This is a genomic window from Candidatus Merdisoma sp. JLR.KK006, assembly GCF_036941035.1.
Lineage (GTDB): Bacteria > Bacillota > Clostridia > Lachnospirales > Lachnospiraceae > Laedolimicola.
The window spans coordinates 57,672-115,342 of the sequence record NZ_JAYMNS010000003.1 but is presented as its reverse complement, the minus strand read 5'-3'; the positions used below and the strand labels follow the sequence as shown (position 1 = coordinate 115,342).

The following is a 57,671-nucleotide window of genomic DNA, read 5'->3' as shown; positions in this document are numbered from 1 at the left end:
TGCTTATGACAGTCATGCAATTATATATTATACGGAAAATATACCGCATCCTAGTAATGAAAGGGAGGCATTTATAGAAAAGGGTGTAGATGAGATTATTAATCTTTTAAATATTACAGAAGGCAAGGCGTTGATATTATTTACTGCAAAAAGAGATATGATACAAGTATATGATAAATTACTCGAAAGAGTTCCATATAAGATTTTAATGCAGAAAAATGGTTCGTCGCAAACGGATGTAATTGCAGAATTTAAAGCAGATACAAATTCGGTACTACTTGGAACAGGAGCGTATTGGGAAGGAATAAGTATTGAAGGAAGAACATTGTCAAATTTGATAATTTTTCGATTGCCATTTCCTGTTCCAGAACCTATTATAGATTATAAAAGAAGTGTAAGCAAAGATGGTCTTATGGATGTATCGGTTCCAGAAATGGTTATAAAATTAAAACAAGGTATTGGACGTCTTATTAGAAATAAAAATGATTCTGGGATTGTATCAATAATAGACCCAAGATTAGGGGAAAATAGTAAAGCTCCATATAAACAGCTTACATGGGATGCTCTTCCTATAAAAAATAGGACTAATGATATTGAGAAGATAAAAGAATTTTATTTAAAACTCACTAATGGTATAAATTAGTAATGGTTCGGTAGAAGTGTGTTATAAATTAATTATTCGCTTATTTTTCAAGGATTTTTACAATTTTAAGACAGTCATTTTTTAATTTCTTGGTATAAAAAGTATGGATTTAAAGTGATGTTCGGTAGAGTGGCAAATTTAAAAGCATTTGAGTAATAAATAATCTGCTATTTTCTTATGGGAATATTAAGAAAATGGCGGATTTTATTACATCATAAATCCTAGTAAAATAGTGGGAATTATATTAAATATGAGTAGTTCGGTATGCTTTTCGGGGTGAATACTGGGAAAAGGGGATATTTTTATTTAAATGAGAATGATTATCATTTAGAAGTGTTGGAATTATGGTTATTGCTGAAATGCTAAGAATTTTAAGGGATTATTGATGATTGCTAGGTAAGATGTTTTTGTGTTCGGTAATGTTTATAGAGAGAGCGTATATGAATGTAAGATAATATACACATAGCGATTTCGAAGAAACTGTTCAATATAATCTACAATAATTCAAAAATATTTCCATTATATTGAAAAAATGTATTTGTCCAGTTACAATAATAAGAAAAATATATTAGATAAAAAGAGGTTCACAAAATGAAAATATTAGTAATAGGAAATGGATTTGATCTTGCACATGAACTTCCAACTAAATATCCAGATTTTTTAGAATTTTGTAAACGTGTATTCCCGGTTTATGAGAATACAGAGGGTAGGGGAGTTAATTTATACCAACAGGAATATTTATTTGATTGGGATTTTAATAAAGAGATAAAAGAAAAATTGGAAAGTGTATATAGTAGCAGAAGAAAAAATACTACAAAAGAAAATGTAACACAAATTGAAACATCCAATTCAAAATTAGATGAAATGTATACACTTATTAAAGATAATATTTGGATAGAGTATTTTTTTCAATGTAATATGTATCAAAAAGAAAATTGGATTGATTTTGAGAGTGAAATATCAAAAGTAATTAAAGCACTTAATGAAGATGTGCAGGCTTTCAAATTAGAAAATAATATACAGCGTCTATCTAATATATTTTTAAGTGAAAAATATTGTAATGATCCACAAACTATATTTACATACAAAGGAAAACAATATTATTCTCAAAAACTTACATATAAAATTTTAAGAGATAAGTTATTGGATGATTTAAACCGATTGGTAAGAGCGTTTGAAATATATCTAACGGAATATGTAGAAAAAATTAATATCAGGGTTGTTTCACCAGATATTAAAGAAATAGCAGCAATTACACATGATGTAAATGGTAAAAAAAGTATTTTATTTAGCAAAGTAATAAGTTTCAATTATAGTAATATTTACGAACAACTTTATTTAGACAAGTATAAAATAAGTAATAATGATTTTTTGGATTATATACATGGAAAAGCAGATATTAACAATACAATAGATACAAATAATATGGTATTAGGAATAGATGAATATTTAGGAAAGAAAAAGCGAAATAAGCAAGTCGAGTTTGTTGCTTTCAAGAAATTTTATCAGAGAATACATAAAGGGACAGGATGTACATATAAAAGTTGGATAGATACTATTAAGGGAGAGTTCGTAGATTATCAGACTGAATTAGAAAAAAGTAAAGCAGAAAAGAATATTATGAATTTAAAGGCAATGGCTAATAAAATAAAGAAGCAATATTTGAATAAACATCATTTATATATTTTTGGACATTCCTTAGATGTTACAGATAAAGATATACTAAGGGATTTAATTTTAAATGATAACGTACATACTACCATATTTTATCATGATAAGGATGCAATGGGGCAGCAGATCGCAAATCTTGTTAAAGTGTTCGGACAAGAGGAACTGATTAGAAGGACTGGAGGAAAAGAGAAATTAATTGAGTTTAAACCACAAAAACCTATGATAGAAAGAAAAGAAGAATAAATATTTAGTGTGACCGAACACAACCGAAAATAAGCCGATTTTCGCTTTTAAAACCATAGAAATCTTTGAAAAATACGTATTTTTATAAAGGGACCTTATGAAAGGAATGGTATCTAAAACATGAAAGAAATTATCTGGAGAAGGGCATGAAGTAAATGTGAAAGTTCTTTTTACTGAGGGAGATGAAGCTGGTACTTATTCACCTTTCTGGTGTATTCGAGAAACTCTTGATAAAGAAGAGGTAAATGAATATGTAATAACCAATGATGATTTACAATAGATAAATAAAATGTTATTAAATATAGAAGGACATAATATCATGACAATTTTTATTTGCTTAGATGATAACAATGGTATATTATTTAATCATAGGCGACAAAGCAGAGACGAGGCTGTTTTGAAAGATATGCTGGATATTGCGGAAGGAAAAGTCTGGATGAATACATATTCTTCAAAACTATTTGGTAGGGCTTCTGATAAAGTTATTGTAGAAGATGATTTATTTGGATGTGCTCCAAAGGAAAGCTGTTGTTTTGTAGAAGATATTTCTTTGAAACCACATGAGGATAAGTTGGAGGTTATAATTGTTTATTATTGGAATCGGACATATCCGGCAGATGTATATTTGGATATAGATTTAAATTTGGGCTGGGAAATTACACATACTAAAGAATTTGGAGGAACCTCACATGAAAAAATTACACGAAAGATATACAAGCACAAAAAGCAATAAAACGATTTCCTTATTAATCTTTTTGTTTGCTATTGTATTATCAGTTTCAGCTTGTGGCAACTCTACTACTATAGAACCAGATTCGGAATCGGAAGTTGAGGAGATTCAGGGAATTGAAGAAGAACCAATAGACGTTCCGGAAGAGGAATCACCTACAGAAGAGCAGATAGAAGAAATTCTTTCTATTGATGAAATTGTTACCAGCTTTGAGCCGGAAGCTTCTGTTGATATTCCTGACTATGCTGGTGAACTATATGTCGTAATGAACGATAATATTCCTTTTTTTACTAAAGACAATCTTCCGACAACATCCTTTGAATATTATTCAGAGTTGGATGAATTGGGAAGATGTGGAGTTGCCTGTGCGAATATAGGACAAGATCTCATGCCGACAGAAGAACGTGAAGGTATTGGACAAATAAAGCCTTCGGGATGGCAGACCATAAAATATGATAATGTAGATGGAAAATATTTGTACAATAGATGTCACTTAGTTGGTTATCAATTGTCGGGAGAAAATGCAAATGAAAAGAATTTGATTACGGGAACCCGATATTTGAATGTACAAGGAATGCTTCCGTTTGAGAATATGATAGCTGATTACGTGAAAGAAACAGGTAATCACGTATTATATAGAGTAGCTCCTATTTTTGACGATGATGATCTTTTGGCTTATGGTGTTCTGATGGAAGGCTGGTCTGTGGAAGATGAGGGTGACGGAATCTGCTTTAATGTGTTTGTTTACAATGTACAGCCTGATGTTGTTATAGATTATGCCACCGGCAACAGTCAGATGGATGAACGTGCGTTAGCATTTACAGAGCCGGAACCGACAGAATCGCAAGACAGTAATCCAGATACACAAAATGGGAATGAACCCGGTACGCCGGAGCCTCAAGAATCTGTAGAACAACAGGACCCCACGCCGGCTGGTACAGATTATATATTAAATACAAATACAAAGAAGTTTCATTATCCTACTTGTGGAAGTGTAAAACAAATGGCTGAAAAGAATAAGCAGTTTTATTCCGGAAATAGAGATGATGTGATTGGTATGGGATATGATCCTTGTAAGAAATGCAATCCGTAGATTTGCGAAAAAATTTCACTTGAAAACCATAGACAGATCATTTATAATCAGTGTAGAAGGTAACGGAGATATTGGACGTCCCCATTACCCTAGACGGAAACTAATGCAAAATGATTTACAAGTTACACGAGCTATCCCCTATTTGCGGTAGAGGATAGCTTTTTTCTGTCTATTTACGGTTGCTGTGATTATCTATGTAAGTCAAGGCGGCAAATACCACCAGAAGCAACGTCAAAATTTCTAACGTATTCACAATAATCTCCTTTCCGTTTCCGAAAAGGGCAACCGAGGAACTATCCCCATACTGCTACACTGATTAAAATTAGATTACCATATATGACAGAAAACGACAAGATTTTTATTCGGGATTGGATATTTTTGCAAAGAAGTTTCTGCGTAGATTTCTATACCATTTCAAAACCACCTTGTATACTTTTCCGTCATCCCTCACATACTACTCTTAAAAAAGAGAGGACGTATATCATCATGGATAACCAAGAGAAAGTATACAACTATTTGAAATCTTTTATGGAAGAAAAAGGATATCCACAATCAATCTCTCAAATGTCAAAAGATCTTAATGTTCCAGAGCATGAGGTCAAAGAAGCAATGGATAAGTTGCAAGAATCTGGAAGGATAAAAATTACTACTGTTCCAAAGAAAGTTACAATAGAATTTTGTGATTAAAATTATGGGGTGAGTAATGAAGATAAAGCCAGTCCGGATAGTGGGCTGGCTATATTTAGGGTTAGATGAATTGTTTTATTGAGGAAAAATTATTGTATTATGTTTAGTTTTTTTGCTTTTATTCGTTATTTCCGCTTCTAATGCATGTGTTTTGCGGTAATAGTTATCTAATAAATTTTTGTGTGCACTATTTGCTCCAAAGAACACAAGTATAGAAATTACTATAGTAAGAATCGACAATCCTATATTAAAATACTTATAGGACAAAAAGGTTCCTGGAATTCCAATAAATATACTATTTATAGTTGTTGAACGTAATATTCTTATTCTTGATAGTGTAAAGTTAGCATATGAAGAATTTGAATAATCCTCCCATATCGCTATACTTGTTTGAGCCTGAAATTCAAAATTATCTTTAATATTTTTTCTTCTTTTTTCAAATAATTTATCTGCTATTCTGTCTGTCACAAGTCCTAAAACATAACAAACAATAATAACAACTATACTTGAAAGAATATTTGAAACACAATACTTTATGACTTCTTTAAACGAATCACCCACAATAATAAAAATTGACATAACTATCCAACTTAAAGTTTCCATGCCTATTACAATGTATTCCACATATAATGCTGTAGTTTCCATTCTTATCTCCTAGTTTTATGCATTTTTTATCAAATAATGGATCTTTAATTTATACATCGACATTTTTCATGGAAAATTTATATTTATCTCTTTATATATCATCTAATATTAGGACAACACCCGATTTTCATTCGAAAATGAAAGTCCGATCCTTGCTAATATACTTTCATATAATTATTCTTACGTTAAACATATCAAAATTCACTTCTTATTCACCCAACTTGAAAACCCCATTTCATAGCCATTCAAATAAAAATATAACTGTTAATATGTGAAAAATGTATTGAGGCAATTTTCTACTCCACTATTACCTCTTTTTATTGTGGTCATACTTATTGTGCTCATTTCCATAACTAAAAGAAAAGAACAAACGTTCTGAAAATATATTGACAATATCGAATATATGTTCTATACTTATCAACAGTGAAACATAAAAGACCCATCCTCAAACGGTGCTGGCACACCATCGGACAGGTCTTATACATACAAAACGCAGAATTGCGCTTGAATTTATTATACACTATCTTTGTTTTATTTCAAGCTTTTCTGCAATTATTCCTATTAGTAATTATTGGAAGTAAGTGAAAGTAGATAAAACTTTTTTCATGGGTGGAGAAAAATTCTATGGGAAAGGTGTATTTACTATCTTGTGTTAGAAATTATTAAGTTTTGGAGAATTGAATATCTGAAGGAGGGATGTTTATTAAGTAAGAAGAGTTAGGAACCTAATACTTGTAAGGCTTACAGCTTTTAGTTTTAGTTGGGTGCATTATTTATTTGTGCTAAAAAAGGAGGAATCAGAAATAAAAGCGAAAGAAGTACATAATACAGGCTAAAAGCCAATTATTTTTTACCATTGTATGAATTGATAAGCAATATATAAGCAATGCATAAGTAACAAATAACCATTATAAAAAGCATGGATATGGAGGTGATATATGTGGAAATTGATAAGATTCAGTTAGTGATACTGTCTATTTTAGCAGATTCTGGAGCCGTTGCTCCAGGAATGGGAATGACACTAAAGGAGATTGCAAAAGAATTGAATAATAATTCCGATCATAACTATTCCCAAACAACTGTCAATAGGAAAGTTTGGGCATTACGTGAGGTGGAATATGTTGCAAGCAAATTAAAGGTAAATAAAGCAGATATGTTTTATATTACATCAAAGGGAAAATCAATTAAGGAGGTATTGTTTAATGGAGAACAATAAATTAAAGGAAGATATTAGGTTTTTGGCGATTGGGGCGGCAGGTGCTAACGTGGCACAGATGATGGAGAAAAAGGGATACAAGGCATACTATGTGAATTTGGCACAACAGGATTTGGATTTAGTCAATAGTCCGAACAAGCTACATATTAAAAACGGCGAAGGCGCGTCAAAGAGTCGTGATAAGGCAAAAGAAGTATTGTCAGAATCCATAGATGAAGTTTTGGAGACGCTGGATAATCAGATTACAGAGAAATATGTATTTACGGTATTCTCTCTTGGTGGTGGTACTGGTAGCGGATGTGGACCATTTTTATCATCCGTGATTGCAGAGAATCCAGAAAAGAAAGTTGGACTTATAATAATTTTGCCATCAATGGAGGAATCGCTACAAGCAAGAATAAATGCCTATGAAGCTTTATCGGAGATCATACCACTTAAAAATAGCTTCGGATCAATCTTTATTCTTGACAACAATAAACGAAAAGACAAGTTATCCATTAACCGTAGCTTTTCAGGGCTTTTTGATTCGTTCATCAATATAGGTGATGTTCCAAGCTCTATTCATGGTGTGATTGACATTGCAGAACAGAAAACATTACTTGAAACATCTGGCGTAGCAATGATCCATAAGATGGCACAGAATGAACAGTCTAACTTGCTTGCGACTGTCAATGATGGAATTTATGCAACGATTGAGCCAAATAAGAAGATTAAATATATCGGATTATCACAACCAGAAGCGAAAGAAGATAAAGGAACTATTGAAATAAGTTCTGTGATTGATGTTGTCGGACAGCCTATTGATACCTACATGGGATATGGAAATACAGAAACAGTCTTGTATTTGAGTGGTATGTCATTTCCTAAGACATATATCAATAGTTTGGCTGAATCCATTAAGTCAGAACAAGAAAAAGTGGAAAAGGCTATGGAAGATGATGATATTTCTATGGATGAAGGTATTAATTTTCTTGCCAAAAGGAAAGCAGTTATTGAAGAACCACCTAAAAAGCAAATGTCTTTAAGAGAGCGTTTATTGGCTAGTAAAAATAAGGGTAAGTAAGTCAATAAATATGGATTGTGGGCGGTAAATATGCCGCCTACATCATAAAATATGATTTGATTATGTAACGATTGTGAATTGATAGAGCAACGATTAGGAATATATAAAGTATGGATAAGTTACCAAAATATCATTTATATATAAGTGTAACAGAATGAATAGGTAATTTATAATGCAATTTTGGAGGTAAATATGTCACATAATAACGATTCAGTACGAAAAAAGCTGATTGAGATTACAAATCAAGGATTGCTGCTAAAGACTATTGCCCTAAATATAGGCGTAGATGTAAATGATTTATCCAGATTCAAAGGCGGCATGGACTGTTTAAAGCAATCAGATGTAGAAATATTATCTGAATACCTGAATGAAGTGCATATTCCACAGTGGAATACAGTCATAAAAGAACCTAAAAAGGAAGAAAAAGTGTCCAGTCTCGATATTTTGAGTGAGTTTTTATAAAAGTTTATGTAAGGGATATCAGAAAAAGTAGAAGTAATCAACGGGTGGGATTTCTCATCTCACCCAACAAATAAAAACAAGGAGGATTCATATGTTATCTATATTGCAAGCTTTATTAAAATTCGTACTGAGATTAGGCGTAATATTCGGTTTAGCCTTTATGATAACATGTACGGTATTTGTGATTTATTGCATCATTCATGGTGACATTAAGATTAATGTAATCAGGAATGAGATTGAAAAAGAAAAAATGAAAAAGCAGCTATAAAAATGTAGAAATATATAGTGGATAGCTTAGAATTTTAGCTTTCCACTGATATAACAAAATAAATATTACAAAGAAAAAGGAGAATGTTAGTAATGAGAGGTACAATTAAATGGTTCAATGTACAAAAAGGGTACGGATTCATCACGGATTCAGAGGGAAGAGACCTATTTGTGTATTATTCAAATTTAGTTATGGATGGATTCAAAGCTTTATATGAAGATGATATTGTCAATTTTGAGTTGGGATCTGGTAAGGATGGTAGAGAACAGGCAATAAACATCAAGCCGATAATTACAACGAAAATGGTTGAAGATTCATTAAGAGCAGAAAATTTATATATTCAGATTATGAAAGATGGTTATGGAGTGACAAAATATCTTGTAGTTGATGAGGATGGTATGATTCAGACGGATGAACAGGGAATGGATTTTCTGAATCTGGCTGCATTTGCTGGCTATGATATTGAAGGATTGTAAGCATAAATAAAATAACTGAGAGATTTCTTTTCTACATAGAGAAGTAATCATATAGATGGAAGTCCTAATAGGATAAGCCCCTATCGCATCAAAATATTAATAATTGAGGGCTGGCGGAAGGCTGGCTCTTAATAGTAAAGATATATGGAGGGATGAGTTATTACGAGCGAAAAACTAACACAAGATAGGATATGTCATATCCTAAAAACACAGCTTTATTATATGGCAGATAATGAAAATCTGGATGTATATGAGCCCTTACAGTTAAAATGGGTATTTCCAATCAATAGTATACAAGGGATATTATCGGTATTGAAAAATGCTATTTTTCTTTTAGGCTATGCCCAGAACAATAATTGTAACGAAACAACTATTGATAAGATTATTGAAAATGATATTCGTCCTGTGGTTAAAGAATTAAAGGATGAATTTGATTTTTTCATTGCTGGTACAATAATGGCTATGTGCAGTTCTGTAGATGATTTTTCTAGTCCCAGTGAACTGATGGGCTTGGTTAAAGAGATAACAGGAAAGTTTATTTGTTTATTAGAAGCAGCAGTTGAATATGTTAATTCCGAAAATAATAATGGAACAAATAACAATGAGTTGGAATGGGAAATTGATACAAGCACACTTGTAATTGGAATGGTAATAAAGAATTACAGGGAATTATGTGTAATTTTGAATGAAGAAGCAAAAACAGGTAAAGCCAAACAGCTACAATTAAAAAATTGGAAAAGATATTTTGATTGGGAGAAGGACGGACAAAAATTTATTATTGTAGATATATATGATACGCCCTTACCAAAAGAAGATTTGCGGAGAAAAGGGAATAATTCAATTTATAAGAATTATATTGAACTTATCCTATTACAATATCTGTCAAAACAGGAAGGATATAGAAAAACTTTTACAAAAAGAAACTGGTTAGAATTGCTTGGGATGATTAACAGTAAATATGGAAAAGAACCGAAAATGAAATTAAAACAGCTTGATTATTGTATAAATGACCAGGAAATTACGCTGTTTTATATTCGTTCAAATAAGAAATTGGAACGTGTGTTGCATGATGCCTTGAGCAATCTGCAAAGAGAAAAATTAATTATTGTGGAATATGAAACAGTAATTGTATTTGTAGATGAGAAAGGCAGAGAACATCGTTTTATTGCAAATGATTATCAGAAAAAGAAAATATTACAAACAGAAAGATATGTATTAAAAAATGTCATGCAATATAAAAATATGTTTTATGTCTATATCAAGAATAAATCCAATGAATATTATAACAAAGTTAATGAGAAGCTTAATGAGTTATATGGGTGGAAATATTACTATAAGCAAATAAAAATTATATACGATCAGCCCAATATTATTGAAGCAATACCTTCTAAGGAAGTTATGTTACAGAAAGAAATTTTGAATAGTAAAATAATTGATTTTCTCAATGATAATGCAAAAAACGTATATGAAAAGAAGGAAAAAGAATATGAAGATGCATTGGATGAATATCTGAATGATTGGATAGGTGATAAGGAATATTTGAGGAATCGAATTAAAGTTCCTAATACATGGAAATATCCAAAGGCATACATAGAAGCACAGAGAATATTAACTGATGAACTGATCCGTATAGGACACAGTAATATTGTTTTTATGCCTGATAAATTATTAACAGTGGCAGAGGAAAGTAATGAATTTTTGGCATGGATGGCATAAGAATAAAAATTGTCACTTTAAAAGGGTTATATATAAATAAACCCTATATGGGACTTATAAAGTGACAACTTTTTTGAAGGTATAAAAATTTCACCAGAAAAAGGAACCATTTAGACACTCCAATATATATACATACCCTATTGTTAGACTATTTAAATGGTTCCTTTTTATAGAAAATAAAAAATTGGACATATTCATCTACTATATATAAAAACCCTATAGTAGATATAAATGTCCAACTTTTGAAAAAGCCAGTAAATACGCTGATTATATGGCCTACGGCGTTGCCCATCCAACGGCTTGCGCCGTTGTCTGCCTTGAAATAAAAAAATGTATATGTATTTATGATTGGTTCGCAGGATTTATATCTGATTTGGCTGGATGATTAGTAATTTTGGTGATTATCAAGTTAAATTTCCCTGATTAAAAGCATTTCACAACAACATATATGATTTTTTTATTTTCACGGCAAGGTATGTGAGCGACAGCGAACATACCGTCAGGCAACGCCGTAGGCTATACATTAATACTGAAGGAGATTAATAATAAATGGGATTTGAATTTAAGGAGGAATTGAAACAGCTATTACCTGATTATCTGGAATTATTAGAAGAACAAGGAAAAGTAGAAAGTAGAGGAGAAGGATATTATGTCTGTCCTTTTTGTAACTCAGGTGACAAAAAGAATTATACGGCAGCATTTCATATAGACGGTACAAGATATAACTGTTTCGCCTGTTCTAAGCATGGAGATATATTTGATCTTGTAGCACATATGGAGAATTTGCCATCCGACTGGAAGAAACATTATAACCGTACACTCAAGATCATGCGTCCCTGTTTGGATGGTGATAAACCTACGAAAAGCAGAGAAGAATATATTCCTGAATTCACCATACCTGTGGATTATACAGAATATCTATATAAATGTCATAAGAATGTGGGACAGACAGATTATTTCAGCAAGCGTGGATTGAGTAAGAAAACTATTGAAAGATTCAAATTGGGATACGATTCAGAAAAGAATCTTGTAACAATTCCATATAATCCTAACTGTAAGGGTTATGTCGATCGGGTTTTGTGGGATGGTAATAGCAAATATTATAAGCATGGTAATGAATTATTTAATATAGAGGTATTGTATGAGAAAAGTTTATTTGGTAATGAAGAGTATGTATTTATTACGGAAGGTCAGATTGACGCTATGTCTTTTGAAGAAATAGGTTTAAGTGCTATTGGACTTGGTGGTGTAAATGAAGTTTCTAAGCTGGTACAGAATTTAAATGAGAAACCATCTAATAAAGTGCTGGTATTAGCACTTGATAATGATAAAGCTGGAAGACGTGCAATAGGTAAATTTATTGAAGAACTTGCGGAGACTGAGTTGGAACAGGACTTTATTGTTGATAGTGGCATGTATAAGAAATATAAAGATGCTAATGAATTTTTGATTGCTGATAGAGATGGATTTATAGAAAGAATGAAGAGAATAGCTGATTGACATTGTAAAAGGAGAAAAGAATACAAATGACCAGAGAAATAATTATACAAAATATTATGACCAATTACGGCAAATACGGAATCACACCAGATATGATAAATGAAGTTATAGATGCGGGATTAGAAGGTGGAATGTCCTATGATTTGATTTATCTGGATACTTGCAGAAGGATTTCTGAAATAACGGGCGAAGAGTTTTTGTGTTCTTCTTCAGATATGGCGAGGGCTATGGGTGTTAGTGAGGATGAAATGACACGAATGATTGAGGAAGCCAGAGAGGAATTGATTGAAGCTGGTGAAGATCCGGATGAATATTTTAAGGAAGTTCAGAGCACAAGGTTTATGATGTAGAAGAAAGATAATATATGGTCTGTCAGTCAGACGGGTAAAGAGAACTACAAGGGTATTCCTTATCTCTGCCATTAATTTTTTCAATGAAATTGCTCTTTCAATAGTTGGGTGATTATGCTTCATATTTAGTTCTGATTGTATAGTGTGTAAAGGATTTTTGGGGTGATTTGGGACTTTTGAGGTGTGAATGGGGAATTGGTAGGGTGAGAGGATTTAGGGGAAATTTGAGAGAATATTTGTTCTTTGACAATTGAATATTGATGGTTGAGAGTATATAATATTCTTATCATAAAAGATGGGAGATATTATATGGATAAGCGTTATCAAGTGTTTGTTAGTTCCACATTTACAGATTTGAAAGAAGAAAGAAAAGCAATTATCGAAGGATTGTTAAATGCCAAATATATACCGTCAGGAATGGAAATGTTTTCTGCTTCTAATGATGAGCAATTTAAGTATATTAAGAAGATTATAGATACTTGTGATTATTATGTGTTGATTGTTGGTGCAAGATATGGTTCGATTAATCCAAGTACAGGCAAGAGTTTTACAGAGCAAGAATATGATTATGCAGTTGAAAAGGGTATTCCTGTTTTAGCATTTCTTCATGATGATCCATATAACTTGCCAGTAGAAAAAAGAGACGATGAAAACCGTGAATTGCTAGAAAACTTTAGAGATAAAGCATCAGATGGCAGGATGTGTAAGATGTGGCATACATCGTCAGAACTAATATCATCAGTTATAATTAGTTTAGTTGAAGAAGTTGCTAATAATCCACAAATGGGATGGACAAGGGGGAGCATAGAGGATAGTGTTGAGCTTTTAACGCAGATTAACGAATTGAGAATTAAATTAGATGAAAAAGAAAAACAGATACATTCATTACAAAAGGCTTTAAAAGAATATACCGATATGCCGGATGATTTGGCATGTGGAAGAGATTACTATAAAATTGTAGGAATGAAAGAGGTATATAACGGGACTGATGGGTATGGCCATAAAAAATATAAAGACGAAAAAAGAGTAAAAGAAATGACTTGGGATGCAATATTTTCAGCTTTTGCACCATATTTGTTTTCATATGTGAATTATGAAAGTTTTTCAAGTGCATTAAAAAAAGGTATTAATTCAGTTATTGATAATGAATCATTTTTTGGAAGTATCAATGAGGATTGTATACAAACGATAAAGATTCAGCTAAATGCACTTGGATTGATAGAGGTGGCTCCAAAGAAATCAACAGGAATGGGAGTTATTGAATTCATTAAACTTACAGAAAAAGGGAAAACATATTTACTCAAATTAAAATCAGTTAAAAAGGGTTAGAGCAATGATATCAGCTATCAATAATAAAATGGTGGCTGGTATTTTTTTACCCTTGACAAACGAACATGCATTCGATATAATCGCAATATAGAACATAAGTTCGAAAAGTTACAACGATCTTTTGTATTAGCAGCACGATAGTTAAAAAAACTGGAACTATAAACACACAGATTCAAAAACTCATTAGATTAAAAATTGCATAGAAGCCATACAGATTAGGAAGTATAGGTAAGCATATAAGCTTGGAGCAATAGAAGTGGTTTGCTCTAAGTTTTATTTTGCCATGGAATTTTTATATTTTATGATATTTTGCGGAAATTTCATAAAAGTTGGGAAATGAATGGAGAAGTAAAAAGGGAAAATAAAATAATAATTTTTTTCAATTCCTTAGAAAAATTGAAAAAATTTTATTATTTATACAGTGTAAGAAAAAAAGGAGAAATATGAAGTGGAAACAAAAAAGAAAAAAAGGAGACAAACATTATGAATAATTTGAAAGCAAACAGAGTTATTGCACTTAAACAGGTAGGAGTTAATAGGAAGGAGGTTGAAGAGTATCGTAAATCAAGTAGAGAGTATTTTGTGCAGTATAGAGGTAGAGAGTGCAAAGCAATAACACAAGAAATGTTATTAAAAGTAAACATTCTTGCGAACATACGTAGAAATATGGGAGTAGAAATTGCTGGCGTACTTTTTGAAGACAATTTCAATGTAACCTTTATTTTTTACGTTAACGATGATCCGAAAGATGCCTTTTATGAAAAGAACTGTTTTAGAAGTACATCTGATTTTGAAAAAGAAATGGACAGACAGATTGCACCTAATTTTATACCAGATGTGGATGAACAGAAACATATGATTTACAAGTGTGGGAATGAATTAGAAATTTATTCAGTTAATGAATAAGTGGGAGAAGAGAAATATTACGGTAAATAATGATAGAAATTTCTATCTATATGGAAGATGAAAAAGAGAAGTAGATTGTAGTGAGTGGATTTTAAATTGCCACTATAAAAATGGAGGATGGAAGTTACATGGAAAAAAGGAATCAAGTTTACAGTTTAGAAGAACTTATGGAACAAATGGGTAAAAAGAAGCTTTGTTTTGATTATCCGATTCAAAGAGAATCCGGACAGTGGGATAAACAACAAAAGGCATTGCTTATTGATACAGTACTTAATGGGTATTTTATTCCAGATATTTATATCATGAAAGAGGGAACCGAAGATTTTTCCCCTATGTCTGTTTTAGATGGAAAACAACGGCTTACAACTTTATATGAATTTTCAAAGGATGGTTTTGTGCTTCCGCAAGACATGGATGATGTAATTATAACTGATATTTCCTTTGATGATGAAAAAAATCCGGTCAAGGAAGAGAGAGCATATTCAGTATGTGGGAAAAAGTTTTCAAGTTTAGATCCTGAAGTGCAGAAAGTCTTTAATAAGTTTAGAGTGTCCGTTTCGCTATTAGCAGGATTTTCAGATGAACAGATTGAAGATCAGTTTTATCGTCTAAATAATGGATGTACTTTTACAAAATCACAAAAAGCGAATGTTCTGCTTGGCACTGAACTTGCAGGAAAAATAAAGGAATTGGAGCAGTGCGATTTTTTTGTAAACAGAGCGGTATTTGGTAATCTTCAAAGAAAGCGTGGGGAGGTTACAAATTGTATTTTGCAGTCTATGATGCTGATTTCTGGTTTTGAGTATAAGAGTTTTTCACCGAATGAAACATTACGGTTTGCGGAGCAATTAAATGAAAACCACGATTATGAATTAATAGATAGGACAAAAGATTTATTTGATGAATTATTATGTGTCCTTCCGCCATATGACAAGGAACTGGACAAAAACTGCTTAAAAAAGATACATATTCCTATCTTAATTAAAAATCTGGATACTGTCCGTAAAATGAATATAACAGTTACAAATGATGAATATGAGGCATTTTTATTAGACTGGTTTACGGCGGGAATGGTATGTAGCAATTACATTGATTTTTGTGGACATGGTTCTACAGCAAAGGTAAAAGTTGAAGGAAGAATACAGGCAATGGAAGAGTCATTGAATGATTTTTTAGAGAACTTGCACAGGGGGTGTGAATGATGGGAACTGATAAACAGTTTAGAATATTCCGGCTGACAGAACTTAAACCTCATCCAAGGAATACGGCAATCTATGGAAAAAAAGAAGATGATAAAACATTTTCAGAATTAGTGAGCCTGATAAAAGAGCATGGATTGAGAACAAAGATCATTGTCAATGAGGATGGATTGATAATTTCAGGACATAGAAGATTTAAGGCATTACAAGAACTTGGCTATGTTGAAATCGAGTGCGAAGTTCGCCATTATGATAATGAGATGGAAGAACTTAGGGATTTGGTTATCTGTAATTCAGGCCGCAGACAGAAAACAAGGGTTCAGCAGCTTAGGGAGGGCGAAGCTATTTATGAAGTTGAATCTTGGAAAGCAAATCAAAGAAGTGAGCTGAATTTAGTGCAAAATGCCGATAGGGAACAAAGTTCCCACTCGAATAATGAGGAAAAGGGACGCACAAGAGATATTGTTGCCAAAATCATAAGTTGGGGATCAGGTGCTAAAAGTTCTGGAAAAGATTATAGCCTTGGAAGGTCTGCTTTAAAGGAAGCTGACCGTTTGCGAGAAGAAGGTAATGAGGATTTAGCAGATATTATTATCACACAGATTAACAAGCGTGGAGCGCATGCTGCATATGAGTTGGCTTTCAAGGTGGATATTGAGAAACTGAATGATATAACAATGGCAGGATTAAGGTCAGGTCAGATTAGCGGAAGGTCAAATTCTTTGCCTTTAAAACCAGAATTTAATAAAAACCAAAAAGAGAAGGGAAGAGCAGAGAAAGAAAAAACAGGAAAGCCAGTTAGTGCAGGTGTAGAGAATAAGCATAAAGAAACTACAATGGAAAGCATTGAAGAAGAGACTGTAAGGGAATATATTGCAAAAAGTCGTGGCGAGATTAAAATTGTTATCCCCGAAAAAGAAAAAGGTTATGTTTCGAAGACATATGAGGCGGCAATGACCGAATTTCGTAGAAAAACCGCACAGTGCATGACACATCAAAGGGAAATCCAGAAGATGGATGCAGAAGAAAAAATAAGGCTTAACCGGATTATGACAAAATTTATTGAGGACTTTGAAAAGGATAGAAATTATATTACGGGAGGAATGTAAAATGTTGGAAAAGTTTAAAAAGAATGTTTTTGTTGACAATGAGAAAAAGATGGAGGACTTAATTATTTTGTATGATATGGGATATGATACAGGAAGATATTCCCATATCAGGATACAGCTTGGATTGGTGGATGCAAGGACAGTAAAGAGTGCGACAGAGGAAGAAGAAGGGGGTTATCAAAGGCTTTTAAAATTCAGGCGGGTTATTGATATCACTGGTGATTTCCATTGGTCTAGGCTGAATCCGATTACTATATGTATCAGAGCAGATGGGGACAGGTATAATGTTGATGGCCAAGCAAGAGTATCGAGTGTCATAACATTGTATAAAAAAGGTGAAATATCTACACCAATGATACCATGCTTAATCTTAACAAATACAACATTAGAGGATGAGGCGATGTTGTTTGGCACACAGGACGACGGGAAAACTCCATTAAGAGAATACCAGAAAGCCAAGAGCAAATACATAGGAAAAGATAAAAAAATTTGTGCATTAGCAGATACGTTAAGTGATTGTGGGATCAGGCTTTTTACGGATATTCAGGCATATAAAACTATCCGTGAGATTTATGATAATACAGATTTGGAAGTTTTTAAAAGATTCTGTAAGGTTATAAGTTCTGCATGGTTGAACGGTACAAAAGCACAGAAAAAGAATGCGACCTGTGGTGATATTTTGACAGGGTTGTCAATATTTTATTCAAAATATGCGAATGAAATTGATGATAGGAACCTAACAAAAAAGTTGTCTGAAAAAACACCGGATGCAGTTCGAGAACTTTTTAATAATTATAAAAATGAATTAGATCCGGACAGAAAATACTTAAAGACTTTTACGGTACTTTATAATAAGGGGAAACGTAAAGATAGAATTGATTATATGTAGACAATAAAAGTGCAAGCCATTTCGGAGAATAGAAAGCAATAAATCTATTTCCGATCTGGCTTATCTTATCTGAAGTAGCGTATGGATTTATTGAAATTGTGTGGTTGGATTTGATTTTAAATGGAGAAGTAATAAAATAAGCGATTAATTTGTTGTTATTGTGGATAGACTTTTAGAATTGTGGAGGGAACTGATTATTGAGGAATTCAAATAGGAGTAAAAATGTATTATTGGTAAATAAGGTCGAAGCAGAAAAGCTATTTCAAATTTATATGAGAGTACAATCTGGCGAAAAAACTGCTTTGAATGAGTTATTTAAAACAATAGATAGTAAGCAAATAAGTAGAGTGGATGAAATAAATAAAGAATACCGAATGTCTCATATGGATAATGTACTTGATTCGGAATTAGTTTTAGATAATGAAAAAAATAAGCAAGAAGAAAATTGGATAGATTCAGTAAATTCAAATGTGACTTTCCAGTTTCCATGTTTGAACAAGCTACTTTACAAAAAGAAGAAAATGTTCTTATCTAGGGCAAAAAATACAGGTTATGAGAATGGTAAGAAGATAAAGAATAGTGGTCATAGCAAGTATTATGAGGGTGAATATGATATTTCTGATTTTAATGAGCTAATGTATGAGATAATAATTGAAATCTTTAATGAAAAAACAGATGAAAATAATTGCTTAACATTAGATGGTAAGAAGAATGAGAAATATCCGATATGTGATGGCGTGTCTTTGTTAAAGAATATATCCTATTTTACTTCAAGAAAAATAAATAAAAGAGCGAAGAATAGTTATTTGGACATATTTGATACGGAATCTTGGAGTGAAGAGACAGATGAAGAAAATCCGTGGGCTACACATTCCCGTTTCGATGAATATGTGGTAAAAAAGTTTTTTGAATCTAAAAGCAGACCGTCACGGCTGGCAATATATGCGGAATATCTGGAATGGTTGGAGAAATATGATGTACATAAACTCTTTAAGACAAATGCTTGTGATATCAATGCAATTATTGAAACGATAATGAATTGTGAAGATACTTTTATCAAAGACATGTCAGGTGATAAGGAAACCGGCTTAGGCATGCGTTTTATAAAACAGGAAATGTTACAAGAAATAATCAAATCCAGGTATGATATGAACATTGAACAGGAAAATATATCAAAAGATTTGGAAATTATAGAAAATCGTTTGTTAGATCATTTATTGTACTCATTAAATTATAAGATTGATAAGGCCTGGGAAAGCGAAGGGGTTTATGAAAAGGAATCTGAGCGGTTTTTGTATGAACTGGAAAGAAAAAAATATATCAAAATATTTAGTAGAATAGGTTATGAGATATATGATAAAAGTGTTGAATTTATCAATAGTGATGTCAATAGTGATGATTATGACAGTTATTTCAGAATAGTAAATAAGTATGAGGATATGGTTACTGATATTGTTTCCTTAGAAAAAGGAAAAAAGAAGTATGATATGATCAATTTAATACTTGAAAATGATGATTTAGTGGATGATGAAAGCGAAACACTGCTTAATATAGCAAAAACAATAGTAGCATATTATCAAAATAAAGAAGAGGAATATAAAACAAATGAATTAGACGATTATAAACTAGGTAAACTTATTGATTGGGAGAAAGGTTACTGGGAAGCTGAATTACAAAGTGAGCTTTTGAATATTAAATTGTGGTCAAATAAAAATGTGAAAAAGCCAATTCAACACAGCATAAATAAAGAAAGATTAATGGTTTATTGTGGATATATGAATTTTTACTTTTGCAATGTAGACAATAAAGTGTGTTATAGAGTACCTAAAGACAGACGTATTATTAGTAGAGCAAATAAAAATCATGAAATTTTTATGTATAATGTTGGCTGAAAGGTGCACTTACTTACATAATCTAATATATATAAGTAGAGAGACGAGAAAGAATATATGATTATTGAATTTTTCTATTTAATATCAATGAAAAAGGTGCATTTACTTATATAAGCTAGTATATATAAGTAGAGGGACAAGAAAGCAAGATATAGTTCTTTAAGGTGATGTTAATAACTGCATATGCAATTAACATAAATTCATCCATATATGATTGCCCTTTGTGGGTATGGCTGGTATGGGGTCATAGCTATATCAGCCCTTCGTGCTTCCACAAGGCACACAATAACAACATAAAATCCTGCACATACCACATATGCAGGTCATCCAGTGACAGGAATCCACAGCCTGTTGCTGGATGTTAGTATGATATTTTTTTATTGATAACTACACAAACAAATAGATAAATGAGGAAAGGGGTGTTTAAATTGGAGTTAAGAGAAAAGGTCAAATCTTTTTTGAACGATACTGGGGCTACAGTTACATCTTTTTGCAAAAAGATAGAAATTAGTCCTACCTATTATTATAAATGGATAAATAATAACGTGGAATTTTCAGACCAACTCATCAACCGTATCAATAATTTCCTAAATGAAGTTTATGCAAAGTAAGCGTATTAGTAAATCATATGTAAAGCAACCCGTTAACTCAGCAAATCTTTGAAATTCAAAGAAAATCTTATAATCTTAAATTCAAAGCGGCCTAATAATTCGGGCTACAAAAATCAAATTGAGACAACTAAATAATGTAGAAAAACTGAATATGGAAAAGAATCGGATTTGTGGATTCCGATTAAGAGAATAATGAAATATGGAGGAATTAACTACGGAAAGGAAACAGACGAGTAATACTAACATCACCCTTAATAACATTTATAATGGTATCAAAAAGCTGAAGCCGGAATATCAGAAGATAATTCTTGGTTATAAGCTTCCCGATTTGTATTTGCTCTTTGAGAATAATACAGAATACCAGAAATATTTGAAAGAACTAATCGACAATGCAACAATATACATTAATACATTTGGCGCATTGATTGCTCTGCATAAAGAGGCACTTGAAGAAAGTAAAAGAACACAGGAGTTTGATATCTTGGATACTATGAATGAGGTTTATGATAGCCTGCCAGAAGATAAGAAAATAGAATTTTGTGAGAATATGCTTTCTAAGAAAGAATTTTTTGTAGATGCATATAAAAGGATGATGGATACGTTTGAAAGTGCAATAGATACGCAAAAATGTGAGGCGGTGGAGGGTGTAGCAGAGAATTAATTATACAAGGAATGATTAAAAGAGAAAAAGAAAATATGTTCGACAGTACTTGAAAATGAGTAATGCTTATAGTACAATGTATTAAAATGATAAGGTTCCCTGTTGGATGATTAAGTATAGGAGACAAACTATGATCAAATTATATGAAATAAATCAATGGACTGCAAGTAGTAAAAACGAAGCATTAATTGCTGCAAGTGATTATACAGGATTCAATAAAGATGATTTTAAGTGTGAAGTAATCCGAGAACCCAAAAGAGTTGGACTATTCAAAAAAGAAGATGGTATTTATCATTGTTGGTATGAATATATGGGCATGAATGCAGACAAGGAATTAAAGATTGTGGATGCACATTTATATTTTGACACCACACAGAAAAAAATACTCGTTATTAGATTTGGTTTTAAATCATATGAGATTGATTATTCTGACTTAATAGATTATGAAATGGTCATAGCATCCAGTACACAAACACATACAATAAGTAATAAGAATAAAGCACTTAAAGGGGCTATACTTTTTGGAACAACAGGAGCGGTTGTGGGAGCAGCAGATTCAGAAACAGTGACACGTACATCTGAAATTGCAGAATTAATTATTAGACTAAGGTTTGCGAATAAGGAATCATTTGAAATTTTGACTTGTAACACGAAATGTAATACGCAAAACAAAAAATGGCGGGATATTTTAGACCAAGGCAAAATAGCTGATGAATTTTTTAGGGAATTACTAGAAGAGCAGTAGAAAAAGAAAACTGAATAATGAAACACAAAAGGGCAGTCTTAAGACTGTCTTTTTGAATGCAAAAATATATTTAAAGGAGTATGTAATACATGGCACAAAATAATTTTATACTTGATCTAATTGCTATGCTGAAGAAATCTGAATCCAAAAAGCAGATCAAAGAGGATCTTAAAAATCTTGGAGATTTTAAACTCCCTTTGATTGGTACGCTTAATAAATCTAAAACAAAATCCCAGGTAAAGCAGGATTTAGCATCTTTAAATGGCACGGTAAATTTAACAGGAAAAATTGATGGCAAAGGTATTAATTCATCAGTACGGCAGGCAGCACAACAGGCACAAAAGCAGATGGATGCAAAACCTGTTGAAGTCAGCTTTTCAGTTAAGAAAGATAAGCTGGTGAAGGATATTAAGCTGTTAGCGCAGCAAAATAGCAGACTGTTCAAAGATGCTGATATGACTATGAAATATGATTCTTTGCTTGACAGTGTAGAACTAGCCTCCAATACAACGGAATTGAGTATTTTAAGAACAGAATTAGGAGCGTTCCGTTCAGAATTAAAGATTACAGGGAACAGCGGCTTGACAATGACGGATGCATTAAAGAATGGGTTCTCAAAGATATTACAGCTTTTTGGCGGACATGGAATTATAATGCAGTTTGCAGCTCAGCTGCGCAATGCCTGGACAGAAGCAAAAGAACTTGATGCATCAATTGTATCATTAAGTAAAGTGTGTGATGAACTGGCTGATAGAAGATCTTTTCCGGCATACATAGATAAATCTATCTCTAAGGCAAAAGTGCTTTGCACGGATGTAAACGATCTTCTATATGCGGTTACAGAATTTAAAAAATTAGGCAATTCTCTTGAAAACAGTGAAATACTTGCAGAGTATGCAATAAGGCTGCAAAATGTAGGTGATACCGATATTGACACTGCTATTTCTTCCATAAAAACAGCTATGGCTTCGTTTGATGAAATAGGCGGATATACAGATAATGAATATGAAAATAAAGTTGAAGCCTATATTGATCTTATCAACAATTTATCTAATAAGTTTTCAATAGACGCTGAGTCGCTTGCTAACGCTGTACGAATTAGTGCAGGTACCTTAACTGAGGCGAATACAAGTATTGAAGAAGCAACATCTATTATTACTGCTGCTAATAAATATTATGATGATCCGGCATATTTGGCTAATACTCTTAAAATTGGTGCTTTGAGGCTGAGAGCATCAAAGACATCCAATGAAGCAAAGAAACTTGCAGAGATGGGAGAAAATGTAGATGACTTGGCAGAATCTGTTTCTAAGCTGAGAGATGAAATGATGTCCCTTACAGGCGTTGATATCATGGTAGATGAAAAGAATTTCAAATCATATTATCAGCAGCTTCTTGATATTTCTGAAGTTTATCAGACATTGGACGAAACAACACAGGCAAACGTTCTTGAAAAAATGTTCGGCAAAAATAGATCGGCAGCTGGTGCTAATATTTTAAAAGCAATGTCAGACAGCGTAGAAATTTATAATGAAGCATTGCAGTCAGCAGGATCTAGCGAAGAAGAATTTTCAAGATGGTCGGAGAGTGCCGAGGCAGCAACCAAAAGATTTGGTATAGCTATGACTGAAACCTATAGCAGTATTATCAGTGGTGATACGGTAAAAGGACTAGCAAACGCAGGAGCAGCAGTACTTGATTTTGCAAATTCCTGGAATCTCCTAGAAGGAACACTTAGAGGGTTCGTGGTGTTAGGTGTTCTGAAAGGTCTAACTACCCTTACAGTAGCATTTAAGAACAGTACGATACAGATTAGTAATTATGGAAAAGCTTTGGATACTGTAAAAAAAGTGGAGAGTTTGACAGAAGGTACAGCTGATTACGTAAGAGCTTTAAATACATTGAAAACATCATGTGTCAACCTGACAGATGCACAATTGAAACAGGTTCTTTCTAATAGAAGTTTGGAGAAATCCCAATTAATTGAGATTTTACAATTAGATACATTAAAAAAAGAACAGATAGAAGCAAGGTTATCCCAACTTGGACTAATACAAACAACAGAAACGCAGACAGTAGCACAAGGAGCAGCCACAGCAAGCACATTCAGTTTTACCGCAGCAGTCAAAGGGCTTGGTGCCAGTTTAAAAGCAGCCTTTTTAAGCAACCCTGTTGGAATTGCCATCATGGCTGTTAGTACAGTTATTGGTATTGCCACATCCGCCACTGCAAAATATAACCAGCAATTAGAAGAAACACGCCAGAAAAACATAGAAGCGGCAAATGCAGCATCCGAAAAGGCTAATAACCTAAAAGACCTCTACAATGAATATAACCGTCTTGTATCCATTCAGGCAAGGACAACTTCTGAGGAAGAATCTTTCAAGACAGCGGTAGAAAACATTACAAAAGCCTTAGGCGACAAGGCTCAGATGCTCGAAGGACTTACAGTCGGTACGGATGAATATGCACAGGCTTTGTCCAGAGCTACAAAAGAGGAATTGCAAAGTCAGGCAGTAACCGCCGCTATTGGAAGAAAATCAGCAGAGGAAGCGTTACAGGAAAAGATATGGAGCAATTGGGCAGGCTCAAAAATATCTGTTGATTCTAATAATAAAGGAAGAGCACTATCCGATGAAGCACGAAAAGCAGTAGATATTGTTTCAGATTCTCTGAAAGAATTTGAGACTATAAACCGTACATGGAATAATCTATCATGGGATATTTCATCAAATAATCCAACAGAGGCATTAGAATTTTACAATGCATTGATAGAAGCAAGGGAAAGGCTGGTTTTAGCATCACAAGATAATGAGAGGCTGTTAGACACAGAAATTTATTCAGATATGAACAATGCAATCAATACCATGTCTGAAAGCCTTGATACCTATATACAACAGCTGTATGAGGAGAAAAAGCTTAATTATTTAGCAAATAACAGCATTCCGGTTACAACAGAAGAATATAACGCCATGGAAGCAGCTATGATGGATGCTGCTGGTGCAAGTGTTGATTTACAGGATAAATTCAAAGAATTATTAGTAACAGATTTTTCAAGCTTGGCTGTAAATGTTGAGAATGCTGTTGATGCGGTAAAAGATACTGTAAATTCAGTTTCGGAGAGTAACGGTATTCCTTTATCTATCACCCAGACAGTAGACCAACTAAATACCCAAATAAAGCCAGCCTTCGATTCGCTTAAATCAGCATGGCAGGACATTTTCACAGATGAAGGATTCAAGCTGAACGGCATAGACATCCTTTCAACATGTGATTCCATAAAGTCAAAGCTTGACGAAATGTCAGAATTAGGTTTATCCATAGACTATTCTGCTTTTGAGGATTTTGTACAGGTGTTGAATAATGCAGAAGCTACGGAAGAAGACGTGGAAAATGCATTTGATGGGCTTGCATCCTCTATTACAAGTGCAGGACTGAGCGGCGCAGAAGATTTTGAAACATTGAAATCAGCCCTTGAAGATTTGGGGATAATCAATGATGAGCTTGTGGCATTTGAAGCCTTAATCAGCAATACAGATGTATTGAAGGAAAAAGGGCTGGATTTAGCTGATGCCACGGAAGAACAGATACGGTCATTTGCTAATGAGGTTGTTTCTGCCGAAAATCTTGAACAGGCCATTGCAATGCTGACATTCCAAAAAGAATTATGTGCGCTCCAGGGTATGGATACTTCCGGAGAAGTTGCAAATTTACTTACGTTGGCTGAGAATGCAGGGTATACAGGAGAAGTAATCCAATATTTAACCGAACTGGAACAATTATATCAGCAGGTGGCAAGCGGTACATTAACGCCGGGACAGTTGGATGCCAAATTAGCAAGAGCCGAAGAACTACAAAATTTAATTAAAGAATCTGCCAGCCAAATCAATTATGAACCAAAAGTTGATTTTTCCAATGTTGGAGGCGGCAAATCAGGTGCATCAAAAGCAGCCAAGGAAGCGGCAGACACATATCTGGAATCCTTTGAAGACGAGCTGAAAGGCTTAAAGGATCTGAAAGATGCCGGAGTCATTACAGAGAAGCAGTATTTGGATCGGTTAAGGGCATTATATGTAAAATATTTCAAAGATAAAAAGCAGTATGCAGAAGAATACGCAAAATATGAGAAAGAATACCTTAACGGTATGAAATCACTCTACGAATCTGTATTTGCCCATTTCATTTCTAAAATTAATGATAGAATTAAGGGCATTGAGGATGAGAAGGATGCCGCCGTGGATGCATTGGAAGAGGAAAAGGATGCCGCCGAAGCTGCTTATCAGGCAGAGATTGATGCTATAGAGAAAGCTAATAAAGCAAGAGAACGCCAGCTTGACCTTCAGCAGAAACAGTACAACCTTGAAAAGCTCATGAATCAAAAGACAGCCCTTTTGTACAGCGAAGGCAAGGGAATGCATTATGAAAATGACATGTCCGGGGCACGAAAAGCAAGGGACGAAGTGGAAAAGGCAAAAGATGAAATCCGTGTCGCAGAACTAGAGGAAATGCTAGAAAAGAGCAATGCATACTATGATGAACTGATTGAACAGACAGAGAAGTATTATGACACTTTGATAGATGCACTGGAAAAGCAGAAGTCAAAGTTTGAAGAACTTCAAGATCTTCTTGATCAGGCACAGATGCAGGCTGTTCTTAAAGAACTTGGAATTAATGAGGAAGAACTTCTGGCAGGTTCTGAAAAAGAGTTTAATAAGCTTCGTGATTCTTATATAGGCATACTGGCTGATTTGAACGCAGGAAACAGCGACGTGCTGAGTGCTCTTTCAGAATTGTCCGGCATGGCATCCTTACCTAGTTATCTGGGTGAGACGGTTAATACGGTAAATGCTCTTGCAGACAGTGCAGGTTCTTTGAATTCAAGTCTTTCGGGCATAGATGCTTCTGCTGTAAATTCTGACTTTGATAATATGGCAGCTTCATCTTCTAATGCAGCAGGAAAAGTCCAGAGTGTTACAGATGCGCTTAATAACCTGTCAAATGATGTTTCCAACTATATAATCCCTCCGGTCAATTCAGATAACTTTGTATCCTCTTTTGCTGAGGATGGGGTTATTCTGACTACATTAACAGGATTTGTAGAGAGATTCAAGGAAATATGCAGCGATATTCCTGACATATGGAATTCTACGCTTTCTGAAACATTTGGAGAAGGTGGAGGAAGCGGAGATCCATTAGCCGGAGGTCTTTCAAATGATACAAAATATGATGCTCTCTTTGAACCAATACTTACAGCACTTGATACATGCAAAGCAACAATGGAAGAGAAACTAAAGGAATGTGCTGACACATGGGTGCAATTTCAAACGGATTTGTCTGAAATAATCGGTGTCAGTGGAGGTTCATCTGATCCTGAAGGCAATAATGGAGCTTCTGCTGGTGCTGGACAAGGAACAGGGAAACAGGGAGAATCCGGCGGCTCAGATACAATTGTTGGTGCCATTCAGGAAGGCGGCACGCTGATTGATGAATCTTTAAACGGAGAAGAAGGCTGGGCGGCATCATTCATCACGGCACAAGATTCCATACACGGGACTGCGGCATCTATTGTTGAATGTATTGAGTCCATGGTACAAGAAATTGTAAATGCGTGCATTGCAGCAATTGAAGCCATAAACATGTTGGAACGGGCAAAGGGAGGAAAAGGGAACCATCCTACTCCACAACCATACGGACGTGTCGGTCACAGCCATGCAAAAGGCGGAAGCGCATTCGCTGAGGGAACCGTAGGAAACGCATTTGCAACTGGAACTGGCTACCGTGGATTGTCTGAAGCAGCGAAAAACGCTCTCCGTTCCGAATATGGACAGCCAGAACTAACACTCTATCCGGATGGCACAACGGAACTTACCAATCAGCCTATAATGAGTGACTTGCCCAAAGGCACGATTATCTTCAATGAGGAACAGACCAAGAAAATTTTAAATGGTGAGCCTGCCATGAAAGGCAAAGTTTATCCAACCGGAGCAATAGCATTTGAGAATGGAACAATTGCCAGACCCAATGGCGAGATCCTTACCCCTCTCCCAGATGACGATCCGTTCATGATAGCCCAGAAGAAATTCGAAGCTTATGTACAGAAAATGGGGAGTGGCATAGAAACCGTTCTGGATGCCGCTGTAACCAGCATGATGAATGAACGTAATAAAGAGGTAGATAAGTTCATTAATCAGTTGAACGCTGGGAATGTTATAACTAATAATAAGAATATTCAACCTAATATTAACAATGAATTCCATATTACAATGCCAAATGTAACAAATTCAACTGCGGCTGAAACATTAATGAGGGATTTGCAGTCATTAAGAATTAAGAAATATCAGGTATTTGATTAATTTTTAAAATACACCTGGAGCTTAGTTACAAAATAACTGAGTTTCAGGTTTTAGAATAGGAGACAAAATATAATGAAGCAATTAACAAAAGAACAATTGGAAGAATTAGCATATAAAATTACTGTAAAGGTTGCTGAAGATAATCTTGATAACATGACAAAACATGTATTGGATTCTATTAAAGATGTATCTGATTTTAACATTGCAATTGTAAATGCAATGGCAGTATATGGAGCAGAAATAGAGAAAGAATGCAGCCGTGTTATTGCGGACGTTTTATATGATATATTTTATGCGGAATAAGTTATAAAAGTTTTAAGGAGTATAATGATAAAATGATGAACATAGCAGATGAAATTCTTAAGACAATCAAATATGCTGTTGGCAAAAAGGAAATTAATTGTGATCGTACATACCAATCTATAATAAAAGAAATCAAACCGAAAGGCTATGTAATTTTAGACCGTGCTGGAAGTGAAAGAACTGTAAAGTGCTGCATACCTGGAGTTACATTGCAAAAGTTCCAAAGAGTCTGGATAAAAGAACCGATGGGAGATTTGAAAGGGCTTCATATATGTGGCGTGGTAGGGAAGTAAGGTTTCCTGCCCGATTTTGATTCAAGTAACTGATAACAAAGCAAAAATGAGGATATGATTCTACTAAAAGTCGGCTCATATCCCATCCCATGTAATATATAGATGATGACTGAAAACTGAATATTGATATGAATATAGGGCACTGCTGGTTTGGTGGTGCCTTTTTATATAGATTTTATATGAACTGGAGGCCGATTTTTATAAAAGAAAATAATACAAATGATTTGTTGAAATATATATTAGAAAACGGTATGATTGATTTAACATATGTGCAAGAACAAATTGAAATGAAAAAGAGAGAGGAGATATTAAAACGGCATAATTATTCAATATGGCATAGCGATAAAGAAGATGTGTGGTATAGTTATCTGCCAGATGATTCTAAGCCGAATAATCGTAAGAAAATTAAGAGAAAAAGGAGGAGAGATTTAGAAGATATCATTTGTGATTTTTATATTTCTATGCAGAGCGAACATACGAAAGCAACGCAATCAAAGGATTGGTCAATAGAAAGTATGTTTTATGAGTTTATGAAGCACAAGGCAAATGAGGTTAATAGTGGTACGATTAAGCGAATGATGGCAGATTGGGAAAGATTTTATAAGCCTGAGAAAGAGTTTATAGCTATACCAGTAAAGAATCTTACCAAAATTAATATTGACGATTTCTTCAATGGAGTATTAGGAAAATACAATTTGAAAAAGAAAGCATTTTATAATATGTGCGGAATCTTGAAACAGACATTGGAATATGCTGTAGATGCTGAATATATAGAGAAGAATCCTTATCGTATCAAAGTCAATAAGAAAAAGTTTGCCAGCAGTAGCAAAAAGCCGAGTACAAAAGAGGTTTTTCAAACTAACGAAAAAGAAATGCTTATTGATGAGATGGAACGAAGATTGAAAAATAACCCATCAAATACAGCACCATTGGCTGTTATGCTTGATTTTGAGTTGGGTACCAGAAAGGGAGAAATCCTTGCAATTAGCAAAACAGATATTGTTAATAACAGAATTCATATACATAAGCAGCTAGTAGAAGAATTTGATACAAGTGATCTCAATAATATTAAAAGTATGGGATTCCATGTTGTGGATTATACAAAATCAGAAGACGGCGACAGATGGCTTCCTTTAACCGATAAGGCAAAAAGGATTATCAAAAGGATAGAGATGATCAATGAGAAATTTGGCTATCAATATGAAGATTTTCTGTTTGTTAAAGATAATAATTGCCTTACACCGGACGCAATAGACGCACAAATAAAAAGAGGCTGTGAGCATATAGGGATCCCGGTAAAGACAATGCATAAGATTAGAAAGACATATGCATCAACACTATTGCATAATGGCGTTAATCTCAGCATTGTAAAAGATATGCTAGGTCATGCGGATGAATCAACAACCCTAAAACATTATATCTATAATATTGAGGACAGCACGGAGACGGACAACAAGGTATTAAATGCTTTAGAATCTCTAAATTATGAAAAAAGTGCTCAAAGTGACCAAAATGTTATTCCGTTCACAAAAAGAAAAAGAACCGAAAACCTTGAAAAATCAACGTTTTCAGTCCTCTAAACTACTGCGGAAGATGGGACTTGAACCCACACGGCACGAATGCCACAAGATCCTTAGTCTTGCTCGTCTGCCAGTTCCGACACTTCCGCAAATCCCCTTGTGTTGAAGCTCTTATTACAAGGCGCTTAATTATACTATCATTTCCGGAGAAAAAAGTCAAGTACTAAATTTACAAAAAAATGTCAAAAAATTAAAAAAAGGTGTTGACATTTTATCTCAAATTCGATAGAATATTATTTGTTCGCAGGAGTGGCGGAATGGCAGACGCGCAGGCTTCAGGTGCCTGTAGTCGCAAGGCTGTGTGGGTTCAAGTCCCATCTCCTGCATAGAAGGAAGCCGGTAAAATCAAGGCTTCCTTTATTTTTGTCTCAAAAGATTTGCTTACAGTTGCTTACACCCCTCCAAGTGCTAAATCCCGGAAGGCTTCTCATAGTCTTTCATGATTTAGTTTTCAGAAAGATGTTTTAACAAAGGTCCAAGATATTCCCTCGAAGAGATATCATAAGAATGGGCAATCGCCTCAGCAAAACCAATTTCATCCGGAGTTTTGTTATTTTTCCTTTTCAGCATAAAAGAAAACACTTTCATCATAGCCTTATCCGTAAAATTCATTTTCTCATAGCATAATCCGCTTTGCAAATAAAAATGGGGAAGGAAAGACAATTCTTCCCGGTTCAGATTGTTCTTCCACATTTCCTCAATCGTTTTCCTTTCCGTGTTCGGCATAGCGCCTGTCACAAAGAGGGCCGAGAGCCGGACACTGCTTTTTAGAAACAACCTCCGCACCTTTGGCAAACCTTCGATTCGGCCGGCATGCATTCTGCTTCCAAGGAGAACCCTGTCAAAAGAAGATAAAAGTTCAGGTGTTCCCTCCTTGAAATCCATTGCCGTACCGCCTGTTTCCTCCGCAATCATGTCCGCATACTTTTTCGTAAATCCTGTCTTGCTCTTATACAGGATTAATATGCTCTTACTCATTCTCCATCCCTCCATTTATCAGTAACTGGTTTAAAAATGCCTGACAAGCACCTTCCTGCAGGCTGAAAATCTCTTCCGCCGAAATTCCCGGTGTGGAAACAGAAAAGATAGTACCAAGGCCAATGGTATAGATGAGCATATTTAAGTGAAGCTGCCGGGCCTCAGCCAGGGAAATACCAAAGCTCCCGGCAATGGACGGGGCAATTTCAGGACGGGTTTCTGCCTGATACAGCTCTTTTAGAGAAGAAATTCCCTCCCTTTGCTGCAGTATAAACATCCGAAATAAGTGTGGCTCCTTCTTGGCGATCTGAATATATGCCTGGCCGGTGCTGCGAAATAAGTCCTCCTTGTCAATGTGAGCAGCCAGATAATCTTGAATATAGGCCTTGGCCTGACGCTCAATATCTCGGCGCAGTTCGTCCATATTTTTGCAGTAGCTGTAAATAGGCTGGACAGAGCACCCCAGCCGTTCGGCAATGGTTTTAACCAGAACATGATCCATCCCTCCGGTACGAGCCAGTTCAAAGGCAGCATTTACAACTATTTCCCGGGTAATTCTTTGCTTTGGCATTTTAGCCTCCTTGAAAAGTAATTTATTTATATAAATGATTTATATAAATAAATTATATATCGTAGCATAAAGGCTGTCAACATAAATCCGAAGAATCATGCAACAGAACAAAAAATCGACGAAAAGAACCGGCATTTAGACTTGAAAATCTTAAGAAGTAAAATAGAAACTTGCATTCCCATGTCAATTTCTATAAAATAGAGAAGAACACGAGAAGGCAGGAAGAAAGCGAGTATGCGGAATGAGACTAAAAAATGTTTTAATTGTAGTAGAAGATATAGAGCGTTCTAAAAAATTCTATCAGGATCTCTTTGGCCTTAGAACCCTGACTGATTTCGGCAGCAATGTGATTTTGACGGAAGGACTGGTACTGCAGGACAGAGGTATCTGGGAGCGGTTGGTTAAGAAGAAGGTTGTTTGGGGGGACAGTGATACGGAGCTGTATTTTGAAGAAAATAATATGGATGATTTTATAAAAAAGCTGGACGCATATCAGGAGCCTGTCCGGTACCTGAATCGACTTATGGAACATGATTGGGGACAGCGTGTGGTTCGAATCTACGATCCGGACGGACATGTTATTGAAATAGGAGAGGCCATGGAATTTGTTGCAAAGAGATTCCATAAAGCAGGTATGTCCCTAGAGGAGGTATCAAAGAAAACCCAACTTCCTATAGAACAGGTGAGAGGAATCTGCGGTGCGGAGTAAGAAATTGTGAATCATAATAAGATACGGAGAAAGGCAGATATGCTCAGTCGAAAAAAATTAATACAATTTTACACGGAACAATATGAGACAGAGAGCAGGAAGAAAGGGAAAAAGGTTCCCAAATATGCAGATGCTTCCGGGCGTATGAAGAATCTGCAAAAATCTCTTAGAAGAGCCAGGCCCTCCAAAATTCCCTTTCAAAATCTGGAGGATTATCACCGGCAGATCAAAAATATGGCACTTTTTGCATACCGGAAAAAGAGAGAGGATCTAACCCTTACCATCAATGCAGAGCTGATTCCCAAGCTGGTCGATCTGGACTTGGGGCTATTGCTGAAGGAACAGCGAGAGCGGATAGACGGCGAATTTCTTGCATTTCTCAGGCGAAAGCTTCCGGGAGCCGTCTGCATGGAGAACCTTTTCACCTTATACCCCAAGTTCCGTCAATACAAAGTAAAAAATAAGATAGTGGAGCTGGTACCCTCCCGTCCGGAAATGGAATTCCCGGAGGTAAGGCAGATGCACCGTCATTTTATCCTTCACATCGGTCCAACGAACAGCGGTAAGACCTTTCAATCCCTGGAACGCTTGAGAACGGCAGAAAAGGGCGTTTATCTCGGCCCCTTACGTCTCCTTGCTCTGGAGGTTTACGAGCAGATCCGCACTTACGGCGTTCCCTGCACCATGCTGACCGGACAGGAGTGCATAGAGGAGGAAAACAGCCGAATCACAGCCTCCACCATAGAGATGGCAGATTTTGACGAAGCCTATGATATCGCTGTGATAGATGAGGCTCAGATGGTAACGGATCCGGATCGGGGACATTCCTGGACAAAAGCTATCCTGGGGCTAAAGGCAAACGAAATTCATATCTGCATGAGCCCCGCAGCCGAGCTGGCCATGATTCATTTGATTGAGCTCTGTGGTGATGATTATGAGATAGAACGCTATGAGCGAAAGACAGCCCTTATCTGTGAAGAAAAGCCCTTTGCATTTCCGGAGGATGTACAGCCGGGAGACGCCCTCATTGTATTTTCCAAGAAATCCGTTTTGGATGTGGCAGGCCGCTTAGAGGAACAGGGCGTAGATGCCAGCGTTATCTACGGCAGCCTTCCGCCGGAGATCCGCCGCCGCCAAATGCACCTGTTCAATCAGGGGAAAACCACCGTAGTAGTAGCCACAGACGCCATTGGAATGGGCTTAAACCTTCCTGTCCGAAGAATCGTATTTCTACAGGCGGAAAAATTTGACGGCATTGGAAGACGCCCGCTGACCATATCGGAGGTACGCCAAATCGCAGGCCGTGCAGGCCGCTTCGGTATCTACAACGTGGGTTATGTAAACGCCATGGGGGAAGAAGAGCTGGAGTTCATTCGGGAGCATTTCGAAGCTGAGGAACAGCCCATAGAAGAAGTAAACTTAGGTTTCCCGCAGCTTCTCTTAGACATAGACGGTCCTTTAGACGAAATCCTGAAAATCTGGCATTCCGTAACTCCGTCAGCTCCTTTTGTAAAAGAGAACATTGATGAGGCCCTGGCTCTCTACGATCAGGCTCAGAAATGGAAATCCCAGATAGACGGCTTTGAGGACAAACGCACCCTATACCGAATGATCACCTGTCCCATAGACATCAAAGACAGAAAAGTAGTCGCCCTCTGGCTTTCCTACTGCAAAGACTATACGGCAGACGTTTCACTGGAACGTCCAAAGCTGGAATACGGAAAGCGAAAAGGCATCCAGCAATACGAGACCTACTATAAGCAGCTGGACCTTTACTACCAGTTCTCCCACCGCATGCAGAAGGTTATTGAAGAAGACTGGTTGAACGAAGAGCGAAACCGCACGGAAATGATGATTATGAAGTACTTAACCAAAGGGAAGACGAATTATATTGCCCGTTGCCGGTACTGCGGGAAGCTATTGCCCCTGGGAACGCCCTTTCAGGTGTGTGATCGCTGCTTTCATAGGAAACCCACATGCGCTCCATTGGCGCACTGCAATAAATAAAAGTCTGTAATGGCGCATGGGGCATCCCTGAACTTAGTTTTCTGCTACGCAGAAAAGGATCTTTCATAGTAAATAAGAATTTGAACAGCACTGAGGGGCAAATTATTTCAAGCGAACACAGAAAGGAAAATATTGCAGAGACAGGAAAGGAGAGAATTACCTTGGAAAAATTACTTATAGCCCATGATTTGGGAACATCCGGAGACAAAGCAACCTTGTTTACCACAAAAGGACGGCAGATCCGCAGCTTCACCGTACCTTACGACGTGCATTTTTTCAACGGAAACTACGCAGAGCAGGATCCGGAAAACTGGTGGGATGCGGTATGTGACGCTACCAAGGCCGTACTGGAGGGAGAGGATCCGGGCAGAGTGGCAGCCATGTCCTTCAGCGCCCAGATGCAGGGCTGCCTGGTAGTGGACAAGAACGGCGTACCCCTGCGAGATGCCATTATCTGGGCAGACCAGAGGGCCGTAAAAGAGGCAGAGCTTCTGGAAAAAGAGATTGGAGCAAAAAGGATGTACCAGATCACCGGTCATCGGGTAAGCCCCAGCTACAGCATCGAAAAGCTCATGTGGCTGAAAAAGAATGAACCGGAAGTGTACAAGAAGACCTATAAAATGCTCCAGGCCAAGGATTATATCATCGCCCGGGCCACGGGAAAGTTTGTAACAGATTATTCCGACGCTTCCGGAACCAACGCACTTGACTTAAGAAAGCTGGAATGGTCAGAGGAGATTCTAAAGGCGGCAGGAATTGACAAAGACAAGCTTCCAAAGCTTAAGAAATCCACAGATATTGCAGGTTATATAGAGGATCGGGTGGCAGGCGAGATAGGGCTCCCGGCAGGAACTCCTGTAGTCTGCGGAGGAGGAGACGGTCCCTGTTCGGCAGTAGGCGCAGCATGCATCAAGGATGGGGAATTCTATCTCACCTTCGGAACCTCTGCCTGGATCGGGGGAACGACCACAGACCCATTTATAGACGAGGACCAGACTTTGTTCTGCTTTGCCCATGTGATTCCCGGGAAGTACATGCCCTGCGGCGCTATGCAGGCAGCGGGAAGCTCCTATTCCTACATTCGTCGGGCTTTGTGTGACGGAGCATCCTATGATGAGCTGAACAAGCTGATAGAAAAATCCCCTGTAGGAGCCAAAAATCTCATATTCCTGCCCTACCTTCTGGGTGAGCGCAGTCCGCGGTGGAATCCGGATACCAGCGGAGCCTTCCTGGGAATCAAGTCGGAGCATGACAAGAAAGATTATGTGCGGGCTGTGATAGAGGGAATTGCAATGAATATGGAGCTGATTCTTAAAGCCTATCGGAAGCAGGCAGAGATCGAAAAAATGTGTCTTACCGGCGGCGGAGCCAAGGGAGATGTGGTGGCACAGATTTTATCCGATGTACTGAATGTTGAATTCCGGATGCCTGACTGCGTGGAGGAGGCCACAGCCATCGGTGCGGCCGTTATCGCAGGCGTGGGCGTAGGCGTTTTTGACGGGTTTGAAGAGGTGAAGCGGTTCTTAAAGTTCGAGAAGACTGTGAAGCCAGTCATGGAGCATCAGGAGAATTATAAGAAGCTGCTGCCTGTCTTTGATGAGGCTTATCACTGTATGCTGCCTTTGTATAAGAAGATGGCGAAGCTGTAAAAGAAATTAGAAGAATTTTTATTCCAATTTGATGCCGGGAAGCAGCAGTGCGGTTTGCACAGATGTTTTCCGGTATTGCTGTGTTGCAAGTAATAGCATAAGAGTATCCATCTATGTAAAGGTGTACGCAGGATAGTTGTAAAATAATTTGTTTTGCAATAAAGAGTAAGAAAGCCTCAACAGAAAACGACATTTGAGGAATTGGCGTTGTTTTTTGGAAAAAGTAGGATAGAATAAGGAATACAATAAAGGACTGATTTTGAGGCAGAACAAGAAGGAATGCTCTATGAGATTAAAAATTGATAATTTCGCAAAAGTAAAACATGCTGATATTGTGATTGACGGAATTACAGTTATTGCAGGAGAGAATAATACAGGGAAAAGTACCATTGGAAAGGTACTTTATTCCACATTTAATTGTTTATATCAAATTGATTCGAAGATTGAAGAACGCAGAAGAGAAGAGATACAGATAATATGCAGGGAATATATAGGGAATGCAGTGGCACACAATATGAACAATATAAAAATGCCCCATTTCTCCGGATCAATCAGGCAGGCTATTTTAGGAAAAATCACCAATGAAGTAAGCGGTTTGCTGGCAGAAACAGACAGGGATAAATTTAGTAAAGCATTGTACCGGCAGTTAGTGGAGCGGTCTTTTAAAAAGTATAAGCTCATCCTGCCGGAAGATGATATTGCGGAATTAGTCGAGAATTCTTATGATAAAATTGTATCAAGAAAAGTGAATGATGATGATAAAGTGGCAATGGAGTTAATCGAGCGCTTCTTTAATCTGTTATTTGATACACAGATACAATGTCTGAAGGAAACCAATGGAAATGCAAGGGTTTCTTTGACAATAAAAGAGAAAGATTTGGAAATACGGTTCCAGGGAAATCAATGTATAGACTGGAAGGCGGATTATCATATTCTGCATGAAGCCTTTTTGGTTGATGATCCCTTTATTCTGGATGATATGTCAGGTTATTTTCGGGTTTATGCAACACAAAGTATGCGTGGACAATTATTAAGCCGTTTAAATGAAACAAAAGATAATATTATGGCGGGGATCTTTGAGGCGGTTAATGCAAAAGAGAGTTTAAAAGAGATTTACGATATTTTAGAGCATGTTACAGAAGGGCAGATTTCTGAGCAGAGTGGTCAGTGGGAGTTGAATTCTTATCAGTTTAAAGAACCTGTCTATTTTGAAAATCTTTCAGCAGGCCTTAAGTCCTTTGTGCTTTTGAAGCTATTGTTGGAGAAAGGTATTTTAAAGGAAAAGGATGTATTGATTTTGGATGAACCGGAGATACACCTTCATCCGGAATGGCAGCTGGCGTATGCGGAACTTATTGTGCTTCTTGAAAAGAAATTTGATTTAAGTATTGTAGTGACTACCCATAGCAGAGATTTTTTGGAGGCTATTGAATTGTATTCCAAAAAATATGATCTGTTTTCAAAATGCAGATTTTATTTAGCCGATTTGGACCAGGGACTTGCTGTTTTTAAGGACGTTACAGCTTCATTAGATAAGATATACAGGCAGCTGGTAACTCCAAGCATGCTGCTTGACAAAATCAGATATGAAATGGAATCGGAGGAAAATGACTAATTTTGAAATTTTTAAAGATGTGGTAATGAGGTATTTATCAGAATATGATATATCTATGCCTAGCGATTCAACGCTTCATGAGGTTTCTTTGAATAATGACGGCATAGAATGCAAAATCCAATAAGATTTGCGGAAGAACATGTACATTACATATTAGTATGCAGCAGTGAAAAGAATCCAAATCTGTATAATCTAGTGAAAGCCCAGGTTTTATTAAAGCAGAATTATACACCTCCTTTTATGCAGAGACTGAAAGATTATCTTTTTAAGGATGTTTATGTCTATACAGAGAATTTTTTTGAGACAGAATTTGTAAAAAAATTTGTATTTTAAAATTTTCTTTTGAGTGTCTTCATAAATCATTATAATCATTTAACATCTTTGCTGCTATAAAAATTCCCATTGTATCACAAAAAACAGCACTCTGCTTTCCGTAGATTGCATATCCGTTCTGCATGCGCTATGATGAGCTTAGAATCACTGTGAATATCAGCTAATGCCTGGCAGCTGAATTTCTTTTATAAGGTCTGTCATATTTTATTGCGGAAAAATTATTTACTTTATGACAAAATGGAGTATAATAAAGTTAGATGAAAAGCATCAGGATACTGATTACGGAACTTTAAGGCAGGAGGACTTTATATGAACGCTGATGTTTCCAATATTGGGCCAAAGATAAAAGAGCTGCGTGAAAAGGCCAACTTAACACAAAAGCAGGTAGCAGATTATTTGTCCGTTGATCAAAGTCTGATTTCCAAATTTGAAAAGGGAGAACGCTCCATTCATTCTGACGGATTGAATCAGCTTGCGGAATTGTTCTGCTGCCCTGTTTCCGCATTCCTGTCATCAGATCCGGTGACGCCGGCGTATACAATTGCTTTTCGGACAACAGCTATGGACAGCGAAGATTTGCGTGCAATTGCTGTGATCAACAGGCTTGCTTTGAACCAGTTTCGGATGGATCGGCTTGCGGAAGGGGGATCGGATGATAGATAAGATAGAACTCAGCAGCAAGGCATCCAGTATTCGGAAAAGACTGGGGGAAGACGAGGCTTCTCCTGTAGATATATTTACACTCGCTCAAGGGATTGAAGGGTTGACACTGGTATTTTATCCTCTTGGCAAGAACATAAGCGGAGCCTGTTTCCGAAGTGAACATTCCTCTTTGATTGCCATTCATTCGGGAATGTCCATAGGAAGGCAGCGGTATACGCTGGCTCATGAGCTGTATCATTATTATTTTGACGAGAAAAGGACCTCAACAATCTGCTCAAGCAAAATAGGAAGCGGAAATGAGGAGGAAAAGAAGGCAGATCTGTTTGCATCTTATTTTCTGATGCCTCCGGCTGCCCTGTATGAAGCTGTGCAGAGGTATAAAGGGTCCGATAACCATAGCTTATCTATTCGCGAGATAATTCGGCTGGAGCAGCACTTTGGTATGAGCCATCAAGCAACACTCATTCGCCTGCAGGAGGATGGGAGCCTTTCCGCTGGTCAGGCCGCTTCCATGCAGTCAGGAATTATTGCTCTGGCATCAAGGCTGGGTTTTGACGTATCCCTGTATAAGCCTTCTTCAAATGAGAAAAGAATGCAGGTGTTCGGACACTATATCTGTCAGGCGGAGCGTCTCTTGGAGACAGATAAGATTTCGAATGGTAAATATGAAGAGCTTTTACTGGATGCTTTTCGGGAAGACATTGTTTTTGGTGAGGAAGCGGAGGGAGGCGGATACGATTGACAGAGCCTCTTTTCTTTGATACCGATTGTCTCTGCGCTTTTTTATGGGTACGAAATGAGAGCTTATTACCAAAGCTGTATCCGGAAAGGGTTATAATACCTAAGCCGGTCTATCGGGAGCTTTGCCGTCCCGGAATTCCCCATTTAAAAGCACGTGTAGATACACTGATAAAACAGAAGCAGGTGTTGATACAGGAAATGGATGTTTATTCCAAAGAGTATGCTACATATTATGAACTGACAGAAGAGCCGAAAAAAGGACAAAGGATAATCGGAAATGGAGAAGCGGCAGCTATTTCTCTGGCAAAACAGTATGATGGTATTGTTGCAAGCAATAATCTGCGAGACATTCAGGGATATATAACAGAATTTGGTCACAGGCATATGACTACCGGAGATATTCTGACAGATGCATTTCAAAGAGGGTTTATAACAGAGGATGAGGGGAATGATATCTGGGCTCAAATGCTTGCCAAACGCAGAAAATTGGGAGCAAAATCTTTTACAGATTATCTCAAATTAAAAATTTAAGACTTTCAGCGGACAAGCTTTGCCCGTTTTAAAGTGTATCTGCAGGTCCCCCGCAAATGCAAATTTATACATGGCAGACTTCGTTTGCTAAAAAATAAAGAAGCCTTCAAGTCCCCGATGCGAAAGCACACCGGAAGCTTGAAGGCTTCCTTTAACACTTTTTAATCATGACATTTGCCATTTGCCCTCCAAAGTCCAAAGAAGGCAGCTTTGCTTATTTCGCCAAAAGCATCATAATCTCATTGCTCCGGGCAATAAACTTCGTCATAGCCTCCGGAGCCAGGGGCTTATGGCTGATAAGGGCCAGATCGTAGAGCTGCTCACAGAACATGTTCACATGCTCGGAATCTCTGTTCTTTAAGATGTACTGTACCAGTTGATTGTTGGCATTGAGCACCAGGGTCTCCCCTCCGCCTCCGAACATATTCGGGTCCATGCCGTACATATTGTACATCTTCATCATTTCCTGCATCCGGCGGCTTTCCTCGGAGAGGGTGATCATGGAGGAAATGCTCTCATTCTTGATCTTCTCTACCTTCACATCCAGCTTCTCGTTGTTCAGAGCCTTGCGGAAAATCTCGGTTAAGGAATCAGCGGTTTCCTTCAATTCCTCTTCAGATACGGTTTCTACAAAATCCTCCGTCAGATCCGCATCAATTCTCTGGAACTTCACATGCTCATTCTTCATTTCCAAATGAGAGATAAAGGGAGAATCAATGTTGTGCTTCAGAATAACGGCATTCTTGCCTTCTTCCTTGAACAGATTGATATACTGGCTCTGCTGAACCTCGTCAGTCACATAGAAGATGGTTGTCTTTTCCGGCTCTTTTTCCTCGGCATTGTCCTCACTGGTCTCATCGGGATTCTCCACCACATCAACCTCCGGTGTCTCTTCCTCCGGAACCAGATCCTTGATAGTCTGATACTTGCCGTCAAGATCCTTGAACAGCAGGTAATCCATCATCTTTTCACAGAATTTGTCATCCTTTAAGCAGCCGAACTTAATAAAGGGATTGATGTCGTCCCAGTATTTCTCATAGTCTTCACGCTCGGTCTTGCACATGCCGGTGAGCTTGTCAGCCACCTTCTTCGTAATATAATCGGAGATCTTCTTTACAAAGCCGTCATTCTGCAGAGCGCTTCTGGAAACATTGAGAGGCAGATCCGGACAGTCAATGACACCTTTTAAGAGCATAAGAAATTCCGGAATAACTTCTTTAATGTTATCGGCAATAAATACCTGATTATTGTACAGCTTAATCGTTCCCTCAATGGAATCATACTCCGTATTGATCTTGGGGAAGTACAGGATGCCCTTCAGGTTAAAAGGATAGTCCATGTTCAGATGAATCCAGAACAGGGGCTCCTTATAGTCCATAAATACCTTCCGGTAAAATTCCAAATACTCTTCTTTGGTACACTCATTGGGATGCTTTGTCCACAAAGGAGAGGTATCGCTTAAGGAGACAGGACGCTTGTTGATCTTCACCCTATCCCGTGCCGGAGAGATCTCTTTGGTCTCCTTGGTGCCGTCCTCATTCTCCACTTCCTCGGTCTTGGCTTCCTCATGGATGTGCTCCACTACTACATCGTCATCCTTCAGATCCGTCTCGTCAATGGTCTCATATTCCTGCTCTGCATTTGCTTTTTCCAGGAAAATTTCTACGGGCATAAAGGAGCAGTATTTATTAATAACCTCACGGGCACGATATTCGTTGGCAAACTCTAAGCTCTCTTCATTTAAGAATAGGGTAATCTCTGTACCAACTTCTGTGCGGCTTCCCTCGGACATCTGATACTCGGTGCCGCCGTCACACTCCCAATGTACAGGCGCAGCATCCTTCTGGTAGGAGAGGGTGTCAATGTGAACTTCATCCGCAACCATGAATGCAGAATAGAAGCCCAGTCCGAAGTGACCGATGATCTGATCCTCGTTGGTCTTGTCCTTATACTTTTCCAAAAAGTCGGTAGCGCCGGAGAAGGCAATCTGGTTGATGTACTCCTGCACCTCATCGGCGGTCATGCCAAGGCCGGTATCGATGAACTTCAAAGTCTTCTCTTCCGGATTTACAATCACCCGAATGCTGTTCTTGAAATCATCCGGGTAGCTGTATTCACCCATCAATTCCAGCTTCTTTAGCTTTGTAATAGCGTCACAGCCATTGGATACCAGCTCACGGAAGAAAATGTCATGATCCGAGTAGAGCCATTTCTTAATAATCGGAAAAATATTTTCGCTGTTAATGGAAAGACTTCCATGCATTTCAGCCATAAATGTTCACTCCTTTTGTATTTGTTTTCGTATTCTGAGACATATTGTAATATGAGGGAAATAAAAAGTCAATAGAAAATTAGCACTCCATAGAAGTGAGTGCTAACAAATTTCTATAAACTTTCTAAAATTTTTCTAAAGTTGGTAAAAACCGGAAGTTAAAATAAACGGCTGATAATTTATGAAAAAATTAATAGAAATCCTCTGGATTTGCTTATTGGTAGGTGATATGATATAGATTAACAGCGAAAAAATGAAATAAAATGCGAATGCTGTAGAAGCCTGAAAAAGGGCGTATTTGAAATGGAATATAATTATGACAGCGCTCTTAGGAGGGCACAGAGGGCGCAATATTGAAATAGAACCGGAAATAGAGAAATAGAACAGGAGGATAACAGGGTGAGGCAGAGTAGGAAAGGAGCTCTGTATCTGCTTTTGGCAGTGGCCCTTATAGCTGGATATATATTAAATCTGGAGCAGAGCCGCATGGAGGGACAGGAGGATTTTCCGGCTGTGGACTGGATCCGGGAAAAGGAACAGGCTGACGTGGGAGCGATTGAGCAGGCGCTTCTGGTTCGGGAACAGGAGGAAGCACAGGCACTTAAGCAGGAGCTTTTAGAATCGAAGCCTGAGGAAGAAAAGCCTATGGATAAGCAAAGCCTTCGAAGACGCCTTGGCGCTGCTGTGATTGTAGGAGATTCCGTGGCAGAGGGATTTTTGGATTACCAGTTTTTGGAGGCGGATTCGGTGATAGCTGAGAAGGGACTGCGTGCAGATTCCGCAGGGGAAGAGATACAAAAGGCTCTGGATTTGATGCCTGCACAGCTTTTTTTGGCCATAGGGCTTAATGACCTGGAGTATTGCAGGGGAGACAGCGAACGTTTTACCGAGCATTACAGGGAGCGGATTAAGGAGATACGGGAACAGTTTCCAAAGCTTCCCATTTATATCAATGGGATTCTCCCCATATTGCCGGAAGCGGTGGAAGAGAAAGCAGAGCTGGGATATGTGGATGAGTTTAATGAGGCCCTTAAAAAAATGTGTGAGGAATTAGGACTTACATTTATTGACAGCAAAGATCTGCTGGAGGGCAGGGAGGAATGGTATCAGAAGGATGCCATACATCTGAAAGCACAGTTTTATCCCTTATGGCTGAATCGGATGGAGGAAACGGCAGGATTATAGATGAACAGATGGGATATGTTACTAAAGCTGGCTAAGGTATTTTTAATGGGGCTGTTAGTTGTAATGCTTGCCGGACTGATTCGGGGAAGTGCATGGAACCCGGACTTTAGCATGCTGGAAGCAGAAGTGGAAACAAATCTGGATTTGGCCCATATGCAGCAGGGGGACGAGCAGCTTCTCAGAAGGCTCTATGGGTTAAATTCCGGAGAGCTGAAAGCATGGGTTCTTTATACAGCTCAGGATAATATGGATGTGGAGGAGCTGCTTTTGGTAGAAGCAGCCGAGGCCGGGCAGGTTACGCACATCTGTCAGGCGATAGAGAAGCGGGTGGAAACACAGAAGAATAATTTTGAGGGTTACGGCCCGGAACAGGTGCAGTTGATTGAGAAATATGTGATGAGGGAGTCAGACCCTTTCGTGCTTTTTGTAATTTCGGAAAATGCGGAGGCTGTGAAGGCCGGATTTGTAAAGGGACTGCATGAGTGAAATGTACGAATGTGCTGACGGGGTAAGCATACGAAAAACCTTAAGGAAAGGCAGCAAGTCGTGGTTTTTAGCAGTATTTTTTTCATATTTTCATTTCTTCCGGTGACAATTGGAGTGTATTATCTGGCGCCTCACCGAATGCGCAATGGGATTTTGCTGTTGGCAAGTCTCTTTTTCTATGCATGGGGAGAACCTGTATATTTGTTTTTGATGCTGTACAGCATTTTGTTTAATTATGTGATGGGGATTGATATTGCCCGAAAGAAGGGTAGGAAGCGAAGGGCGGGCGGCAGTCTGTTTTTTGGCGTACTGGTAAACCTGCTGATTTTGGGATTTTTCAAATATTACGGATTTTTGGCGGAGAATATTCAGGCATTGACAGGATGGATGCTTCCAAAGATTTCCCTTCCGCTTCCTATTGGATTGTCCTTTTATACCTTTCAGTCTCTCTCCTATCTGATCGATGTATATCGGGGGAAAGCGCAGCATCAGAGAAATATTCTTTCTTTTGGATTGTATATTTCCATGTTTCCTCAGTTGGTGGCAGGACCTATTGTTCAGTATGCAGATATTGATGCGCAGTTAAAGAATAGGGAAGAGTCCATAGACAGATTTGGACAGGGCGTTCAGTATTTTATCTGGGGACTGGCAAAAAAGGTTCTGCTGGCCAATAATCTGGGTGTTGTCCATGAGGCGGTGACGGCCCTTCCCTCTTTATCGGTGCTTTCTGCGTGGGTGGGGGCATTTGCCTATACCTTTCAGATCTATTACGATTTCAGCGGATATTCGGATATGGCCATTGGCCTTGGGAAAATGTTCGGTTTTGAACTGAAGGAGAATTTTTCCCATCCATACTGTGCCAGAAGCATCACGGAGTTTTGGCGCAGATGGCATATTTCTCTGGGATCCTGGTTTCGGGAATATGTGTATATTCCCTTGGGAGGCAACCGGGTAGGAATCCTGCGCCATATCTGCAATTTACTGCTTGTGTGGGCGCTGACAGGACTCTGGCATGGAGCAAGCTGGAATTTCGTAGTGTGGGGCATCTACTACGGGGCGCTTCTCATTGTGGAAAAATATCTTTTGCATCGTGTAACAGAACGGATTCCGATTATAGGGACGATTTATGCGATGCTGCTTATTCTTGTGGGCTGGGTATTCTTTTTCAGTCCAACCCTGGCAGGGGCCTTGGAATATTTGAGGGCTATGTTTGGGATGGGAGTGACAGGGATTACGGACGATGCAGGAATGTATTATCTTCTGACAAGTCTGGTTTTATTCTGGTTCTCCTGGGTATTTGCCACTCCGGCAGCTTCCCGGATAACCGGAAAGAATATGGAGAAACCAAATACATGGACGCCGCTGTTTCTTCTGGTGCATATGGGAATTTTTTTTGTGGCTGTGGCATATTTGATTCACGATACGTATAATCCGTTTTTGTATTTTCGGTTTTAGGATTTTAGGAGGCTCTGGAAGAGGGATGCGGAACTGGAATAAGGAGTTGAAAAATGGGTTGAGAAGGAGAAAAGAAAGAAGGCAGCTTTCGCCCTATTCCTGGCTTGGGCTGTTGTTTCTTATAAGTATTATTTCTTTTGGGGCGCTGAACCTGCTCTGTGAGGATCGGGTATTTTCCGAAGCGGAGAACCGCTATCTGGAGCAGCGGCCCAGCCTGCAGCTTTCCGGAATTATGGATGGAAAGTTTATGAGCAATTATGAAAAATATCAGACGGATCAGTTTTTTTCACGGGATGCATGGATTCAGTTTCGCTCGGCGGCAGACCGTTTCCTTGGGAAAAATGAATCCGGCGGTGTGTATCTTGGGGAAAATGGACAGCTTTATGAGAAACCGGAAAAGCTAGAGGAACAGGTATGGAGGAATCTGGATGCCATAGCAGCTTTTGCAGAGAAGCATCCAAAGACAGGCATGTATCTTCTGCTGGCTCCGGGGGCGGCCGGAGTGAATCCGGAGGGACTTCCGCCTTTTGCTCCGGTGGAGGATCAGGCGGAGCAGCTTAGCCGAATTTATTCTTATTTGGGCGGAAGGGTTCAGGTGATTCCTGTTTATAAAACATTGCGGGAGCACAGAGAAGAATATCTGTATTATCGGACGGATCACCATTGGACGACGCTGGGAGCATGGTATGCTTTTCTTCAGGCTAATCAGGTGATGGGACTTGAAGCGGATTTGAAAATGAACGCTTATCCTGTGACAAACAGATTTAAGGGAACACTGGCTTCCAGAAGCGGTTATCAAGTTCCTTCGGATACGATCTCTGTCTTTTGGCCGGAGGAGGAAGAACGGCTTGTGGTTACTTATGTGGAGGAGCAGAAAAAGTCAGCTTCTCTGTATGCCTCAAAGAAGCTGGAGGGACGGGATAAGTATGGGGTGTTTTTGGATGGGAATCATCCCATAGTAAGGATTCGCACTATGGCGGAAAGCCAGCGGACGCTTTTGTTGCTTAAGGATTCTTATGCTAACTGCTTTGTACCTTTTCTGACCTCATCCTTTCGGGAGATTGTATTGGTGGATCCCCGGTATTATTATGGGAACTTGAATTCGCTTTTTAAAGAACAGGAATTTACGGATATTTTGGTTTTGTACAACCTGAATACTTTTTTGGAGGATGATGTGCTGCATTTTGTTCTTGAGGATCCGGAGGAAAATGCTATAGAAGGGTAAAGGCAATGTCCTGCTTTAGGAGGAACTTTTGGACCATTTGATCCCAGGATTGTTCCAGGGATTTGTCCATGGTGAAAAGAGCCAGGGATGCTGCTGTGGTGCAGAAAAGGCCGGCGGAGTCGTAGCGGATGTTCAGGATCAGGCCGTTTACATCTTTTGGGAAAAAGGGGCTTTCTGTCTGGGTCAGCAGCTTCTCGGTGTTCTCGGGGGATAGCTGGAAGGTGAAGCGGAAGCCTAAGGGCGTGCGCTTTCCCTTGATTAGTTCCAGGCAGAAGGGGCGCAGCTCCTGCCAACGGGAGAAGCGGCGGCAGCCAAGACCTAGTGACTCCTGCTCTTCTTTGGAGTAGTAGTCGGGATTAAGGTGGCCGTCGATGTGGAAGGTGTTGCAGGTGGTGACGGTGCCTTCTACTAATAGAAAGGCGTCAAATGTGGGGTGGAGCAGAAGTTTGTTCATGAAGGGTTTGATGGCTTCAATTTGCAGTGAAATCATGGCGGGGACCTCCTGATCTTGGAAATATAGTTAATAGTATATATTGAAATGAAGGAAAATGCAATTGGGGACGGCAAAGCAGGAGAGTCTGGTATGGCAACAAAGATTTTTTTAGTCTAAGATTGGATTTAGGTCCTTATTGCTCCTTATTCTTATGAAATGCTTGACAAACTGCCTGATTTTGCATATTCTAAACCATAGAGAGATTTGAAGAATGAAAAAGGCAGTGAACGGAAAAGTAGTCCATATTCGAGGCAGCAGAGAGGAACTGTCACCGGCTGAAAGCAGTTCTTGTCAAGGTGTGGGTGAAGTGCATCCGGGAGCAGATCCGGTGAGTGCGTAAGCATCAGCCGGGTACGTGACACGCGTTAAGTGGAAAAGGGAAAGGGCATAAGCCCTTTTAAAAGAGTGGAACCGCGGATTATTTCGTCTCTTAGAGACGGGATAGTCCGCTTTGTGTTTTCGGTCCGGATTTCTAGTAGAAGGGAGAATATATGGGTATTATTCGTTATATTAGGGAAGAGTTTCAGGTAATTACCGAACGGGATCCAGCCATCAAAAGTCCCATGGAGGTCTTGCTATACCCAAGCTTTCGTGCTATCTTAAGTTACAGGCTGGCCCATAAATGGTACCAGAAGGGCCACTATTTCCTTGCCCGCTGGCTGTCCCAAAGGACGGTGCGGAAAACGGGCATTGAGATTCATCCGGGAGCGGAGATTGGCAAAGGACTTTTCATTGACCATGGTTCCGGCGTTATCATCGGGGAGACTACCATCATTGGAGATAATGTGACACTCTATCAGGGCGTGACCTTAGGCGGTACAGGTAAGGAACGCGGAAAGCGCCATCCTACCTTGCGGGATAATGTCATGGTCAGTGCAGGGGCCAAGATTTTGGGTTCCTTTACCATCGGGGAAAATTCGAAAATAGGAGCCGGTTCTGTGGTGCTCAAAGAGGTGCCGCCGAACTGCACTGTAGTAGGTGTTCCGGGCCGCATTGTGAAACGGGGAGATGTAAAGGTGCCCCGCAGTGACATGAATCAGGTGGATCTTCCCGACCCGGTTATGGACAGTCTCACGGAGCTTCGCCGTGAGAATGCCCGGCTTCAGGCAGAATTGACAGAATTGAAGAAAAAGAAAGAAAAAAAGGAAAAAGATAAAAAGGACAAACAAAAAGCAAAGAAGGAGAAGCAGAATGAAAATCTATAATACCATAACGAAGAAAAAAGAGCCCTTTGTTCCTTTGGAGGAAGGCAAGGTTAAAATGTATGTATGCGGTCCCACGGTCTACAATTTTATCCATATTGGCAATGCAAGACCCATGATTGTATTTGACACTGTCCGTCGTTATATGGAGCATCGGGGCTATGAGGTCAATTATGTGTCCAACTTCACGGACGTGGATGATAAAATCATCAAAAAAGCCATTGAAGAAGGCGTATCCGCTCAGGAGATCTCCAGGCGCTATATTGCCGAGTGCAAAAAGGATATGGAGATGATGAATGTAAAGCCTGCCACCACCCATCCTCTTGCCACTCAGGAGATTGGCGGAATGCTGGAGATGATTCAGCAGTTGATTGACAAGGGCTATGCCTATGAGGTAAATGGAACAGTTTATTTCCGCACCCGGAAGTTTGCAGACTACGGAAAGCTTTCTCATAAGAACTTAGACGATCTGCGCAGCGGCAATCGTTCCCTTCTGGTATCCGGCGAGGATGAAAAGGAAGATCCTCTGGATTTCGTGCTCTGGAAGCCGAAGAAGGAAGGGGAGCCTGCATGGGAATCTCCCTGGGGAGAGGGACGTCCGGGCTGGCATATTGAGTGTTCCGTTATGTCCAAAAAATATTTGGGTGAGCAGATCGACATACATGCCGGCGGCGAGGATCTGGTATTTCCTCACCATGAAAATGAGATTGCCCAGAGTGAGGCATGTAATGGTAAGGAATTTGCAAAGTACTGGATGCACAATGCATTTTTGAATATTGACAATAAGAAGATGTCCAAATCTCTGGGGAATTTCTTTACAGTAAGGGAGATTAGTGAGAAATACGATCTCCAGGTGCTCCGTTTCTTTATGCTCAGCGCTCACTACCGCAGCCCCTTGAATTTCAGCGCCGAACTGATGGAGGCATCCAAGAACAGCCTGGATCGGATCGTGACAGCAGCAGAGAATTTGAAGCATCTTCTGGGCGCAGCCCCAAAGGGAACTATGACGGAGAGTGAACTGGCCCACTATGAAGCGACTGAGGAATTTGTGAAAAAATTTGACGAGGCCATGGATGATGATTTTAATACGGCCGACGCCATTGCTGCCGTATTTGAACTTGTGAAATATCTGAATACCCATACAAGCGGAGAGAACACAAAGGATTATCTGGAAAAATGTCTGGATCGTTTAAAAACTCTCTGTGATATTTTAGGCTTGATTGTAGAGAAAAAGGCGGAACTTCTGGACGAAGATATTGAGATTTTGATTGAGGAGCGGCAGCAGGCCAGAAAAGCCAGGAACTTTGCAAGGGCCGACGAGATTCGGGGGCTCCTGCTTGAGAAAGGCATTGTGCTGGAAGACACGCGAGAGGGTGTAAAATGGAAACGGGCGTAACCAATCTGATGGCGGATATCCACAAGGCATTTGCGTTTAAGGATGTGGATATCCGAACCTATTCGCCGCTGGTTCTGGCATACATTGGAGACGGCATTTATGAGCTGGTGATTCGTTCCCTTCTGGTGGGGCAGGGCAATGCGCAGGCAGCCAAGCTCCACAAAAGGGCCAGTGCTCTGGTAAATGCCGGAGCTCAGGCGGCCATGGCAGAGAAGGTGAAGGAGCAGCTTACAGAGGAAGAACTGCATGTGTTTCGGAGGGGACGCAATGCCAATTCCCCTACTATGGCAAAGCATGCAACCATGTCAGAATACCGGAGGGCTACCGGTTTTGAGGCGCTGATGGGATATCTGTATTTGGAAGGGCGGACAGAGCGGCTTCTGGAGTTGGTAAAACTGGGACTGGAGGAAGAACCATGCGATACGAAGAACTGACCATAGAGGGAAGAAATGCCGTTCTGGAGGCATTTCGTTCCGGAAAAACCATAGACAAGCTGTTTGTTCTGGACGGCTGTCAGGATGGGATTGTGAATACCATCAAACGGGAGGCTCGCAAGCAGGGAACCATTGTCAATTATGTGAAAAAGGAGCGTCTGGATCAGATGTCCGAGACAGGGCATCATCAGGGCGTCATTGCCAGTGCCGCCGCCTATACTTATGCAGAGGTGGAGGATATTCTGGCAGCGGCGAGAGACAAGGGAGAGGATCCCTTTATTTTCCTGTTGGATAATATTGAGGATCCCCACAATCTGGGGGCTATTATTCGTACAGCCAATCTGGCCGGAGCCCATGGGGTGATCATTCCCAAGCGGAGAGCCTGCGGCCTGACCGCTGCAGTAGCCAGAGCTTCTGCAGGCGCCCTGAATTATACCCCGGTAGCCAAGGTGACAAATCTGGCATCTGTTATTGAGGAACTGAAAAAAGAGGGCCTTTGGTTTGTCTGCGCCCAGATGGGCGGGGAGAGCATGTATCGCATGAAGCTTACAGGACCCATTGGCCTGGTGATTGGAAATGAGGGGGATGGCGTGGGACGGCTGATTCAGGAAAAATGCGATTTTACGGCATCCATTCCCATGCGGGGAAACATTGATTCCCTCAATGCCTCTGTGGCGGCAGGGGTGCTGGCCTACGAGATTGTAAGGCAGAGATTGCAGGAACAGTAACTTCGGATACGGATTATCGGTGCAGGGACAGGATGCAGAGTATGGAGAAAAAAATGGAAAGATGGGCGCGGCTTACGGATGAACAGTTGATAGAACACATCAATGCAGGAGAAACGGCATGTATGGATGTGCTGATTGAACGCTATAAGCGTCAGGTCCGCAATCAGGCCAGACCTCTGTATCTCATAGGCGGAGACAGTGACGATCTGATTCAGGAGGGAATGCTGGGGTTATTCAAAGCGATCCGTGATTATCGGCCGGAGAAATCGGATTCTTTTGAAGCTTTTGCAGGACTTTGCATTTCCCGACAGCTCTACAGTGCGATACAGGCGGCAGGACGGCTGAAGCATGCTCCTTTAAATTCCTATGTGGAGCTTTCGCCGGAGCTTGGAGAGCAGGCAGAGAGGCTGAAAGGAAAGAGCCCCGAGGAGCTTCTTATTGATCAGGAGAACATAGAGAGCCTTCGGGCGGAGATTCTGAAAGTAGCGACGCCTTTGGAACAGGAGATTCTTACAGCGTATCTCAATGGCCAGAGCTATTCAGAGATTGCTCTTCGGCTGAACAAGGAGCCAAAGTCCATTGACAACGCCTTGCAGCGAATCCGCAGAAAGCTGCGAAAAACGAACGGATAACCATAGAAAGCTCCCTTTAGAAAAAATTAATGAATTAAAATCCCCTTTTTCCCTATTTCATGTTATAATTCAAATGGGAAGGAGGGAATTTTTTGTCAAATTATGTAATGAGCACCGGATCCTACCTATTGGCCGGCGTGCTGACGTACCTGATTTTTCGTGCAGTTATCTGGCTTTTATATTACAAAGGAGAGATGCGCATACCCATTTCCCACGAAGTGGGTTTTGGTGTGCTGGCTTTTCTTTTTCTGGCCTTGTTTGCCTCATCCGTAACACCAGCTCTTGGATTTTCTATAAAACCGGACTGGAAGACCATCGCTTTTATTCCCATAAAGGGTAGTATTGATTTGGTAAAGGATCAGGGAGCGGGGGCTCTTTTCAGGGCAATTTTTAAGTTTATGCCCTTCGGTTTTTTAATTCCCTTTTTGTTCCGGCGTTATCAGAGGTTTTTAAAGGTACTCTTTCTGTGCGGGGGAGTATCCCTTTTTATAGAAGTGTTTCAGATTTTTCTTGCAAAAGCTTCGGCCAGCCTGGATGAATTTCTCTTAAGTCTTCTGGGAATTTTTCTGGGCTATTTTGTCTTCGGCGTAGTTCGGATGTATTTCCGGGAGATTGAACGCATGGGGACAGTAAAGCGTTCGCGCAGGCGAGATGTGCCTTTTATTGTAAAAAAGGAATTGGAGTTTCTTATTATTTTCATGCTTCTGGCAGTTGTGGGAAAGGGAACTCAGATAGAGGTTCAACGGGTGAAGGAGGAAAAAGCGGCTCAGGCAGAACTGGAAAAGAAGCAGGAGGAAGAGCGCAAGGCGGCTGAGGAAGCTGAGGCGGCCCGAATTGCAGAGGAAGAGGCCAAGAAACTTAAGATTGTGGATAATATGCCAAATCTTTCACTGGAAGCCGGAGCGGCCTGTCTGTTTTCTCTGGATGATGATATGATTCTCTATGAGAAAAACGGAACGGATCGGGTAACTCCTGCAAGCACAACAAAGCTTTTGACGGCTCTTACCGTTTTGAAATATTGCGGAACAGATGAAGTTCTGACAGCCGGGGAGGAGATTAGTCTGATTAGTCAGGGAGCTTCCACCGCCAGTCTGAAGGTGGGAATGCGGGGAAGTGTCCGCACCTTTTTGGGAGCCATGCTTGTTCCCTCCGGAAATGATGCAGCTTATTCATTGGCCAATTATACAGGACATAAGATTTTAGGAGATGAAAATGCTTCCACGACCGATGCTGTAGCGGCATTTGTGGAGGCCATGAATGCTTATGCTGCGGAGCTGGAGCTTGAGGATTCCAACTTTGAGACACCAGACGGAGACCAGACGGAGAATCAGTACACCACGGCCAGAGACATGGTGAGAATTGCAAAGGCATGCCTGGAAAATGAGACCATTATGGAGCTGACAGGAAAAAAATCCTTCCGTGCGCTTTTTGAAAATGCCGATGTTACCTATCAGAATACGAACCAGCTTGTGCGGTCCGGGGACGACTATTATTATGAAGGGGCTGTGGGATTGAAAACCGGAAGTCTTAATGATGTAAAGAATCTGGTTGGTGCTCTGGAAGTGAACGGGCGCCGTTATGTGACGGCAGTGATGCAGGATTCGGACGAAGGGCGGTATAAAGATACAAAGATATTGTTTGATGAAGTAACCGGAGGCGGCGGTGAGCCGGAAGGCGATTAAGAACAGCCGAAGCTCTAAATGAAGCATTGGAGCATACGGCTGTCCTTCTTTGATTTTCACTGCTTGGGAGCTGCTTTGGGCTGATAGTGATAGACGTCCTCATAGGAATCCCGTTCAGCCTTTGATGAAGGCGCACTGGGAATCAGACCTGTACAGTCTGTGCTGGAGCAGGAATTACCCAGGTAGTCGTAACCTTCGATGATTTCTTGATTCGTCTTTTTATTTTTTTTATTTGCCATATGGTTTTACCTCACTGTTTGTTATGCTTCTGCATCATTTCCGTCCTTCCATGTTTAGTGTGCACCGAATATTCAGGAACATGCAGTAAGACACAGAAAAAACACAGGAACATCACAGATTTTCCATATAAGCACCACAATTGCGCCACAATTTTTGCCTACAATAACCAATATAAAATAAAAACAATCGGAGGTTGTGGATATGCTGAAAAAAGGAGTAAAGACAGTGGCTTTGGCTCTGGCGTTTGGTGTGACAGCCAGTGCGGCATTTCAGGGAAGCAATTATATGTTAAATCAATGGATAGGTGAAGAGGAACAGGCGGAGACTGTGGAAGGCGTAAAGCTGAATCAGATGGCAGGCGCAGCAGACGGAGAAATAACGACTGCCAATACAGGAAACAGTGCGCTTAATATTGCTGCCATAGCAGAGCAGACGATGCCTTCCGTGGTATCAATTACTAATAAAAGCGTTCAGGAGATGCGTCTTTTTGGACAATCTCAGGCTTATGAAAGTGAGAGCCGCGGAACGGGAATCATCATTGGTCAGACAGACACAGAACTTTTGCTTGTGACCAACAATCATGTAATAAATGGTGCAGAAGAGATTAGCGTAGGTTTTGTGGACGGCGAAATGGCAGAAGCAAAGGTCAAAGGGACAGACAGCAATAAGGATTTAGCGGTTCTTTCTGTAAAAATGGAAGAGCTCACTGAGGACACAAAAGAGCAGATCCAAGTGATTGAGCTGGGAAAATCCTCGGAGCTTCAGGTAGGAGAGCAGGTGGTTGCCATCGGCAATGCATTGGGCTATGGGCAGTCTGTAACAACAGGAATTGTAAGCGCCCTGAATCGGGAAGTAACGATTGAAAATAATACCAATACCCTGATTCAGACAGATGCAGCCATCAACCCCGGCAACAGCGGCGGAGCCCTTCTGAATATGAGCGGCCAGCTTATCGGTATTAATTCGGCCAAATACTCTGACACAAATGTAGAGGGCATGGGCTATGCAATTCCGGTGGATGATGTGGTAGATATTATTGAAGGACTGATGAACCGTACGATACGGGAGGAAAAAGTGTCGGAAGGTGAAAGGGGCTTCCTTGGAATTACCGGTCAGGATGTGAGTTCGGATGTGGCGGATGCCTATGATATGCCGAAGGGAGTCTACATTACCTCTGTGGAAGAAGGCTCCGGCGCTGCGAAGGCAGGCTTGAAAAAGGGAGATATTATTACAAGATTTGACGGCAGCAGTGTTGCGTCCATGGCAGAACTAAAAGAACAGCTTTCTTATTATAAAAAAGGCGAACAGGTGAAGTTTACTGTAAGTCAAGCTTTGGAAGGCGAGTACCAGGAGCAGACGGTGACTGTTACGCTTGGGGAGAATACAGGGAAGTAAGAAAAGAATTTTACATTTCTTCCTGTTTATGCTATACTACCCTCGATTGACAAGCAACAAAAAATTCTTGTCAACCGAGGGTATTTTCTTATATAAAAATTTTTCGGCTTATATTTATATATAAAATTACGGAGGAACATTCGATGGCATACATGGATCAGAGTAAAATAAGAAATTTCTGTATCATTGCACATATTGATCATGGCAAATCCACCCTGGCAGATCGAATCATTGAGATGACAGGACTTTTAACCAGCCGGGAGATGCAGGCCCAGGTGTTGGACAATATGGAGCTGGAGCGTGAGCGGGGCATTACCATCAAGGCCCAGACTGTGCGTACGGTATATAAAGCGAAAAACGGTGAGGAGTATATTTTTAATTTAATTGACACACCAGGACATGTGGATTTTAACTATGAGGTATCCCGGAGCCTGGCTGCCTGCGACGGGGCGATTTTGGTGGTGGATGCGGCTCAGGGCATAGAGGCTCAGACCCTGGCCAATGTATACCTGGCTTTGGATCATGATCTGGATGTGCTTCCCGTTATTAATAAGATCGATCTGCCCAGCGCAGAACCTCAGCGTGTCATAGACGAAATTGAGGATGTAATTGGCATAGAGGCCCAGGATGCTCCCCGGATTTCTGCCAAGACAGGTCAGAATGTGGGGGATGTGCTGGAAGCTATTGTAGAGCGGATTCCGGCTCCCGCAGGAGATAGCCGGGCACCTCTTCAGGCATTGATCTTTGATTCTTTATATGATTCATATAAAGGCGTTATAGTGTTCTGTAGAATTAAGGAAGGTACCGTAAAGAGAGGTACACCCATCCGCATGATGGCTACAGGTGCAGAGGCGGATGTGGTGGAGGTGGGTTATTTCGGCGCCGGACAGTTTATTCCCTGTGAGGAATTGTCTGCGGGCATGGTAGGCTATCTGACAGCAAGTATTAAGAACGTAAAGGACACTCGTGTAGGTGATACCATCACCAGCCGGGAGAATCCCTGTAAAGAGCCGCTGCCGGGATATAAGAAAGTTCTTCCTATGGTATACTGCGGCATGTACCCGGCGGACGGCGCCAAGTATCCGGATCTGCGGGATGCCTTGGAGAAGCTGCAGCTTAATGACGCTTCCTTACAGTTTGAACCGGAGACTTCCATTGCTTTGGGTTTTGGTTTCCGCTGCGGTTTCTTAGGACTTCTTCATCTGGAGATTATTCAGGAGCGCTTGGAGCGTGAGTATGGTCTGGATCTGGTAACGACAGCTCCGGGCGTTATCTACAAGGTTCACCGGACAAACGGCGAAGTGATTGAGCTTACCAATCCTTCCAATCTGCCGGATCCGGCGGAAATCGAGTATATGGAGGAGCCCATGGTCAGTGCGGAGATCATGGTGACTACGGAATTTATCGGCTCCATTATGGAGCTGTGCCAGGAACGCAGAGGCATTTATCTTGGAATGGAATATATGGAAGAAACCCGAGCACTGTTAAAATATGAGCTTCCTTTAAATGAGATTATTTATGATTTCTTCGACGCTCTGAAATCACGTTCCCGGGGGTATGCCTCCTTTGACTATGATATGAAGGGCTACGTGCAGGCGGAGCTTGTTAAGCTGGACATTCTGATTAACAAGGAAGAAGTGGATGCCCTGTCCTTCATCGTTCACAGCAGTACGGCCTACGAGCGGGGACGGAAAATGTGTGAGAAGCTAAAGGAAGAAATTCCAAGACATCTCTTTGAGATACCCATTCAGGCGGCAGTAGGCAGTAAGATTATCGCCAGGGAGACAGTAAAAGCTATGCGCAAGGATGTACTGGCAAAGTGCTATGGCGGTGACATTACCCGAAAGAAGAAGCTTCTGGAGAAACAAAAAGAAGGAAAGAAGCGGATGCGTCAGATTGGAAATGTGGAGATTCCCCAGAAAGCCTTTATGAGTGTGCTGAAGCTGGATGACAGGTAGTTGATGAAAAGAACAGATTGGGGAGCTATAATATAGAGGATAAGGGATATGCATGAAAATGGCGAAAGACAAACAGAGCTGGAAATATACATTCATATCCCTTTTTGTGTTCAAAAATGTGCCTATTGTGACTTTTTGTCAGCACCTGCAGATGAGATGGTACGAGGTCAGTATATAGAGGCTTTAAAGGAAGAGATTCTACAACGAAAACCTCTTGGATCAGAATATAAAGTTACTTCGATATTCATGGGAGGCGGAACTCCTTCTATCCTGGAGGGAGCGCAGACAGCAGGGATTCTTAAGAAGATTCATGATCATTTTACCGTGGAAGCAGATGCGGAGATCACATTAGAGTGCAATCCGGGGACACTCTCAGAGGACAAGCTTTCCTGCTATCGGCAGTCAGGAGTCAACCGCTTAAGCCTGGGACTTCAGTCAGCAGATAACCGGGAGCTGAA

At 39.3% G+C, this 57,671-nt stretch carries 49 protein-coding genes, 2 tRNA genes, 1 pseudogene and 1 other annotated feature (2 of these 53 cut by a window edge); of the genes and pseudogenes, 45 read left to right on the top strand and 7 right to left on the bottom strand.

The window, feature by feature from the left end; translation table 11 throughout:
• The 5 genes from VSQ61_RS03700 to VSQ61_RS03680 form a co-directional block, all read left to right on the top strand.
• Nucleotides 1-643 carry the final stretch of an ATP-dependent DNA helicase gene (locus tag VSQ61_RS03700; protein WP_334343087.1) on the top strand. It extends 1,397 nt beyond the left edge of the window, so only the last 643 of its 2,040 coding nucleotides appear in the window; the start codon falls outside the window, past its left edge; its stop codon occupies nucleotides 641-643.
• A 591-nt stretch (nucleotides 644-1,234) separates the two neighbouring features.
• Entirely contained in the window at nucleotides 1,235-2,557 is a 1,323-nt protein-coding gene (locus VSQ61_RS03695; protein ID WP_334343086.1) for an AbiH family protein, read from the top strand.
• A gap of 319 nt (nucleotides 2,558-2,876) precedes the next feature.
• The gene (locus VSQ61_RS03690; protein WP_334343085.1) at nucleotides 2,877-3,290 is read left to right on the top strand and encodes a ribonuclease Z; all 414 of its coding nucleotides are present in this window, start codon (nucleotides 2,877-2,879) and stop codon (nucleotides 3,288-3,290) included.
• Nucleotides 3,247-4,380 carry a DNA/RNA non-specific endonuclease gene (locus VSQ61_RS03685; protein ID WP_334343084.1) on the top strand — a complete coding sequence of 378 codons (1,134 nt, stop codon included), beginning with the start codon at nucleotides 3,247-3,249 and terminating at the stop codon, nucleotides 4,378-4,380. Before VSQ61_RS03690 ends, VSQ61_RS03685 begins: the two co-directional genes overlap by 44 nt.
• A gap of 486 nt (nucleotides 4,381-4,866) precedes the next feature.
• Nucleotides 4,867-5,067, top strand: a complete 201-nt coding sequence (locus VSQ61_RS03680) for a LexA family protein (protein ID WP_334343083.1) — start codon at nucleotides 4,867-4,869, stop codon at nucleotides 5,065-5,067.
• A 75-nt stretch (nucleotides 5,068-5,142) separates the two neighbouring features.
• On the opposite strand, the gene VSQ61_RS03675 is transcribed toward VSQ61_RS03680, so the two are convergent.
• Nucleotides 5,143-5,712, bottom strand: coding sequence for a hypothetical protein (locus VSQ61_RS03675; protein WP_334343082.1), 570 nt, complete (start codon nucleotides 5,710-5,712; stop codon nucleotides 5,143-5,145).
• Nucleotides 5,713-6,652: 940 nt separating this feature from the next.
• Between VSQ61_RS03675 and VSQ61_RS03670 the strand changes: the two genes are divergently transcribed.
• The 19 genes and pseudogenes from VSQ61_RS03670 (at nucleotide 6,653) to VSQ61_RS03580 (ending at nucleotide 30,633) form a co-directional block, all read left to right on the top strand.
• Nucleotides 6,653-6,928 carry a hypothetical protein gene (locus VSQ61_RS03670; RefSeq protein ID WP_334343081.1) on the top strand — a complete coding sequence of 92 codons (276 nt, stop codon included), beginning with the start codon at nucleotides 6,653-6,655 and terminating at the stop codon, nucleotides 6,926-6,928.
• Entirely contained in the window at nucleotides 6,915-7,991 is a 1,077-nt protein-coding gene (locus VSQ61_RS03665; RefSeq protein ID WP_334343080.1) for an FtsZ/tubulin family protein, read from the top strand. The genes VSQ61_RS03670 and VSQ61_RS03665 overlap by 14 nt, the downstream gene beginning before the upstream one ends.
• A 192-nt stretch (nucleotides 7,992-8,183) precedes the next feature.
• On the top strand, nucleotides 8,184-8,453 hold the full coding sequence (locus VSQ61_RS03660) for a hypothetical protein (protein ID WP_334343079.1): 270 nt from the start codon (nucleotides 8,184-8,186) through the stop codon (nucleotides 8,451-8,453).
• Between the two features lie 360 nt (nucleotides 8,454-8,813).
• Nucleotides 8,814-9,002, top strand: a pseudogene (locus tag VSQ61_RS03655) (cold-shock protein); the annotation flags it as partial.
• A 417-nt stretch (nucleotides 9,003-9,419) separates the two neighbouring features.
• Nucleotides 9,420-10,913: a hypothetical protein gene (locus VSQ61_RS03650; protein ID WP_334343078.1), complete on the top strand. Its 1,494-nt coding sequence runs from the start codon at nucleotides 9,420-9,422 to the stop codon at nucleotides 10,911-10,913.
• Between the two features lie 549 nt (nucleotides 10,914-11,462).
• On the top strand, nucleotides 11,463-12,413 hold the full coding sequence (locus VSQ61_RS03645; RefSeq protein ID WP_334343077.1) for a toprim domain-containing protein: 951 nt from the start codon (nucleotides 11,463-11,465) through the stop codon (nucleotides 12,411-12,413).
• Between the two features lie 26 nt (nucleotides 12,414-12,439).
• Nucleotides 12,440-12,763, top strand: a complete 324-nt coding sequence (locus VSQ61_RS03640) for a hypothetical protein (RefSeq protein WP_334343076.1) — start codon at nucleotides 12,440-12,442, stop codon at nucleotides 12,761-12,763.
• A 309-nt stretch (nucleotides 12,764-13,072) separates the two neighbouring features.
• Nucleotides 13,073-14,092 (top strand): DUF4062 domain-containing protein, encoded by a 1,020-nt coding sequence (locus tag VSQ61_RS03635; protein WP_334343075.1) that lies wholly within the window; start codon nucleotides 13,073-13,075, stop codon nucleotides 14,090-14,092.
• A 483-nt stretch (nucleotides 14,093-14,575) separates the two neighbouring features.
• Nucleotides 14,576-14,998: a hypothetical protein gene (locus VSQ61_RS03630; RefSeq protein ID WP_334343074.1), complete on the top strand. Its 423-nt coding sequence runs from the start codon at nucleotides 14,576-14,578 to the stop codon at nucleotides 14,996-14,998.
• Between the two features lie 128 nt (nucleotides 14,999-15,126).
• Nucleotides 15,127-16,200: a DUF262 domain-containing protein gene (locus VSQ61_RS03625; RefSeq protein ID WP_334343072.1), complete on the top strand. Its 1,074-nt coding sequence runs from the start codon at nucleotides 15,127-15,129 to the stop codon at nucleotides 16,198-16,200.
• Nucleotides 16,197-17,306, top strand: a complete 1,110-nt coding sequence (locus tag VSQ61_RS03620) for a ParB N-terminal domain-containing protein (RefSeq protein ID WP_334343071.1) — start codon at nucleotides 16,197-16,199, stop codon at nucleotides 17,304-17,306. The genes VSQ61_RS03625 and VSQ61_RS03620 overlap by 4 nt, the downstream gene beginning before the upstream one ends.
• Nucleotide 17,307: 1 nt before the next feature.
• Nucleotides 17,308-18,195, top strand: coding sequence for a DUF6551 family protein (locus tag VSQ61_RS03615; RefSeq protein WP_334343070.1), 888 nt, complete (start codon nucleotides 17,308-17,310; stop codon nucleotides 18,193-18,195).
• Between the two features lie 197 nt (nucleotides 18,196-18,392).
• Complete coding sequence (locus VSQ61_RS03610; RefSeq protein ID WP_334343069.1) at nucleotides 18,393-20,087, top strand: hypothetical protein; 1,695 nt, start codon at nucleotides 18,393-18,395, stop codon at nucleotides 20,085-20,087.
• An 810-nt stretch (nucleotides 20,088-20,897) separates the two neighbouring features.
• Nucleotides 20,898-21,359 (top strand): hypothetical protein, encoded by a 462-nt coding sequence (locus tag VSQ61_RS03605; protein WP_334343068.1) that lies wholly within the window; start codon nucleotides 20,898-20,900, stop codon nucleotides 21,357-21,359.
• A gap of 130 nt (nucleotides 21,360-21,489) precedes the next feature.
• Nucleotides 21,490-22,104, top strand: a complete 615-nt coding sequence (locus VSQ61_RS03600) for a hypothetical protein (RefSeq protein ID WP_334343067.1) — start codon at nucleotides 21,490-21,492, stop codon at nucleotides 22,102-22,104.
• 89 nt (nucleotides 22,105-22,193) lie between these two features.
• Nucleotides 22,194-28,457: a phage tail tape measure protein gene (locus VSQ61_RS03595; protein ID WP_334343066.1), complete on the top strand. Its 6,264-nt coding sequence runs from the start codon at nucleotides 22,194-22,196 to the stop codon at nucleotides 28,455-28,457.
• A 72-nt stretch (nucleotides 28,458-28,529) separates the two neighbouring features.
• Complete coding sequence (locus VSQ61_RS03590) at nucleotides 28,530-28,760, top strand: hypothetical protein (RefSeq protein ID WP_334343065.1); 231 nt, start codon at nucleotides 28,530-28,532, stop codon at nucleotides 28,758-28,760.
• A 32-nt stretch (nucleotides 28,761-28,792) separates the two neighbouring features.
• Nucleotides 28,793-29,053, top strand: coding sequence for a hypothetical protein (locus VSQ61_RS03585; protein ID WP_334343064.1), 261 nt, complete (start codon nucleotides 28,793-28,795; stop codon nucleotides 29,051-29,053).
• A 128-nt stretch (nucleotides 29,054-29,181) separates the two neighbouring features.
• Complete coding sequence (locus VSQ61_RS03580; RefSeq protein WP_334343063.1) at nucleotides 29,182-30,633, top strand: tyrosine-type recombinase/integrase; 1,452 nt, start codon at nucleotides 29,182-29,184, stop codon at nucleotides 30,631-30,633.
• A gap of 5 nt (nucleotides 30,634-30,638) precedes the next feature.
• Here the strand turns inward: VSQ61_RS03580 and VSQ61_RS03575 are convergent.
• A tRNA-Leu gene (locus tag VSQ61_RS03575) sits at nucleotides 30,639-30,722 on the bottom strand.
• A 154-nt stretch (nucleotides 30,723-30,876) separates the two neighbouring features.
• Between VSQ61_RS03575 and VSQ61_RS03570 the strand changes: the two genes are divergently transcribed.
• Nucleotides 30,877-30,959: transfer RNA gene (locus VSQ61_RS03570), tRNA-Leu, on the top strand.
• A 118-nt stretch (nucleotides 30,960-31,077) separates the two neighbouring features.
• Here the strand turns inward: VSQ61_RS03570 and VSQ61_RS03565 are convergent.
• Both VSQ61_RS03565 and VSQ61_RS03560 read right to left on the bottom strand, forming a co-directional pair.
• A complete protein-coding gene (locus VSQ61_RS03565) occupies nucleotides 31,078-31,611 on the bottom strand; it encodes a flavodoxin domain-containing protein (protein ID WP_334343062.1) in 534 nt (177 codons plus the stop codon).
• Nucleotides 31,604-32,182: a TetR/AcrR family transcriptional regulator gene (locus VSQ61_RS03560; RefSeq protein WP_334343061.1), complete on the bottom strand. Its 579-nt coding sequence runs from the start codon at nucleotides 32,180-32,182 to the stop codon at nucleotides 31,604-31,606. Before VSQ61_RS03560 ends, VSQ61_RS03565 begins: the two co-directional genes overlap by 8 nt.
• 241 nt (nucleotides 32,183-32,423) lie before the next feature.
• Between VSQ61_RS03560 and VSQ61_RS03555 the strand changes: the two genes are divergently transcribed.
• From VSQ61_RS03555 to VSQ61_RS03525, 7 genes are all read left to right on the top strand, one after another.
• Complete coding sequence (locus VSQ61_RS03555) at nucleotides 32,424-32,891, top strand: VOC family protein (protein ID WP_334343060.1); 468 nt, start codon at nucleotides 32,424-32,426, stop codon at nucleotides 32,889-32,891.
• 39 nt (nucleotides 32,892-32,930) lie between these two features.
• The gene (locus VSQ61_RS03550) at nucleotides 32,931-34,898 is read left to right on the top strand and encodes an SUV3 family DEAD/DEAH box RNA helicase (protein ID WP_334343059.1); all 1,968 of its coding nucleotides are present in this window, start codon (nucleotides 32,931-32,933) and stop codon (nucleotides 34,896-34,898) included.
• A 161-nt stretch (nucleotides 34,899-35,059) separates the two neighbouring features.
• On the top strand, nucleotides 35,060-36,547 hold the full coding sequence (gene xylB, locus VSQ61_RS03545; RefSeq protein ID WP_334343058.1) for a xylulokinase: 1,488 nt from the start codon (nucleotides 35,060-35,062) through the stop codon (nucleotides 36,545-36,547).
• A 286-nt stretch (nucleotides 36,548-36,833) separates the two neighbouring features.
• A complete protein-coding gene (locus tag VSQ61_RS03540; protein ID WP_334343057.1) occupies nucleotides 36,834-38,162 on the top strand; it encodes an AAA family ATPase in 1,329 nt (442 codons plus the stop codon).
• A gap of 642 nt (nucleotides 38,163-38,804) precedes the next feature.
• Entirely contained in the window at nucleotides 38,805-39,158 is a 354-nt protein-coding gene (locus tag VSQ61_RS03535) for a helix-turn-helix domain-containing protein (RefSeq protein ID WP_334343056.1), read from the top strand.
• Nucleotides 39,148-39,900 (top strand): ImmA/IrrE family metallo-endopeptidase, encoded by a 753-nt coding sequence (locus tag VSQ61_RS03530; RefSeq protein ID WP_334343055.1) that lies wholly within the window; start codon nucleotides 39,148-39,150, stop codon nucleotides 39,898-39,900. Before VSQ61_RS03535 ends, VSQ61_RS03530 begins: the two co-directional genes overlap by 11 nt.
• The gene (locus tag VSQ61_RS03525) at nucleotides 39,897-40,430 is read left to right on the top strand and encodes a PIN domain-containing protein (protein ID WP_334343054.1); all 534 of its coding nucleotides are present in this window, start codon (nucleotides 39,897-39,899) and stop codon (nucleotides 40,428-40,430) included. The genes VSQ61_RS03530 and VSQ61_RS03525 overlap by 4 nt, the downstream gene beginning before the upstream one ends.
• A 214-nt stretch (nucleotides 40,431-40,644) precedes the next feature.
• Here the strand turns inward: VSQ61_RS03525 and htpG are convergent, their stop codons facing one another.
• Complete coding sequence (htpG, locus tag VSQ61_RS03520) at nucleotides 40,645-42,702, bottom strand: molecular chaperone HtpG (RefSeq protein WP_334343053.1); 2,058 nt, start codon at nucleotides 42,700-42,702, stop codon at nucleotides 40,645-40,647.
• Nucleotides 42,703-43,101: 399 nt separating this feature from the next.
• On the opposite strand from htpG, the gene VSQ61_RS03515 reads away from it, so the two are divergent.
• The 4 genes from VSQ61_RS03515 to VSQ61_RS03500 are packed head-to-tail and all read left to right on the top strand — an operon-like array spanning nucleotide 43,102 to nucleotide 47,053.
• Nucleotides 43,102-43,887 carry a GDSL-type esterase/lipase family protein gene (locus tag VSQ61_RS03515; protein ID WP_334343052.1) on the top strand — a complete coding sequence of 262 codons (786 nt, stop codon included), beginning with the start codon at nucleotides 43,102-43,104 and terminating at the stop codon, nucleotides 43,885-43,887.
• A complete protein-coding gene (locus VSQ61_RS03510; protein WP_334343051.1) occupies nucleotides 43,888-44,373 on the top strand; it encodes a DUF4358 domain-containing protein in 486 nt (161 codons plus the stop codon).
• Between the two features lie 60 nt (nucleotides 44,374-44,433).
• The gene (locus tag VSQ61_RS03505; protein ID WP_334343050.1) at nucleotides 44,434-45,828 is read left to right on the top strand and encodes an MBOAT family O-acyltransferase; all 1,395 of its coding nucleotides are present in this window, start codon (nucleotides 44,434-44,436) and stop codon (nucleotides 45,826-45,828) included.
• Between the two features lie 25 nt (nucleotides 45,829-45,853).
• Complete coding sequence (locus tag VSQ61_RS03500; protein ID WP_334343049.1) at nucleotides 45,854-47,053, top strand: DHHW family protein; 1,200 nt, start codon at nucleotides 45,854-45,856, stop codon at nucleotides 47,051-47,053.
• On the opposite strand, the gene VSQ61_RS03495 is transcribed toward VSQ61_RS03500, so the two are convergent.
• Nucleotides 47,040-47,543 carry a DUF5721 family protein gene (locus VSQ61_RS03495; RefSeq protein ID WP_334343048.1) on the bottom strand — a complete coding sequence of 168 codons (504 nt, stop codon included), beginning with the start codon at nucleotides 47,541-47,543 and terminating at the stop codon, nucleotides 47,040-47,042. The genes VSQ61_RS03500 and VSQ61_RS03495 overlap by 14 nt on opposite strands.
• 217 nt (nucleotides 47,544-47,760) lie before the next feature.
• Nucleotides 47,761-47,980: a binding site (T-box leader), on the top strand.
• A 57-nt stretch (nucleotides 47,981-48,037) separates the two neighbouring features.
• Between VSQ61_RS03495 and epsC the strand changes: the two genes are divergently transcribed.
• The 6 genes from epsC to VSQ61_RS03465 all read left to right on the top strand — a co-directional run bounded on the left by epsC (nucleotide 48,038) and on the right by VSQ61_RS03465 (nucleotide 53,620).
• Nucleotides 48,038-48,751, top strand: coding sequence for a serine O-acetyltransferase EpsC (gene epsC / locus VSQ61_RS03490; protein ID WP_334343047.1), 714 nt, complete (start codon nucleotides 48,038-48,040; stop codon nucleotides 48,749-48,751).
• Complete coding sequence (cysS, locus tag VSQ61_RS03485; RefSeq protein WP_334343046.1) at nucleotides 48,738-50,144, top strand: cysteine--tRNA ligase; 1,407 nt, start codon at nucleotides 48,738-48,740, stop codon at nucleotides 50,142-50,144. The genes epsC and cysS overlap by 14 nt, the downstream gene beginning before the upstream one ends.
• A complete protein-coding gene (locus tag VSQ61_RS03480; protein ID WP_334343045.1) occupies nucleotides 50,129-50,578 on the top strand; it encodes a Mini-ribonuclease 3 in 450 nt (149 codons plus the stop codon). The genes cysS and VSQ61_RS03480 overlap by 16 nt, the downstream gene beginning before the upstream one ends.
• A complete protein-coding gene (gene rlmB / locus VSQ61_RS03475; RefSeq protein WP_334343044.1) occupies nucleotides 50,560-51,306 on the top strand; it encodes a 23S rRNA (guanosine(2251)-2'-O)-methyltransferase RlmB in 747 nt (248 codons plus the stop codon). Before VSQ61_RS03480 ends, rlmB begins: the two co-directional genes overlap by 19 nt.
• A 53-nt stretch (nucleotides 51,307-51,359) precedes the next feature.
• Nucleotides 51,360-51,938, top strand: coding sequence for a sigma-70 family RNA polymerase sigma factor (locus VSQ61_RS03470; protein WP_334343043.1), 579 nt, complete (start codon nucleotides 51,360-51,362; stop codon nucleotides 51,936-51,938).
• Nucleotides 51,939-52,030: 92 nt separating this feature from the next.
• Nucleotides 52,031-53,620, top strand: coding sequence for a serine hydrolase (locus VSQ61_RS03465; RefSeq protein WP_334343042.1), 1,590 nt, complete (start codon nucleotides 52,031-52,033; stop codon nucleotides 53,618-53,620).
• Between the two features lie 56 nt (nucleotides 53,621-53,676).
• Here the strand turns inward: VSQ61_RS03465 and VSQ61_RS03460 are convergent, their stop codons facing one another.
• A complete protein-coding gene (locus VSQ61_RS03460) occupies nucleotides 53,677-53,859 on the bottom strand; it encodes a hypothetical protein (protein WP_334343041.1) in 183 nt (60 codons plus the stop codon).
• A 202-nt stretch (nucleotides 53,860-54,061) separates the two neighbouring features.
• On the opposite strand from VSQ61_RS03460, the gene VSQ61_RS03455 reads away from it, so the two are divergent.
• The 3 genes from VSQ61_RS03455 to hemW all read left to right on the top strand — a co-directional run.
• Nucleotides 54,062-55,255, top strand: a complete 1,194-nt coding sequence (locus VSQ61_RS03455) for a S1C family serine protease (protein WP_334343040.1) — start codon at nucleotides 54,062-54,064, stop codon at nucleotides 55,253-55,255.
• Nucleotides 55,256-55,398: 143 nt separating this feature from the next.
• Nucleotides 55,399-57,213 (top strand): translation elongation factor 4, encoded by a 1,815-nt coding sequence (gene lepA / locus VSQ61_RS03450; RefSeq protein WP_334343039.1) that lies wholly within the window; start codon nucleotides 55,399-55,401, stop codon nucleotides 57,211-57,213.
• A 48-nt stretch (nucleotides 57,214-57,261) separates the two neighbouring features.
• Nucleotides 57,262-57,671, top strand: partial view of a radical SAM family heme chaperone HemW gene (hemW, locus tag VSQ61_RS03445; protein ID WP_334343038.1) — the beginning only. Its footprint extends 733 nt past the window's final position; 410 of the gene's 1,143 nt are visible here — the first part of the coding sequence; it begins with the start codon at nucleotides 57,262-57,264; its stop codon lies off the right edge, out of view.

Excerpts from the sequence above, each read along its gene's own strand:
- VSQ61_RS03695 (WP_334343086.1), top strand. The coding sequence starts at position 1,235 with ATGAAAATATTAGTAATAGGAAATGGATTTGATCTTGCACATGAACTT.
- VSQ61_RS03690 (WP_334343085.1), top strand. The coding sequence starts at position 2,877 with ATGACAATTTTTATTTGCTTAGATGATAACAATGGTATATTATTTAAT.
- VSQ61_RS03685 (WP_334343084.1), top strand. The coding sequence starts at position 3,247 with ATGAAAAAATTACACGAAAGATATACAAGCACAAAAAGCAATAAAACG.
- VSQ61_RS03680 (WP_334343083.1), top strand. The coding sequence starts at position 4,867 with ATGGATAACCAAGAGAAAGTATACAACTATTTGAAATCTTTTATGGAA.
- VSQ61_RS03675 (WP_334343082.1), bottom strand. The coding sequence starts at position 5,712 with ATGGAAACTACAGCATTATATGTGGAATACATTGTAATAGGCATGGAA.
- VSQ61_RS03665 (WP_334343080.1), top strand. The coding sequence starts at position 6,915 with ATGGAGAACAATAAATTAAAGGAAGATATTAGGTTTTTGGCGATTGGG.
- VSQ61_RS03660 (WP_334343079.1), top strand. The coding sequence starts at position 8,184 with ATGTCACATAATAACGATTCAGTACGAAAAAAGCTGATTGAGATTACA.
- VSQ61_RS03650 (WP_334343078.1), top strand. The coding sequence starts at position 9,420 with ATGGCAGATAATGAAAATCTGGATGTATATGAGCCCTTACAGTTAAAA.
- VSQ61_RS03645 (WP_334343077.1), top strand. The coding sequence starts at position 11,463 with ATGGGATTTGAATTTAAGGAGGAATTGAAACAGCTATTACCTGATTAT.
- VSQ61_RS03640 (WP_334343076.1), top strand. The coding sequence starts at position 12,440 with ATGACCAGAGAAATAATTATACAAAATATTATGACCAATTACGGCAAA.
- VSQ61_RS03635 (WP_334343075.1), top strand. The coding sequence starts at position 13,073 with ATGGATAAGCGTTATCAAGTGTTTGTTAGTTCCACATTTACAGATTTG.
- VSQ61_RS03630 (WP_334343074.1), top strand. The coding sequence starts at position 14,576 with ATGAATAATTTGAAAGCAAACAGAGTTATTGCACTTAAACAGGTAGGA.
- VSQ61_RS03625 (WP_334343072.1), top strand. The coding sequence starts at position 15,127 with ATGGAAAAAAGGAATCAAGTTTACAGTTTAGAAGAACTTATGGAACAA.
- VSQ61_RS03620 (WP_334343071.1), top strand. The coding sequence starts at position 16,197 with ATGATGGGAACTGATAAACAGTTTAGAATATTCCGGCTGACAGAACTT.
- VSQ61_RS03615 (WP_334343070.1), top strand. The coding sequence starts at position 17,308 with ATGTTGGAAAAGTTTAAAAAGAATGTTTTTGTTGACAATGAGAAAAAG.
- VSQ61_RS03605 (WP_334343068.1), top strand. The coding sequence starts at position 20,898 with ATGGAGGAATTAACTACGGAAAGGAAACAGACGAGTAATACTAACATC.
- VSQ61_RS03600 (WP_334343067.1), top strand. The coding sequence starts at position 21,490 with ATGATCAAATTATATGAAATAAATCAATGGACTGCAAGTAGTAAAAAC.
- VSQ61_RS03595 (WP_334343066.1), top strand. The coding sequence starts at position 22,194 with ATGGCACAAAATAATTTTATACTTGATCTAATTGCTATGCTGAAGAAA.
- VSQ61_RS03590 (WP_334343065.1), top strand. The coding sequence starts at position 28,530 with ATGAAGCAATTAACAAAAGAACAATTGGAAGAATTAGCATATAAAATT.
- VSQ61_RS03585 (WP_334343064.1), top strand. The coding sequence starts at position 28,793 with ATGATGAACATAGCAGATGAAATTCTTAAGACAATCAAATATGCTGTT.
- VSQ61_RS03580 (WP_334343063.1), top strand. The coding sequence starts at position 29,182 with ATGAATATAGGGCACTGCTGGTTTGGTGGTGCCTTTTTATATAGATTT.
- VSQ61_RS03565 (WP_334343062.1), bottom strand. The coding sequence starts at position 31,611 with ATGAGTAAGAGCATATTAATCCTGTATAAGAGCAAGACAGGATTTACG.
- VSQ61_RS03560 (WP_334343061.1), bottom strand. The coding sequence starts at position 32,182 with ATGCCAAAGCAAAGAATTACCCGGGAAATAGTTGTAAATGCTGCCTTT.
- VSQ61_RS03555 (WP_334343060.1), top strand. The coding sequence starts at position 32,424 with ATGAGACTAAAAAATGTTTTAATTGTAGTAGAAGATATAGAGCGTTCT.
- VSQ61_RS03550 (WP_334343059.1), top strand. The coding sequence starts at position 32,931 with ATGCTCAGTCGAAAAAAATTAATACAATTTTACACGGAACAATATGAG.
- VSQ61_RS03540 (WP_334343057.1), top strand. The coding sequence starts at position 36,834 with ATGAGATTAAAAATTGATAATTTCGCAAAAGTAAAACATGCTGATATT.
- VSQ61_RS03535 (WP_334343056.1), top strand. The coding sequence starts at position 38,805 with ATGAACGCTGATGTTTCCAATATTGGGCCAAAGATAAAAGAGCTGCGT.
- VSQ61_RS03530 (WP_334343055.1), top strand. The coding sequence starts at position 39,148 with ATGATAGATAAGATAGAACTCAGCAGCAAGGCATCCAGTATTCGGAAA.
- htpG (WP_334343053.1), bottom strand. The coding sequence starts at position 42,702 with ATGGCTGAAATGCATGGAAGTCTTTCCATTAACAGCGAAAATATTTTT.
- VSQ61_RS03510 (WP_334343051.1), top strand. The coding sequence starts at position 43,888 with ATGAACAGATGGGATATGTTACTAAAGCTGGCTAAGGTATTTTTAATG.
- VSQ61_RS03500 (WP_334343049.1), top strand. The coding sequence starts at position 45,854 with ATGCGGAACTGGAATAAGGAGTTGAAAAATGGGTTGAGAAGGAGAAAA.
- VSQ61_RS03495 (WP_334343048.1), bottom strand. The coding sequence starts at position 47,543 with ATGATTTCACTGCAAATTGAAGCCATCAAACCCTTCATGAACAAACTT.
- epsC (WP_334343047.1), top strand. The coding sequence starts at position 48,038 with ATGGGTATTATTCGTTATATTAGGGAAGAGTTTCAGGTAATTACCGAA.
- cysS (WP_334343046.1), top strand. The coding sequence starts at position 48,738 with ATGAAAATCTATAATACCATAACGAAGAAAAAAGAGCCCTTTGTTCCT.
- VSQ61_RS03480 (WP_334343045.1), top strand. The coding sequence starts at position 50,129 with ATGGAAACGGGCGTAACCAATCTGATGGCGGATATCCACAAGGCATTT.
- rlmB (WP_334343044.1), top strand. The coding sequence starts at position 50,560 with ATGCGATACGAAGAACTGACCATAGAGGGAAGAAATGCCGTTCTGGAG.
- VSQ61_RS03470 (WP_334343043.1), top strand. The coding sequence starts at position 51,360 with ATGGAAAGATGGGCGCGGCTTACGGATGAACAGTTGATAGAACACATC.
- VSQ61_RS03460 (WP_334343041.1), bottom strand. The coding sequence starts at position 53,859 with ATGGCAAATAAAAAAAATAAAAAGACGAATCAAGAAATCATCGAAGGT.
- VSQ61_RS03455 (WP_334343040.1), top strand. The coding sequence starts at position 54,062 with ATGCTGAAAAAAGGAGTAAAGACAGTGGCTTTGGCTCTGGCGTTTGGT.
- lepA (WP_334343039.1), top strand. The coding sequence starts at position 55,399 with ATGGCATACATGGATCAGAGTAAAATAAGAAATTTCTGTATCATTGCA.